Origin of the sequence: Dietzia cercidiphylli, assembly GCF_039531545.1 — a bacterium.
GTDB classification, from domain to species: Bacteria; Actinomycetota; Actinomycetes; order Mycobacteriales; family Mycobacteriaceae; genus Dietzia; species Dietzia natronolimnaea.
The window spans coordinates 138,959-179,818 of record NZ_BAAAQG010000012.1 but is presented as its reverse complement, the minus strand read 5'-3'; the positions used below and the strand labels follow the sequence as shown (position 1 = coordinate 179,818).

Sequence of the window (40,860 nt, the reverse complement as noted above, 5' to 3'; positions counted from 1 at the left end):
CTATCCGATGCTCATACTCGCGCTACCCGATCATCAGAACTCTGCTTTCCGAAGCACGTCCCTAACACCGACGCCGTCGAGCTCCACCGCAGGCTCGCGTACGTGCCCGGGGACGTGGAACTGTGGCCCACCCTCACCGGCGGCGAGGCGATCGACCTGCTCGCCCGGCTGCGCGGTCCGCTCGACAGGCGCCGTCGCGACGCGCTGTGTGAGCGTTTCGACCTGGACCCCACCAAGAAGGCCCGCACCTACTCCAAGGGCAACCGGCAGAAGGTGGCGCTGATCTCCGCGCTGATCTCCGAGGTGGACCTGCTCCTGCTCGACGAACCCACCGCGGGCCTGGACCCCCTCATGGAGGTCGTGTTCCAGGAGGCGATCAGTGAGGTCAAGGCCGCCGGCCGCACGGTCCTGCTCTCCAGTCACATCCTCGCGCAGGTCGAGGCGCTGGCGGACCGCATCTCCATCGTGCGCCAGGGGCGCACCGTCGAGACCGGGAGCCTCGAGGAGCTGCGCCACATGACCCGCACGACGATGGTCGCCCGGACGGACCGACCAGCGGACGAGCTGCGGCGGGTCGAGGGTGTCCACGATGTGGAGATCGACGACGACGAGGTCCGCTTCCAGGTCGACGGGGACAGTGTCGACGAAGCCGTCCGTGCACTCGCTCCACTGGGCGTCCGCTCGCTGGTCGCCCATCCGCCGACCCTCGAGCAGCTGCTCATGCGCCACTACGGCGACGCCGCTGAGAGCGAGCCCGGATCCGAAGCGCGGGGGACAGTGCGATGACCGGCAGCGCCACGACCGGCAGTGCGATGACCGCCACACCCCCCGCCACCCGCGAGCGCGCGCGCACCGCGGGGTCCGGTTCCCCGCTGGCCGGCACCGGCACCCTCGTCCGGTTCTCCCTGCGCCGGGACCGGCTCAAGCTCCCGGCGTGGGTCGGCGGCCTGGGGCTGTTCGTGGTCTACATCGGCGCGGCCCTCCCGCAGCTGGCGCCGACGGAGGACGACCTGGCCGCGGTGGTGCCCCTGTTCACCCAGCCGGTGGGCCGGATGTTCACCGGCCCGGCCTACGGCATGGACGCCCCCACCTTCGAGCGGTTCTTCGCCGCCGGCTACGCCCCGTACCTGTTCCTGCTCGCCGCGCTCATGAACATCATGCTGGTCACCCGGCACACCCGCGTCGAGGAGCAGACCGGCCGCGCCGAGCTGATCCGCGCCAACGTCACCGGCCGACACTCGGCCCTCACCGCGACCCTGATCGTCGCCGCGATCACCAACGCCCTCGCGTGCGTGGTGGTCGCCGGATTGGCGATCGCAGGCGGGTTCGCCCCCCTCGGCTCCCTGCTCATCGGGCTGGGCACCGCGCTCGCGGGGATGGCGTTCGCCGGGATCGCCGCGGTGACCGCGCAGCTCAGCGCCTACTCGCGGGCGGCGGCGGGGATGGCCGGGCTGGTACTCGGGGTCGCCTTCATCCTCCGTGCCCTCGGCGACATGGCGGCCGTCGGGGGAACCGCCCTGTCCTGGGCCTCGCCCCTCGGGTGGGCGGCCCAGACGGCCCCCTACGTGTACGACCGCTGGTGGCCGCTGCTCCCCCTCGTCGTCGTCGCCGTGGTCGGTTCCGCCGCCGCCTACGTCCTCCAGTCACGCCGCGACTTCGGGGCGAGCCTCCTCGCCCCGCGCCCCGGCCCCGCCCACGCCGGCCGGTTCCTCGGACGGCCGGTGGGCCTGGCCGCCCGGCTCCAGCGCGGTTCCCTGCTGGGGTGGGGCGCGGCCGTCGTCGTCCTGGGAACGGTCAACGGCGCGTTCACCGACGCCATGCTCAGCGCGAGCGGGGACATGCCGCAGGCGATGCAGGACATGTTCGGTGCCCAGGGTCTGGTCAACGGCTACGTGGCCTTCCTCGGGTCGTTCGTCGCCGTGCTCGCCGCCGCGTACGTGGTCTACGCGACGCAGTCCCTCCGCGACGAGGAGGGCAGGGGCCGCGCCGACCTGATCCTGGCCACGCCCGTCAGCCGGATCTCGTGGGTGGGCGCCCACCTCGCCGTGGTGGCCTGTGGCGCGGTGCTCATCCTGGCGGTCACCGGGATCTGCACGGCGCTCGCCGCCGCCGTGGTCACCGGAGACACCTCGCTCGTCGGTGGGGTGATCGGCTCGCACCTCGGCGCTACCCCGGCGGTCCTGTTGGTACTGGGGGTCTGCGCGGTGCTCTACGGGTGGGCGCCCCGGTTGACGGCGCCCGTCGGCTGGGCGCTGGTCGCGCTGATGTTCCTGGTGGCCAACTTCGCCGACCTGCTGGACTTCCCCGGGTGGCTGCGGTCGCTCTCGCCACTGCACCATCTCGCCGCCGTCCCGGTGGAGGAGTTCGCTCCGTCGCCGTTCCTGCTGGTCGCCGTGATGGCCGGCGCGCTCGTGGCCGCGGGTCTGGCGGGGTTCAGGCGTCGGCAGGTGGTCTCGGGCTGACGGCACGGCACAGGTCGGTAGGGGTGTCTGTGACGAACACTGAGTTCCCCGATCGGGTTCGACGACACCAACCACCACGACCCTATCCGGGTCCTCCAACTATAGTTGTGATACTCTAACTTTAGTTGGAGAAAGGGTGCGGACTATGCAGCTGAACAAGCCGTTCGCCACGGTGACGCCGACCCTGGACGGCGACGTGCTGGCGGTCTTGGCGAGCGCGGACGTCACGTTCACGGTCAGCCAGGTCCAGCGAATCCTCTCCACCGCGTCAGGGGAGGGCATCCGCAAGGTCCTCAACCGTCTCACTGCCCAGGGCGTGGTGCTGCACGACGAAGTAGGCCGGACCCACACCTACCGCCTCAACGCCGAGCACCTCGCGACCGGGCCGATCATGGAGCTGTCACGGCTGAACGCCACTTTCCTGAGCCGACTCGAACAGCACCTGGGCGAGTGGGGGACGGCACTGCGGTACGGCGCGGTGTTCGGGTCGGCGGCGACGGGGCACATGACGCTGGGGAGCGACATCGACTTGTTCCTGGTGCGCGCGATCGACAACGAGAACGGCGTCTGGGAGCAGCGGGTGACTGAACTCGCCCGGCTAGTTACCGCGTGGACCGGCAATGACGGCCGGATCGTCGAGTTCGCCGAAGACGAGTTCCGCGCTGCGGCCGACGCAAGTGAGCCCCTCCTCGATGACGTGTCGAAGCAGGGCCTGACCGTCGCGGGGAAACGGGCCTGGTTCGTCTCGCAGCTGCGCTCGGCAAGGAGGTCGTGATGGCGGGGCAGCGGAACTGCGATGCGGTAGTCGCCGCGGGGCGCATGTCCAAGGCATCCGAGTTTCTCGACGCCGCGGTTCATCTCGGGGAAGAGATGCCCAACGCCGCCGGGGACCTGTACGTCAACGCGGGCATTGCCGCCTCGGATGTCATCTGCTGCGTGCGCCTCGGCGTGCATTCCAACACCGGCAACCACAGCGAGGCGGTCGCCCTGCTGAAGAAGGCCGACAGCGGATCTGAACGGCACTTGAACACCCTGCTCAACCTGAAGAACAAGGCTGCCTACACGCATCAGGACCTGACCGATGGGGAGTTGAAGAAGATGAGCCGCGCGGCGGATCATTTGGTCGAGGCCGCCAAGCAAGCAGTGGCCGCCCGCGGGTAGTTCCCAGTTCGCTGATTGCGAACGGCGTCGTCGCCAGTCCGGGGTGCGGAACCTGCGCCCGAGCGACCTCTGTGGGGTATCGGACATATCTTCCGCTGCACGGTGGATCCCGCGGTCACCCCCGTCAGCCGAGATTCGTGGGCCACCGCGCGCGCTCTGTCGTCGACGACCAGAGGAGTGTGCCCCGGCCGGGCGTTGATAGCCTCTGCGAGGTGACCAAGACTCGTGGCCGGCCGCGCCGCAACCCCGGGTCGCCGACCGGACTCGGCAGCGAGCAGGACATCCTGCACGCCGCGGGCGAGCTGTTCGTCACCAGAGGCTTCGGCCGGACCAGCACCCGGGCCATCGCGGAGGGTGCGGGGTTGCAGCAGGCCAGCGTCTATCACTGGTTCGGGTCGAAGGACGAGATTCTGCTCCGGCTGGTGCTCGGCACAGTGCTCCCGTCCCATCGGATCGCCGACTGGCTGTTGACCACAGACGCCCCGGGGCACGTCCTGTTGTGGGCGCTGGCGTACGCGGATGCGGGGTTGCTGCACGAGGACCCGCAGAACCTGGGGGTTCTGTACTTCGATCCGGAGCTCGACGGCGACCAGTTCAGCGAGTTCCACGAGGTCCGGGATTCACTGCACGAGGCCTACCGGGTCCTGCTCGAACGCACCACGGGCGAAGCCGCCACTGACGTCGACGTGGCGATGCTCGTCGGCCTGGTGGAGAACGTCATCACCTACCGGCGCCGGACACGGTCGCCGATCCCGGACGACACCCCGGCCCGGGTCGCCGATGCGACGCTGACGCTGGCACGGGTCCCCGAGCTCCTTACCGACGAGACGCGGGCCCGGGGACTCGAGATTCTCGGAGATCCCGACTCCCCGGGCCCGGGGTCTGTCGGGTGACGCCGCTCGCGACGGACGCCCTCGGGCGAGGCTAGGCCCTCGCGGGGACCTCGACTCCCCGGTCCGGTACCGACTCGTCGACCGCGGGTGCCGGCGTGGCCTTCCGCGTGTCGGCCCGGGTGTCGGCGGCGGCCACCGCCACGTAGACCACGAGTGACACGGCCGCGGCGAGGAACGTGGTCCAGCCGTCGACGCTCGTGGTGACCACCTCGTTCGGGATGTACAGCAGGGTGTTCTCCACGCCGTAGATCGTCGGTGTGAGGACGAAGAACCCGAGCCGGACCCCCAGTCCCAGCGCGGCGGAGATCACCAGTGCCCTCGTGCTGACTAACCGTGTCCACAGCGACAGGACGAACGGCGCCACGATACTGGCGCACAGCAGGTCGAAGGTCAGGGTCAGGAGGATCCCGGTGTGGTTCACCCGGAGTGCCACGATCACGCCGATGACGGCGACGGGGACCATCGACCAACGAGAAGCCTGGAGCACGTTCAGGCGCAGCTTCCGCGTGTCGATGACGGTTCCGACCACGATGGACGATGTCGCGAGGAGGATTCCGCTGACCGTGGTGAGCGAGGCGGCCAGCAGGGCAGCGATGACCAGCATCGCGATCGGAACGGGCACCTGATCGGTGAGGAGCTGGAAGAGGATCGGCGACTCGGAGTCGCTGTCCCCGAGCAACCCCGCCCCGGCCACGGCGACCGCGGCCAGCGGGACGCACAGGACCACGGTTCCGGCGGCGGCGATCAGGCTCGCCGACCTGGCCCCCCGGGCCGTCTTCGCGGAGGACACGCGCTGGATGAGGTCGATGGCCACCAGGTTGCCGAAGCCCAGGGCGAAGAACGTCGCCCAGTTGATGGCCGCACCCGCGGCGGGTGCCGTCAACTGCTCGAGATCCGAGATGCCGAGCCCCTCCGGCGCCGCGTATCCGGGGCCCATGAACATCCAGGCTGTCAGCCCGACGAACCCGACCGCCATGACACCCATGAGGAACAGGCCCGTATACACCGACGCGAACATCCCGCCGACCATCGTGTAGGCGAGTATCGCCAGGGTGACGAACACGATCGCCGCCCAGTAGGGCACTCCGATGAAGTGGTCCATCATGTGACCCAGCGCGACGAGGTTGCCCGCCATGAGGATTCCGAAGCTGGTCACCGTCAGGACGGCCGTCAGGATCTCCCCGGTCCGTCCGAACGTCTGCCGGAAGTATTCGGGCAGCGAGTACAGCTCCCGCTCCCGCACCTTCTCGGCAACGAAAAGCCCCATCAGCAGGAAGGATGCGGCAAGACCCAGCGGCAGTGCGGCACCCGCCCAGAATCCGAATCCGCCCGCGAGGTCCGCCGCGCCGACGGTTGCATTGGAGTCGACGACCTGGGACATCAGGAGGACGGCGACGAGGGGCACGGTCAGCGTCCGCCCCGCGACCGCGAAGTTGCGGTTCTGTCCTCTCACCCTGGTGGAGGACATCAGACCCAGGATGACGAGTAGAACGACAGTTGCTCCGATAGCGACACTGATCATCGCGACTCACCCACCAGGGAGGTCTCGCGACCCAGCGAGTACAGGGGACGCGCGCCCTCCGGGAGTGCGAGATCACCGTCCGCGATCCGTCGCCTCAGGTAGGCGAAACTCTGCGCGGTCTGGGCGAACAGGTGCTCGCCGGCGTGCAGCGGCTCGTAGGTGGAGTCGTTCGAACCGGGGAACGTCAGGGGAGCGACCATCGTGTCGTAGTCGACGGTGAAGAACAGCGGGTACGAATACCGTTCCCTCGAGATCTTCCTGACCCGGTGGGACGTGGCGACGAACGCGCCGTTGGTCCACACCTCCAGCAGGTCCCCGATGTTCACGACGATCGCGTCCTCGCGGTACGGGACCTCGATCCACTCTCCCCGGCCGTTCATCACCTCCAGCCCGGGAGCGGTGGGCTTGAGCAGTGTCAACGCCTCGTAGTCGGTGTGCGCTCCGATCCCGGGGCGGTCCTCGGCGTCGGGGTTGTACGGGTAATGGATCAGCCGCAGCTGCGAGGGCGGCTGGGTCACCGATCCGAGGAACGTGGCGGGGTCGAGGTCGAGGTACCGGGCGAACGCCGCGAGGAGCCGCGACCCGAGTGCGAACACCTCGTCGTAATAGGTCGTCACCGCCTCCCGGAACCCCGGCAGGTCGGGCCACTGGTTCGGCCCGAGCAGGGGGTTGCCGGCCAGATACTCCGGGTGGTCGGCCGGCAGGTCGATGGACAGGTCGTAGGCCTCCTTGAGGTCCGGGGTGGCGCCGGCGAACACCTCCTCCCCGATGGGGACGTATCCGCGGTGGTTGGTGGAGTTGCCGATGTACACCTCCCGCTTGACGGAGTCGGGCTGGGCGAAGAAGCGCTGTGCGGCCTCGTGCATCGCGCGGAACGTCTCATCGGCCACGCCGTGGTTGACGATGAGGAGGAAGCCGACGCCTCGGGCGGCCTCGCCGAGTCGGTCGACGCACTCCGCTGAGGGCCCGCGGGGATCGGCGAGCGTGGACACATCGATGACCGGGATCGACTCGAAGTCGACGCTGGGTCGGTGGGGGTCAGTCATTCTCGGCTCCTGAGTGGGTCGGGCGGGTCGCGCGGGTCGGGTGGATCGGGTCGAAGGACACGGGTGGACCGGAGTGCTCGCCGGCCCGCCAGGAGATGACGAAGCGGCCGTCGGAGTGAGGGGACAGGGAGAAGAGGGGAGGCTCGGGCCCCGACCACGACGAGTACCGCGCGAGCCAGCCCTGAGCGGTCCGTGAACCGATGTGCACCGACGACGGCCGGCCCCCCGCGGGATCAGCGCCCAGCGCGAGACCGAAGCTGTCGCCGACGCAGACGACCAGCGCCTCGGTGCCGTGGTCATCGACCCCCCTGGCCTCCCACACCGGTCCGGGCTCGTCGGGGCGCTGCTCCCACAGCTCGACGTAGTCGAGCTGTCGGCCCACCTCCAGCAGTCCCCACCCCGGCACGTCGAAGAGTTGCCCGATATCGGCGGACCCGAAGGCCTCTCCGGCGGCGATGGCATGGACCCACTCGAATTCGCCGATGGCGGCGTCCGTGCACTGGAGTCGGCCAGCGAAACCCATGTGGAAGTCCCTCGCGCCCGAGTCGTCGGTGGAGAACCTCGCGTCGCAGAACAGTCGGTTCCCCTGGATCCAGACGACGTCGGAGCACTGGTCGGGGGTGGCGTCGCGGGAGTGGAACAGGCGACGCCGGTAGACCGCGGGAGCGGGGCGCAGGGCGGGTTCCATGGAACTCCTCTAAATCGATCACTCGAACGGAATTAGTCAAACGGCGCTGCGTTGCGCCGCTGTTACGTGGGCGTCAAGGGATGAGAAATTGGGCGACCGTCGGAGTCCGGGGGCTGGCCGGGCCGATGTGGGCTGCGCACCTCGTGGCGCGCGCCTTCCCTCGTAGAGTGGCGTCATGAACCTGCTCCTGCAGTCCCTCGGCGTGGGCGCCGTCCCCGACTTCCTCGCCGAGCACGTCAACCGGCCCGCACCCGCTGTGCGCATCGGGTACCTGAACGACGCCGCGAGCCCCTACGCGGGAGCCGGGTTCGTCGCCGCGGAGCGTGCGCAGCTCTCGGACCTGGGGTACGTGCTGACCGACATCACCGTTGCCGGCATCGACGACGCGGGCGAGTTCGCCGGCCTCCTCGACGGGGTCGACGCCCTGTACGCCGCCGGCGGCAACACCTTCGTGCTCATGGCGGCACTGCGCCGACGGGGTGCGGATGCGGTCCTCGTCGAGCGGGTACGGGCGGGGCTGCCCTACATCGGGTCGAGTGCGGGGTCGGTCATCACCGGACCCAGCATCGAACCGGTCAGCCTGATGGACGACCCCTCCGCCGCCCCCGAACTCACCGACCACGCCGGACTCGGTCTGGTCGACACCGTGGTGATCCCCCACGCGGACGGCGCGCTCCCGCCCTACCCGCCCGAACTCGTCGCACGGCTCGTGGAGACCTACGGGAGCACCTACCCGCTGACACTGGTGAACGATGATCAGGCGTTGCTCGTCCAGAACGAGACGGCACGGCTGATCAGTTCGCACTGACCTGAGGCCGGAAGTGACACGTTCTCGACACCGGTAGTGGCTACGATCGCTCATGGCTCGTTGGGCACTGCGCCCGACCGCCGATCCGACTTCCACGACCCCACGGGGATCTCTCCCCACAGAGGACGACCATGCGCATCCCGTTTCTCGATCGCATCCGCGATCGCCGCCGGTATCACCCCGATCTCCGCCTCGCGTCAGTGGTGCTGCCCCCGCGCCTCGTGGGACCGCGGACCCTGCCGGCGGTGCAGAAGATCGGGACACTGCTGCCAGGACTACGGGGAACGGAGACCCACGAACTCGACTCGGGCGCGACGGTGCGGGTCTTCCGTGCCCCAGGTGATCAGTCGTCATCCTCGGCAGGCCTTGTATGGATCCACGGCGGTGGATACGTCGTCGGTTCTGCGGCGCAGGATGACGTGCTCTGCCGGGCTCTGGCGCGGAGCACCGGTGCGACCGTCGTGTCGGTCGACTATCGACTGGCGCCGCGACACCCATTCCCGGCGGCGCTCGACGACTGTCACGCGGCACTCGGATGGCTGGCCGCTCAACCCGGTATCGACACCCGCCGGATCGCCGTCGGCGGCGCGAGCGCCGGCGGTGGGCTCGCAGCCGCGCTCGCGATCCGGGCCCGGGATGAGGGCCCCGTCGCCCCGGTGCTGCAACTGCTCGCGTACCCGATGGTGGACGACCGGACCGACACCCGCGACCGGCGACACCGACTGTGGGACGCACGATCGAATCGGTTCGGCTGGACGAGCTACCTGGGCGGGGCCGACCCGTCCACGGCCTCTCCGGCCCGCCACCCTGATCTGGCCGGGGTCGCTCCGGCGTGGATCGGCGTCGGCACGGTGGATCTGTTCTTCGAGGAGGACAAGGCGTACGCGGATCGTCTGGAGCGAGCCGGAGTGCCCTGCGAGTTCCTCCCGGTTCCGGGCGCGTTCCACGGTTTCGACCTGGTCGTCACCCGCGCCGGGGTCAGTAAGGACTTCTTCCGGGCGCAGTGCGATGCACTACGGCAGGCCTTCGGCGAGTGACGGGGTCGTGACTCAGTCCGACAATCCGGCCACGCTGTACCCCGGATGTGACGCCGCCGGCGACCCGGCCCACTGATCACCACATGACTGGAACGGGCAGCTGGGAGACGGATCGACCACCACCAGGACGACACCGGTCGAGGTTCAGGGGTTCACCTCCTCGCAGTGAGGACCCGGAGTGACTGGTCGAGGGCGTCCGCGGCCCACGGGATGTCCGAGCGGGTGAAGGGCAACGGTGGTCGCAGCTTGAGTACGTTGCCGAACGGGCCCGCGACCGAGGTCGCACACTGCCGCGCGGGCGGTCAGGTACGGATTCTGAGCGACTCGGTCCGCAACCGCGTTCTCACGCGGCCCCGGATCTACACCCAGTCGACCGACAGCGGCGACCTGCGTCCCCACCCGACGGTCTGCAACAACGGCTCGTCCAGCTCGAGGGCGGGGTGTCCCAGACACAGGTACGCCAGGGGCCGGGCCCCGTCGGGCACGGGCACGCTGTCGGAGAGGTGGTCGGGGTCGACGAGGCTCACCCAGCCCATGCCCAGGCCCTCGGCCGTCACGGCCAGCCACAGCAGGGTGATGGCGGCGACCACGCTGTACTCGGTGGCCGCCGGGACGCTCGTGGTCCCCAGGACCGGCCCGGCGGGCGGCCTGTGGCTGACGACCAGCCCGACCGGTGCCTGGAGGATGCCCTCGAGGCGCAGGGAGTCGTAGAGCGCGCGTCGCCGGCCGTCGAATCGCTCGGATTCCGCGCGGCGCACGGTGCGGAATCCCTCGTGGACGGCCTCGCGCACGCCGCGGTCCTCGATCACGGTGACGTGCCAGGGCTGGCTCAGCCCGACACTCGGGGCCACCGCGAAGACCTCGAGGAGTCGATCGATGGTCTCGCGCGGCACCGGGGTGGGGTGGAAGTGCCGGTGGTCGCGGCGGGTGGCGAGGATCCGCCACAGCGCGTCGCGGTCGGGAGCTCCGATTCCGCCTCCGCCTTCGTCGCCGTCGTCGTCGTCGTTTCTCTCACCCCGTGGAGCGGCGGTCATGACCGCACGAACCGCGGACTCCACACCCGCCCCGACTCGGTGACGCGGGTCCCGGACGCGCCCACGATGAGCAGGCACTTCATGTCCACCGAGTCGCAGTCGAGCTCGGCGAGAGTGGTGATGGTCAGGGACTCCTCGGCCCGGCCCACGTCGCGGCCCACCACCACCGGGGTGGCCGGGTCGCGATGCCGGAGGAGGACGTCGCGGGCGGCGGCGACCTGGCGGGTGCGCGAGCGCGAGGCGGGGTTGTAGACCGCCAGGACCAGGTCCGCGGCGGCTATCGCGTCGAGACGACGGGAGATGACCTCCCAGGGCTTGAGCCGGTCGGACAGGCTCATCACGGCGAAGTCCGCGCCGATCGGGGCCCCGGCCCGGGCGGCGACCGCCTGGACGGCGGACACCCCGGGCGCGACCCGCACGTCGATGCGGGAGTACAGCGGGTCCTCGGCGGCCTCGAAGACCGCTGCGGCCATGCCGAACACGCCCGCGTCGCCCCCGGAGACCACCGCCACGCGTTCGCCGGAGCGCGCGAGGTCCAGGGCGAGCCTGGCCCGGTCTACCTCGACGGTGTTGCCCGAGCAGTGCCGGGTGAGCCCGGCGCGCTGGGGGACGCGGTCGACGTAGGGCGCGTACCCGACCACGTGGTCGACGTCGGCGAGCACGCGCTGGGCCTCGGCGGTGAGCCAGTGGTCCGGGCCCGGTCCCAGTCCGACCACGTGCAGCTCCCCGTCCGGGGCGACGTCGCGCACGGTCCCCTCACCCAGTGGCGAGGGGCGCCGCCCGAACGGGTCGACCTGCTGGGAGTCACCCGGGACCACGATGAGCGAGAAGTACGGCACGGTCGCCGGATCGACGTCCCGCACCGGGTGGTGCACCTCGGCGTCGGTCGAGGCGCGTTCGACGTAGACCGCTCCCTCGAGTCGTCCGGCGGCCTCCAATGCGCGGCGCACCGCCGGGAAGTTGCGTCCGAGCTTCATGATGATCGCCCCGTCGGTGTCCGCGAGGCGGCGGGCCAGCTCGGGCTCGGGCAGGGTCCCGGGCAGCACGGTGAGCACGTCCGTCTGGCGGACCAGGGGGGTGGCCGCGGCGGCGGTCGCGGCGGCGAACGCCGGGATGCCGGGCACGATCTCGGTGACGAACCGATCGGCGAGCTTGTCGTGCATGTACATGAAGGAGCCGTAGAACAGCGGGTCCCCCTCGGCCAGCAGGACCACGTCCCGCCCGGCCGCGAGATGGTCGGCCAGGCGTTGCGCGCTGCGATCGTAGAAGTCCGCGATCGCCCCCGCATACCCGCCGGGGTGATCGGTGACGCCCGTGGTCACGGGGTATTCCAGCACCTCCTCGATCGCACCGGCAGGGATCAGACCTGCGGCGATCCGCCTGGCATTGGACTCCTTGCCCCGCCCGGCGTGATAGGCCACCACGTCGGCGTCGCCGATCAGTCGGGCGGCCTTGAGGGTGATCAGCTCGGGGTCCCCGGGACCCACGCCGATCCCGGACAGTCGCCCCGCCTCGCCGGTCGTGCCCGCCGGACCGGCGCTCACTCGGCCACCTGCGCGAGGGCGTTGACGGCGGAGACCGTCATCGCGGACCCGCCGCGTCGCCCGTGGACGGTGACGAAGGGGACGTCGATCCCGTGGTCGTCCGCCAGGCAGGCCAGCGCGGCCTTGGACTCGGCGGCACCGATGAAGCCCACCGGGCACCCGACGATCGCCGCCGGGTGGGGGGCGCCGTCCAGCAGCATTTCGAGCAGGTGGAACAGCGCGGTGGGGGCGTTGCCGATCGCCACCACGGCGCCGTCGAGACGCTCACCCCACAGGGAGAGGGCGGCGGCGGAGCGGGTGGTGCCCATCTGCCGGGCCAGCTCGGGCACGCGGGGATCGGACAGCAGGCACACCACGTCGTTGTTCCGGGGGAGCCGGGACCTGGTGATGCCGGAGGCCACCATGTGGGCGTCGCAGAGGATCGGCGCCCCGGCCTCGAGCGCGGAGCGCGCGGCCCCCACCAGTCCCGGATGCACCTGCAGGTCGTCCACGAGGTCGGTCTGCCCGGTGCCGTGCACCATCCGGACGGCGAGCCGCTCGGCGTCCCGCGGGACGCCCGACAGGTCGGTCTCGCGCCGGATGGTCGCGAACGAGTCGACGTAGATCGCGGGCCCGTCGTCGACGTAGTCGTAGCGGCGTGGCGGCCTGGGGACAGCAGGCATGGGTCCTCCTCGGGGTTCTCGCCCCGGTCAGAAGTCTCAGGCGACGCGTCAGGGAGCGCGTCGATCCCTCGGCCAGTATCTGGCTTGGCGGCCCGTCGAGCGGGCCTCACAGTGGCGGAACCGCCCCGGACTCGCACCGGGTTCCTCGCCGTGGGACAGCGGCGAGTCTACGTGCGCACGGTGAGCACGCCGCGCCACGGGGTGACGATGAGCTCGGTGACGTCGTCGCCGGTGAGGCGATCGATCACGGCGCGGGTGAGGACACCGTCCCCGGCCCCGACATGCTCGATCCTTCCCGAGGAGCCGGGGACCGGTCCGTACGGCAGCGCGGGGATCGGGGTGGGGAGACGCTCATCGCCCGGGCGGGCGGCGGCGAGCGGCACCGGGAGTTCGCGCACGTGCCAGGGCGCGTCGGGGCCGGTACCCCGGGCGGCGGCGAAGTCGCGCGCCAGGTCGAGCAGGCGATCGGCCGCCTCCTCGAGGGGCACCACCGCCGACCAGTCCGCGCCCACCCGGAGTTGCACGGTGTCGGCGTCGAGGGTCGCCAGCCCCAGGTCGCCGGGGCGGTCCACGAGATCGCCGCGGCCGTCGTCGAGGACGAAGAGGAATCGGCCGGACAACCCGGCCAGTCCGGGATCCGCCCGGAGGCCGGCGTCGAGCCGGTCGGTCACGGGCCGGAGGTCGGCCCTCCCGCCGACCAGGCCGGTGAGCGGGGAGACGAGCACGTTGCGGACGAGCTCGTGCGACGGGGCGGGCAGCAGCCCGGTCGCGGCGAGGGCCGTCACGACGTCGTCCGCGAGCCGCCCGTCCCGGCTCATCGGCAGGGCCCGCAGCTGCAGGTTCGCGCGGGTCGTCACGTGCACGTCGTCGTCGCCGTATCTCGCTGCGACCCTGTGCAGCGCGGCGAGGGACTCCGGCGACACGCGCCCTCCGGGTACTCGTAGCCGGACCAGGGCGCCGTCCTCGGCGGGCCACGGGCGCAGCACACCGGGGCACAGGTCGGTGCGGGTGCGGCGGGTCGGTCCGGAAGCTCTCACGGGGCACAGTGTGGCAGCCAGAGGTGGCTCGCGGGGAGCGGGGAGCCGACGGCCGGACATCCGCGGGGGACCGGCGCCGGATAGGCTCGCCGGTGCCGTGGTGCTCGGGAAGCCGGAGGAAAAGCCGGCGCGGCCCTCGCCACTGTAGTCGCGTAAGTCGCGCACCCTCGTCCGTCCCAGAGCGGGGCGGAGACCACTGGGCCCAGGCCCGGGAAGGTCGGTCGCGCGGCGTCGATGCGAAAGCCAGGAGACCGGCCACGGCGTCATGTTCCACGAGGGTTTGGAGAAGAACATGCGCCATGACCGGCGTTCGGCGTCCCCTGAGGACGCCTCGGCACCATCAGATGACGCGGCATCGCCGGAGAACACGGCATCACCGGAGGACACGGCACCGCCTCGGCACTCGAGCCAGCCACCGCGCATCACCCTGCTGTCCACCTCCGACACGGACCTGCTCTCCGCGCGGGCCTCCGGGGCGGACTGGACGCTCGGCAACCCGTCCCGCCTGGACGTCGAGGCGGATCTGCCCGGTCTGCTCGACGGCGCCGACCTGGTGGTGGTCCGGATCCTCGGGTCGCGGCGGTCGTGGGAGCCCGGGTTCGCCGCGGTCATGGCCTCGGGGCGGCCGGTGGTCGTCCTGGGAGGCGAGCAGGCCCCGGACGCCGACCTGATGGAGCTCTCCACCGTCCCGATCGGCATCGCGGCCGAGGCCCACCGCTACCTGGCCGAGGGCGGCGAGCGGAACCTCGCCCAGCTCCACGCCTTCCTGTCGGACACCGTGCTGCTCACCGGGACCGGGTTCGCGCCCCCGGAGAGCGTCCCGGTGTGGGGGATGCCGCCGCGGCCGGGTGCCGCCGATTCCCCCGACTCCCCGGCGAGTGGTCACATACGACGCGATTCCCGGAACGGGACCTGGGAGAACGTGAGCGGAACTGACCAGTCGCCGGGCGTTCCCCGCGTGGACCAGTCGCGGCGCGTTCCCCGCGTGGGAGTGCTCTACTACCGGGCGCACGAGGTGAGCGGGAACTCCGGGTTCGCCCATTCGCTCGCCGACGCGATCGACGCCACCGGGCAGGCCGTCGGCGTGCCCGTGTTCGCCGGGTCCCTGCGATCGGCGCCCGACGAGCTGTTCGACGCACTCGGGACGCTCGACGCGCTGATCGTCACGGTCCTGGCCGCCGGCGGGACCACGCCGGGCGCGGTGAGCGCGGGCGGCGAGGACGAGACGTGGGACGTCGAACGGATCGCCACGCTCGACATCCCGGTCCTGCAGGGACTGTGCCTGACGTGGAGTCGGGAGGACTGGGAGGCCTCCGACGACGGCGTCAACCCGTTGGACTCGGCCAACCAGATCGCGATCCCCGAGTTCGATGGCCGGATCATCACCGCGCCGTTCTCCTTCAAGGAGATCGACGCCGACGGGCTGCCTCGCTACGTCGCCGACCCCGAACGCTGCGCCCGCGTCGCGGGGATCGCGGTCTCGCACGCCCGGCTGCGTCATGTGCCCGCGGCGGACCGCCGGATCGCCCTGGTGCTCTCGGCCTACCCGACCAAGCACTCCCGGATCGGCAACGCGGTCGGCCTGGACACCCCCGTCTCGACCATCCGACTGCTGCGCCGGATGCGCGACGAGGGTTACGACCTGGGCCCCGACGACAGCCCGATCGCCCGGTTCCTCGACGTCGCCGACAGTGGCACCGACAGCACCTACGCCGACGACACCGCCGCCGGCGACGCCCTGATCCACGCCCTGATCGCCGCGGGCGGACAGGACGAGGAGTGGCTGACGAACGCCCAGCTCACCGACAGTCACGTACGGATCTCCACGGACGACTACCTCCGGTGGGCGGCGGACCTGCCCGAGTCGCTGCGCTCGGAGATGGTCGAGGCCTGGGGGCAGGCGCCCGGTCAGCTGTTCGTCAACGACGCCGGCGAGATCGTCCTGGCCACCATCCAGGCCGGCAATGTCGTCCTGCTGATCCAGCCGCCCCGCGGGTTCGGTGAGAACCCGGTGGCGATCTATCACGATCCCGAGCTGGCGCCCTCGCACCACTATCTGGCCGCCTATCGGTGGCTCGCGCGGGGTTTCGGCGCCCACGCGCTGGTCCACATCGGCAAGCACGGTTCGCTGGAGTGGCTGCCGGGCAAGAACGCCGCGCTGTCGGCCGCGTGTGCGACCGACGCGGCGATCGCCGACATGCCGTTGATCTACCCGTTCCTGGTCAACGACCCCGGGGAGGGCGCCCAGGCCAAGCGCCGCGCCCACGCCACGATCGTCGACCACCTGGTGCCGCCGATGGCCCGCGCCGAGTCCTACGGCGACATCGCCCGCCTCGAGCAGCTGCTGGACGAGTACGGCAACATCGCGTCCATGGACCCGGCCAAGCTGCCGGCCATCCGCGCGCAGATCTGGACCCTCATGCGGTCGGCGCACATGCACGAGGACCTGGGCCTGGAGCAGCAGCCCGGGGACGAGGAGTTCGACGACTTCCTGCTCCACGTCGACGGGTGGCTCTGCGAGATCAAGGACGTCCAGATCCGCGACGGACTCCACGTGCTGGGTCAGGCGCCGGACGGCGAGGCCCGGGTAAACCTGGTGCTCGCCATCCTGCGCGCCTCGCAGGTGTGGGGCGGCGAGTTCGGCGCAGTTCCCGGTTTGCGCCGCGCCCTCGGGCTGGGGGAGGACGCCCCGACCCAGGAGGTCGACCGCGTGGAGGCCCGGGCCCGGGCGCTGGTCGAGGACATGGACGCCCGCGGGTGGGACCTCACGGCGGTGCCGCAGGTCCTGACCGCCGCGGGTCTGGATGACGACGACGAGGTCGGCCGCGTCCTGGAGTTCGCCGCCCGCGAGGTGGTGCCGCGTCTGGCCGCCACCGTCGACGAGCTGGATGCGGTGATGCACGCCCTGGACGGCGGGTTCGTGCCCGCCGGACCGTCCGGTTCGCCCCTGCGCGGCCTGGTCAACGTGCTGCCGACCGGCCGCAACTTCTACACCGTGGACCCTCGGGCGATCCCGTCCCGGCTGGCCTGGGAGACCGGCCAGGCGATGGCCGACTCCCTGCTGGACCGCCACGTGGCGGAGACCGGTGAGTACCCGAGCTCGGTGGGACTGTCGATCTGGGGCACCTCGGCCATGCGGACCTCGGGCGACGACGTGGCCGAGGTCCTGGCCCTGCTCGGCGTCCGCCCGGAGTGGGACGAGGCCTCCCGCCGGGTCAACGGTCTCGAGGTGGTCCCGGCCGCCGAGCTCGGTCGCCCGCGCGTGGACGTGACGGTCCGCATCTCGGGCTTCTTCCGGGACGCCTTCCCGCACGTCATCACCATGCTCGACGACGCCGTCCGGATGGTGGCGGACCTCGACGAACCCGCCGAGCAGAACTATGTCGCCGCCCACACTCGCGCGGACCTGGCCGAGCACTCGGACCACCGTCGTGCGACCACCCGCATCTTCGGCTCCGCGCCGGGGTCGTACGGCGCCGGGATCCTGCAGACCATCGAGGCCGGCAACTGGCGGGACGACCGGGACCTGGCCGAGGTCTACACCCGGTGGGGCGGCTTCGCCTACGGCCGCGACCTGGACGGCGTCCCGGCCGCGGACGACATGCGCACCAACTACCGGCGCATCGCGGTGGCCGCCAAGAACATCGACACCCGCGAGCACGACATCGCCGACTCGGACGACTACTTCCAGTACCACGGCGGGATGATCGCGACCGTGCGAGCGCTCACCGGCGCCGAACCCCGCGCCTACGTGGGGGACTCCACCACGCCGGACGCCATCCGCACCCGGTCGCTCGCGGAGGAGACGGTCCGGGTGTTCCGGGCTCGCGTGGTCAACCCCCGGTGGATCGCGGCCATGCAGCGGCACGGCTACAAGGGGGCCTTCGAGCTGGCCGCGACGGTGGACTACCTCTTCGGGTTCGACGCCACCGCAGGGGTCGTGCACGACTGGATGTACGACACGCTGGCCAGGGAGTACGTGCTGGACCAGACCAACCAGGAGTTCCTGCGGCGGTCCAACCCGTGGGCGTTGCGCGGGATGATCGAGCGGCTCTCCGAGGCCGCCGACCGCGGGTTGTGGGCCGAGCCGGACGCCGAGATCATGGACCGGATGCGGCAGGTCTACCTGGACGTCGAGGGCGACCTCGAGGACACCCACGGTGACTGACCGGGTGTCCCGCCTCCCGGCCGGGGAGGCCGGCGGCACCCCGCGCCGCCGGGTGCGGGTGGTGGGGATCGGCTCCGGGGGGCCGGACCAGATCACGGTGGAGGCGATCACGGCCCTGCGGGAGTCCGCCTACGCCGTGGCCGCGGTGAAGGGGGCCTCAGACCCCTTGGTCGATCTCCGTCGGCAGCTACTCGCCCGCCACGCGCCGGGCGTCGAGCTGGTGGGGGTCGCCGATCCGGAGCGGGACCGCTCGTCGCGGTCGACCTCCTCCCACGTCGGGTACCGCGGCGTGGTCCTGGACTGGCACGAGGCCCGGTCCCTGGCGTGGGAGCGGGTGCTGGCGGACCGGCCCGGCGACGTGGCGGTGCCCGTGTGGGGCGACCCCGCCTTCTACGACTCCACGCTGCGGATCGTCGACCGGATCCTCGCCCGTGGCCGGCTCGACTTCGCCGTCGAGGTGATCCCCGGCATCTCCGCTCTACAGGTGTTGGCGGCGCGTCACCGGCTGGTCCTGCACGAGATCGGCGGGACGGTCACCGTGACCACCGGCCGGCGTCTGGCGGAGGTCGTCGCCGGCGGAGCGGACAACGTGGTGGTGATGCTCAACGCGGACCTGCCGCTGGAGGACCTGGCCGACTGGCACATCTGGTGGGGCGGCAACCTCGGCGATGCGGGAGAGTGCCTGCTCGCGGGCAGGGTCGGCGACGTCCTCGGCGAGCTGCGGGGCAATCGTGAGCGGCTCCGCGCGGAGCACGGCTGGGTGATGGACGTGTACCTCCTGCGCCGCCCGGTCGCGGCGGGCTGATACTGTGCCTACACTGGCGCTCCCCCGAGAACAGAGGTGCACTATGGCTTTCCTGAGAAATGCCCTGCGGACCGGCGTCGCGCTCAAGGCCGCCGAGGTGGTCAAGCGTGAGGCGTCCAAGCCGGAGAACCAGCGCAAGGCCCGCGAGTTCGCGGAGAAGATCCGCAACCGCAAGCGCTGACCGCCGCCCGGTCAGATCCAGTCGACGATCTCCACGGGGTCGTCGGCCCCGGCTCCCTCCGGGACCACGGCGAGCGCGGGAGCGCCTGCGAGGTCGGCCAGGTGGGCGGTGCGGACCCGGCCGGAGAGCGCCCATCCGCCGGCCCCGTCGGGGCGGGCCGGCAGGATCCGCGCACGGCCCGGGGCGGAGAGCCGGTCGAGAGCGGTCACCCGGGCCAGGACCGCGGCTCGCTCGCGGCCGGTGAGTGAGTCGACCACCGCGCGGCCAGTGGTGGCGGCCGCGCTCACCGCCGCCAGGGGATTGCCCGGAAGTCCCAGCAGCACGCGGCCGTCGGGCAGCGCCGCCACGATCTGCGAGCCCCCGGGACGGACCCGGACCCCGTCCAGCACGATCGTCGCGCCTGCTCGCTCGAGGGCGGGACGGAGGTGGTCGGCCACCCCGCGGCCGGTCGCGCCGACCAGGACGATGACGTCCACGGTGGGCTGCCCGGGCCCGACCTCGTGTGCGGAACCGGCACCGGTACCAGCCGCGCCGGAGATCAACCGGTCCATGGCATCAATGGTGTCCGGGCAGTGTCCGGGCGGCCCGGCGCAGTCGAACCCCGCCCGCGCGAGGACCCCGCCGAGCAGCGGGCCGACCGTGTCGCGGATCCGGCCCGGCGGCAACGGCGACGGGGTGTCGGCGGGCAGGACTTCGTCGCCCGTCGTCACCACGATCGCGCGCACCGGTCCGCGGACCATGACCGAGGTCAGGCCCGCCGAGAGGGCCGCTGAGGAGAGCGCCGGGTCCAGCGTGACCCCGGCCTCCGCGAGCTCGCGGCCGGCGGCCCAGTCCTCGCCCGCCGGCCGCAGGTCGTCCTGGCCGGCGGCCCCGGGCAAGGCGGTCACGACCGCCGGCCCGGAGCCGTCCCGCGTCACCTCCACGAGCTCGTGGCGGAGCACCCTGTCGCTGCCGACCGGGACGAGTGCGCCGGTCGCGATGGGCGCGGCGGTGCCGGCGACCAGCCCACCGGGCGCACTCGTCCCCGCCCGGAGCGCGGGTCCCGTCAGCCGCCACGGGCCGGGACCGGCCAAGGCGTAGCCGTCCATCGCCGACACCGGTTCGCGCGGCATCGGGTCGGCCGCGACCAGCGGAGCGGCGAGGACGCCCCCGATCGCGGCGAGCGGAGGGCGCGCTGTCGCGGGCAGCGGCACGAGCCCCACGCGCAGGGCGGCTCTCACGTCGGCCAGTGCGATCGGCCCGGAGGCGACCACCTCGGCCCAGGTGTCGACGTCCCGCGCGGGCGCGCCCACTGACACGCGGGTGAGCACCTCGTCGTCGTACAGGGCCCGGACCGGTCGCCCGCCCAGGCCGCCGAACCGCCGCAGGGCGTCCAGTCGCGCGGCGAGGGCGGGGCGGTGCCACACGGCGAGCAGGTACTGGTCACGGCCCCCTGCGTCGACGGCGAGGGCGGCGGCGGGCCGCCCGGTCGATTCGGCGGTGGGCCGCCCGGTGGACTCGGCGGTGGGCCGCCCCAGCGCGGCGACGAGGGCGTGGAGGGTGTCGTCGTCGAGGTCCGGGAGGTCGCAGGCGACGACGACGACGAGGTCCACCCGCTCCGGGAGCGCCGCCAGCCCCGCCGCGATCCCGGCGACGGGACCGGAGTAGGGCGGTTCCTCGCAGGTGTCACCCCCGGGGCCGACCGTGACGACCGCGTCCGACACCGCTGCGGCGGCCCTGACCACGGTCTCGAGCATCGGCCGGCCCGCCACCGCGATCCCCGCCTTGTCGGCGCCGCCGAGTCGGCTCGCGCGGCCCCCGGTCAGGACGATCGCGCCGGCGGCGCCGGTCACGAGTCGGCCACCGCGCGGTGCCGGGCAGCCTCCCCCGCGAGGCGGCTGCGCAGGAAGTCGTCGACGAGCATCTCGATGTCCGCGGCGGTGAACGGTCGCAGTCCGATCATGCGCGCGAGGACCACCGGCCCGGCGAGCTGGGCCACCGCCAGGTCGCGGTCCCCGGGGATCAGGGTTCCGGCGGACTCGGCGGTGGACAGGACGGCGTGCAGGGGGGCGGCGTAGGAGTCCACGACGCCGCGGCGCAGCTCGCCCACCTCGTCGTCGTCCCCGGCACCCCGGCCCATCGCCAGCCATCCCCACATCGACTGCTGGAGCGGGGCGTCCTGGATCAGGCGCGTCATGGACGTGCACAACTGGACGAGTTGATCGCGCACCGGGGCGTCACTCGGAGGCGGCTCCGGCGCCGGCAGCAGGCGCCGGAACGCCGCCGCGATCAGTGAGTCGGTGGAGGGGAAGTTGCGGTACAGCGTGGTCCGGGCGACGCCGGACACGCGGGTGACCGCGTCCACCGTCACCGCCGCGGCACCACCTGACAGGAGCAGGTCCACCGCGGCGTCCAGGAGTTTTCCCCGCGAGCGGGCGCGGCGCGGATCGGTCGGAGACTGCATGGGTCCATTGTGACGGCCCCCGGTGGGATACGGTGTGGTGACCCGACCGATACCGGCGGTATCGTTTCTTCAGATGTCGCCACACCTCCGACCCCAGGGAGCCGAAGTGCTGGAACTGACCACCGGACGGCGCCGCTGGCTGCTGTTCGTCAACATCGTGGCGGTGTCGCTGGTCGTCGCCACGATGTCCGCGCTGTACACCTCCCTGCCGGACATCGCCGTGGCCACCGGGGCAACCCAGGCCCAGCTCACCTGGATCGTCGATTCCTACACGCTGGCGCTCGCCGCGCTCGTGCTCACCGCAGGCGCCCTGGGCGACCGCTTCGGCCGCCGGGCCACCCTCATCGTGGGGCTGGCCCTGTTCACCGTGTCCTCGGCCCTGCCCATCTGGCTGGACTCGCCGCTCTGGGTGATCGTCCTGCGTGCGGTGGCCGGAGTGGGCGCGGCGTTCGTCATGCCCTCCACGCTCTCGCTGCTCACCGCCAGTTTCCCGTCCGAGCGTCGCGGTTCCGCAGTGGGCATGTGGGCCGGGTTCGCGGGTATCGGCGGGATCGTCGGCCTGCTCAGCTCGGGGGTCATGCTGGAGGTGTGGTCGTGGAAGGCGATCTTCGTGGTCTACTCCGGCATCGGTCTGCTGGTGCTCCTGGCCGCCCTCACGATCGGTGAATCCGTGGCGTCCCGGCACGGGCGGCCGGACGTGCTGGGATCCGTGTTCTCGGCGCTGGCGGTCGGTGGCGTCGTCTTCGGCCTCATCGAGGGCGCGCACACGAGTTTCTCCGACCCCCTCGTCGTCGTCACCCTCATCGTGGCCGCGGTGAGCCTGCTGGCCTTCGTCCTGGTCGAACTCCGTGCCACCGATCCCCTTCTCGACGTGCGGTACTTCCGCCGGCGGGGCTTCGCCACGGGTTCCATCTCCGTCGGGATGCAGTTCCTGACGATCTTCGGGTTCTTCCTGCTGATCGTGCAGTACCTGCAGTTGGTCAAGGGGTACGACCCGATCGCCGCCTCCCTGGCGTTGGCTCCGATGGCGCTGCCGGTCCTGCTCTTCTCACTGGTCTCGCCCCGCATCACCGCCGTGGTCGGACTGCGGGTCGTCTCCGTGGTGGGCGTCGGCGCGATCGCGGCCGGGATGATCCTGCTCTCCCGGCTGGGTGTCGACTCCACGTACTGGGACATCATGTGGCCGATGCTCGCGGCGGGCGTGGGTCTGGGGCTCTCGACGGCGCCGGCGACCTCGGCGATCGTCTCCGACATCTCCGTCGACGAACAGGGGGTGGCCGCCGCCGTCAACGACGCGATGCGCGAGGTGGGAGCCGCGATCGGCATCGCGCTCTCGGGCAGCATCCTGGCCGGCCGCTACGCCACCGGGATCGTCGACGTCCTGCCCGGCGTGCCCGAGTCCGGGCGTCAGGCGGTGGAGAGCTCGTTCGCCGGCGCGGTGGAGTTCGTCGCCGTGGCCGGGCCGGCGCTCCAGGGGATAGTCGACGCCGCCGCCGACGTCTTCGTGACCGGGATCTCCGACGCACTGTTCGCGCTGGGGCTGGTCGCGGCGGGCGCTGCGGTGGTGCTGCTGTTCGTGGCCCCCGGGCGGGGTTACGTCCCCCACGGCGAATCGGAGACGGGGGATGCGGCTGCGGCTGCGGCTGCTGCTGCTACTACGGGGGACGCCGGGGTCGCCGGCGGTTCCGAACCCGCCTCGATGGCATCCGCTTCCGCGCCTGCCCGCAACCGGGGGACCCGCCCCCGACCATGAACACGCGCGTGCGCGGTGGTGCACGCGAGAGTGCAGCGGCTGAGGCGTACGGCGGGCGCACGAGCGGATGCACAGATGCGCGGCGTGCCGCTGCGCTCGCTAGCGCTCGCTCCGCGGCTCGAACCGGGCTCCGCCCGTGCGCCGGTTACTCGCCGCTGCGCTCGCTAGCGCTCGCTCCGCGGCTCGAACCGGACGGTCACCGCCTTGAAACCGGGCGTGTTGGACTCCCGTGCCACGTTCTGACGGTGGACCAGGTTGTTGGCCTCGGGGAAGTAGGCCGCGCAGCAGCCGCGGGCCGTCGGGTAGGACACCAGCCGGAACTCCTCCGCCCGACGCTCGCTTGTCACGCCGTCCGAGCCGGTGAACACACTCACCACGTCGACCAGCTGGCGGTCCGCGAGGCCCAGGTCGCGCAGGTCATCCGGGTTCACGAGGATCACCCGGCGCCCCTCGGAGATGCCCCGGTAGCGGTCGTCGAGACCGTAGAAGGTGGTGTTGTACTGGTCGTGGGACCGCATGGTCTGCAGGATCAGGTGCCCGGCCGGGGCCTCGAGCCACTCGAGCGGTGACACCGTGAAGTGCGCGCGCCCGGACGGGGTGGCGAAGGACCGGGTGTCGCGCGGTGGATTGGGCAGCACGAACCCGGACTTCTGCCGCACCCGCCGGTTGTAGTCGGTGAAGCCGGGGATCACCCGCGCGATGTGGTCGCGGATCACGTCGTAGTCCTCCGCCATCGCGCGCCACCCCACCGGGTGGTCGTGACCGAGGATCGCCTCCGCCATGCCCGCGACGATCTGCGGTTCGCTGAGCAACTGCTCCGACACCGGCTCCAGCCGCCCCTGGGACGAGCGGATCACCGACATCGAGTCCTCCACTGAGACGAACTGTGCCCCCCCGGGGTGGCGGTCGTCGCGGTCCGTCCGCCCGAGAGTCGGGAGGATGAGCGACGTCTGCCCGTGGACCACGTGGGAGCGGTTGGGCTTGGTCGACACGTGGACGGTCAGCCCGGTGCGTTGCATCCCCTTCTCGAGGACGTCGGTGTCCGAACAGGCCTTGGCGAAGTTGCCGCCCATGGAGACGAACACGTCCACGTCACCGCGCTCGAACGCCTCGAGCGTCTCGGTCGAGTCGTAGCCGTGCTCACGCGGCGAGGTGATGCCGAACTCGTCGTCGAGCCCGTCCAACAACCTCGCGCCCGGCTTCTCCCAGATCCCCATGGTCCGGTCGCCCTGCACGTTCGAGTGGCCGCGGACCGGGCAGGCGCCGGCGCCGGGTTTGCCGAAGTTGCCCTGCAGCAGCAGGACGTTGACGATCTCGCGCAGGGTGTCCACCGAGTGGGGCTGCTGCGTGAGTCCCAGAGCCCAGCAGATGATCGTGCCCCGCGAGTGCACGAGCAGCGTCGCCAGTCGCTCGATCTGGTCGCGGCGCAGACCCGTGGCCCGCTCGGTGGTCTCCCAGTCAAGCTCGGCACGCGCGGCGGCGTAGTCCCGGAAGCCCTCGGTGCACGTGTCCACGAAGTCGCGGTCCACGACCGTGCCGGGCGCGGCCTCCTCGGCCCGGAGCAGCAGGTGGCCCAGGGCCTGGAACAGCGCGAGGTCGCCACCCACCTTGATCTGCAGGAAGTCATCCGAGACGGTCTCGCCCCCGCCCTCGACCAGGCTCTTGGCGATCCCGGTGGGGGACTGCGGATCGGCGAACCCCAGCAGTCCGGCCTCGGGCAACGGGTTGACCGCCACCACGTGGGCCCCGCGCCGCCGGGCGTCGGTGAGGGTGGAGAGCATCCGTGGGTGGTTGGTGCCGGGATTCTGTCCGACGACGAGGATGACGTCCGCGTGATCGAAGTCCTCGAGCGAGACAGTCCCCTTGCCGATGCCGATCGTGGGCGTCATGGCCGACCCGGAGGACTCGTGGCACATGTTGGAGCAGTCGGGCAGGTTGTTGGTGCCGATGGACCGCGCGAGAAGTTGGTACATGAACGCGGTCTCGTTGGCCGTCCGACCGGAGGTGTAGAACACGCAGCGGTCGGGCGAGGTGGCGGTGACGTGCTCGGCCATGAGCGCGAACGCCTCCCGCCAGCCGATCGGAGAGTAGTGCTCGTCGCCGGGCCTGAGCACCACCGGCTCGGTGATCCGGCCCTGGTTGCCCAGCCAGTACTCGGTCTTGTCCCGCAGCTCGCGGATCGGGTGGGCGGCCCACCACTCGGGGGTCACCGTCCGGGTCGTGGACTCCTCGGCCACCGCCTTGGCGCCGTTCTCGCAGAACTCCGCCGGCTTGCGCGGACCGGTGATGGACTCGGGCCAGGCGCACCCGGGGCAGTCCGTGCCGCCGCGGTGGTTGAGGCGTGCCAACGCCCGAGCCGTCCGGGTCGCCCCGGCCTGCGAGATCCCCCGCTCGAGCGCCACCGAGACGGCCTTGAGCCCCGCCGCGCTGGTCTCGGGTTCGCCGACCCGCAGGTCGGCCTCGTCGATGTCGGCGACGGGCGCGGACCGACGGATGCGGGGGACGAGGCTCATGGACCCATTGTGCGCCGGAACACACCGCGCCGCAGCCGCGGCCCGGGAGTGCGCGCGGTGCCGGATCAGTCGGCGACGCGCTCCGGATGGGTGTAGACGGTCGCGCGGTCGCCCCTGCTGAACCCGACCAGCGTCACCCCGGTCTCGGCGGCCAGGTCCACGGCCAACGACGAGGGGGCGCTGACCGCGGAGATCACCGGGATCCCCGCCATGGACGTCTTCTGCACGAGTTCGAACGAGGCACGCCCGGAGACCTGCAGGATCGTCTCCCGCAGCGGGAGCCGGCCCTCGCGCAGGGCCCAACCCACCACCTTGTCCACCGCGTTGTGCCGACCGACGTCCTCGCGCAGACAGAGCAGGTCGCCGTCGGGGGAGAACAGGGCCGCCGCGTGGACCCCGCCGGTGCGGCCGAAGACGATCTGGCCCTCGCGGAGCCGGTCGGGAAGGGAGAGCAGGACCGCAGCCCCGACCAGGGGGGTGGCCGGCTCGGCGGGGAAGTGGGTCGCCTTGCGCACCTCCGCGACCGAGTCGACGCCGCACACCCCGCAGGAGCTGGTCATGGCGGTCGCGCGGACGGACCGGGGCTCCGGGACATCCGGGGACAGGGTCACGGTGAGGGTGTTGTAGTCCTGCTCGGTGCGGCCGCTCACGGTGGTGCAGTAGCAGATCTCGGGGAGGTGGTCGCGGTGCCAGATCGCCCCCTCCGACACCAGGTAACCGGCGGCCAGGTCCATGTCGTCGCCCGGGGTGCGCATCGTGACGAGGTAGGGGCGTCCCCCGAGACGGACCTCCAGCGGCTCCTCCACCGCGAGGGTCGCCACCTCACGTCTGGCGTCACTGCCGGCGATGATCCTCCGCGCGGGGTGACGACTCGTCCGTCGTCCCATGGTGCAGAGGCTAGCCGGTGGACTGGTCAGCTGGCGGACCGGTGGGCGACGCGCAGGACGCCTGCGCCGCGGACGTCCCCCGCGTCCAGGTAGGCGAGGGCGTCGGTGGCCTCGTCGAGCCGGTACTCGTGGGTGGTGGGACGGAGGCCGAGGCGCTCGGCCAGGGCGAGGAACTCCTCGCCGTCGGCCCGGGTGTTGCTCACCACGCTGGTCACGGTCTTCTCGTGGAACAGGTGCCGCTGGTAGTCGAGCCGGGGGATGTCGGAGAGGTGGATCCCGGCGACGGCCAGGGTCGCACCGGGGGCGAGTGCCGCCAGGGCAGCCGGCACGATCTCCCCCGCCGGTGCGAAGAGGATGGCGGCGTCGAGTGGGACCGGGGGTTGTTCGTCGGCGCCCCCGGCCGAGGTCGCCCCGAGGTCGAGTGCCAACCGGCGCGCGCCCTCACCCCGGGTGAGCACGTGGACCTCTGCCCCCTGGGCCAGGGCGAGTTGCGCGGTGAGATGGGCCGAGCCGCCGAAGCCGTAGATACCCAACCTCCCACCCGGCGGGAGCGCCGCGCGCTTCAGTGCGCGGTAGCCGATGATGCCCGCGCACAGGAGCGGCGCGGCCGAGAGGTCGTCCAGCGCGTCGGGCAGGGCGTAGGCGAAGGCCTCGGGAACCGTCGTGAACTCCGCGTAGCCCCCGTCGGCGTCCCATCCGGTGTAGCGGGACCGGGCGCACAGGTTCTCCCGCCCGGTCCGGCAGGACGCGCAGCTCCCGCAGGTGCCGCGCAGCCACGGGACACCCACCCGGTCACCGGTGAGGAACCGGACGCACCCGGGTCCCGATCCGACGACCTCGCCGACGATCTCGTGTCCCGGGACCACCCGCGGTCGGCGGACGGGCAGGTCACCGGTGGCGACGTGGAGATCGGTCCGGCAGACCCCGCACGTCAGGACGCGGAGGAGGACCTCTCCCGGCCCGGGCTCGGGCACGGGGAGCTCGACGAGGTCCAGGGGCGACTCCGCCAGCGGGCCCGGCTCGCGGACCACCCAGGCACGCATCGGCGTCATGGTTCCGGTCACCTCGATCCTGCGGTGCGGTGACGGCGATCCTATCCCCGACGGCCGGCTCGAACCACCCCTGGACAGTGAGCTGGACCGGCGTCGGGACGGCCGGAACCGCGACGAGGTTCGGGACCCGCCCCCCGGGGATTCGTGGGGTGGGTCCCGGACCTCGAGGGGTCAGATGTAGATGGCGGGGTCGATGTAGAACTGCGCGTCGCGCAGCTCCTCCTTCGACTCCGTGGCGGGCTTGGCGACGCCCGGGATGCCCACGACGATCGAGTTGGCCGGGGCGTCCTTGACCACCACGGCGTTGGCGCCGACCGACGAGTCCGAACCGATCTCGACGGGGCCCAGGATCTTGGCCCCGGCGCCGACGGTCACGCGGTCGCCCAGGGTGGGGTGGCGTTTGACCTGTTTGAGCGAGACGCCGCCCAGGGTGACCCCGTGGTACAGCATGCAATCGTCGCCGATCTCGGCGGTCTCCCCGATGACCACGCCCATGCCGTGGTCGATGAAGAACCGTCGACCGATGGTGGCACCGGGGTGGATCTCGATCCCCGTGAGGAACCGGGTGAACTGGCTCAGGACGCGGGCCGCGAACCGGCCGGTCCCGCCGGCCACCCACAGTCGGTGGGAGAGCCGGTGGGACCAGATCGCGTGCAGGCCGGAGTAGACGATCGCGTTCTCGACATCTCCCCGGGCCGCCGGGTCGTGGGCACGCGCCGCGGCGAGATCCTCGCGCAGGGTGCGCAGGATCCCCGCCGCGGGCGCGTCCGCGTTCGACGGAGTCGGGTCGGTCATCAGTCGCGGTAGTCCTCGAACAGCATGGTGGACACGTAGCGCTCGCCGTAGTCGCACACGATCACCACGATGGTCTTGCCGGCGTTCTCGGGACGCTTGGCCACCTCGAGCGCGGCCCACACGTTGGCACCGGACGAGATGCCGGCGAGGATGCCCTCCTCGGTGCCGAGGCGCTTGGCGATCCGCAGCGAATCGTCGAGGGTGACGTCGATGACCTCGTCGTAGATGTCCCGGTTGAGGATCTCGGGGACGAAGTTGGCGCCCAGACCCTGGATCTTGTGCGGTCCGGCCTTGCCCTCGGTGAGCAGCGGCGAGTCCTTGGGCTCGACGGCCACGATCTGGATGTCCGACTTCTGCTCGCGCAGGTACCCGCCGGCGCCGGTGATGGTGCCGCCGGTGCCGATGCCGGCGATGAAGATGTCGACCTCGCCGTCGGTGTCCTCCCAGACCTCGGGGCCACTGGTCCGGCGGTGGACGTCCGGGTTGGCCGGGTTGGCGAACTGCCGGGCCAGGACCGCGTTCTCGCGGGTGGAGGCGACCTCCTCGGCCTTGGCCACTGCGCCCTTCATGCCCTCGGAGCCCGGGGTGAGGATGAGCTCGGCACCGTAGGCACGCATGACCGCACGGCGCTCGACCGACATGGTGTCGGGCATGACCAGGACGGACTTGAAACCGCGCGCGGACGCGACCATGGCCAGCGCGATGCCGGTGTTGCCGGACGTGCCCTCGACGATCGTGCCACCGGGCTTGAGGGCGCCGGAGGCGACCGCGTCGTCGATGATCGCGGCGCCGATGCGGTCCTTGACGCTGGCGGCCGGGTTGGCGGACTCCAGCTTGGCGAGCACGGTGGCCTGGAGGCCGTCGGTGAGGGAGTTGAGGCGGACCAGGGGCGTGTGGCCGATGGTCTCGGTGATGTCGGAATAGATCTTCGCCATTGGTGAGTTCCGTTCTTCAGAATGAACCGATCTGTCTATCGGCAAGTGTACGTGATCCCGCACCCGTCCGGACCACGCCCGCGTGAAATGACGGGGCCGGCGAAATGCCGCAGCGCCCGGACCCCGTGGGGCCCGGGCGCTACCGGTCGAGGACTCAGTTGTCGGAGTAGAGCGCCTCGATCTCGCTGCCGAAGCGGTCGTGCACGACGTTGCGCTTGAGCTTGAGCGTCGGGGTGAGCTCACCGCTCTCCACCGAGAACTCCGCCGCGAGGATCTTGAACTTGCGGATGGACTCGGCGCGGGAGACGGACTTGTTGGCCTGGTCCACCGCGTCCTGGATGGCGCCGACCAGTTCGCCGTCCTGGAGCAGGTCCGCCACCTCGCCGGTCTTGCCGTGCTTGTCCCGCCACGCCGGGAAGGTCTCCTGGTCGATGGTGATCAGCGCTGCGATGTAGTTGCGGTTGTCGCCCACCACGACGGCCTGGCTGATCAGCGGATCGGCCGAGAGGAGGTCCTCCATCTGGGACGGCGACACGTTCTTGCCGCCGGCGGTGACGATGAGGTCCTTCTTGCGGCCGGTGATGGACAGGTAACCGTCCGAGTCGAGCTCGCCGATGTCACCGGTGTGGTACCACTCGCCGGTCCACGAGTCCTCGTTGGCCTGCGGGTTCTGCCAGTAGCCCTTGAACAGGGTCTTGGCCTTGGCCAGGATCTCGCCGTCGTCGGCGATCTGGATGGTCACGCCCGGGATCGGGCGACCGACGGAACCGATCTTCGCCTGGCCGATCGGGTTGACGGTGAGCACGCCCGAGGACTCGGTCAGGCCATAGCCCTCGAGGAGGTCGAAGCCGGCGCCCCGGTAGAAGTGACCCAGGCGGGCGCCCAGGGGGCCGCCGCCGGAGATGATGCGGTTGCACTCGCCGCCCAGGGCGTCGTGGAGCTTCGAGTAGACCAGCTTGGAGAACAGCTTCTGCTTGAGCGCCAGGCCCGCGGACGGCTTCCCGCCACCCTCCATGGCCATGGAGTAGTCGATCGCGGTCTGCACCGCGGCCTTGAAGATCTTGGCCTTGGCGCCGCCGGCGGCCTCGGCCTTGCCCGCGGCGGAGTTGTAGACCTTCTCGAGCACGCGCGGGACCGACACGAGGAAGGTCGGGTGGATCTCCGCCAGGCGCTCGACGACCTTGGTCGTGTCGGGCTCGTGGGCCACGGCGACGCGCTTGTAGAAGCATGCCACCTCGAGGATGCGGGCCAGCACGTGTGCCAGCGGCAGGAAGATCAGGGTGCGGCTGTTGGGGACGAACGCGTCCTTGAGCTGCTCCTCGACCGACATCACGACGCCGGCGAACCCGCCGTGCAGGATCTCGCAGCCCTTGGGGTTGCCCGTCGTGCCGGAGGTGTAGATGATGGCGCACCGGTCCTCGTGGCCCGTCGCCAGCGAGGCCTGCTCGAGCTGCTCGTCGGTGACATCCGCTCCCGCGGCGGTGAGCTGGGCGACCAGGTCGTTCTCGATGACCATGATGTCGCCGTTCCACTCGGTGCCGGACGTCAGCACCTCGCGGAGTTCGAGGTTCTCGACCACGGCGAAGGTCGCGCCGGAGTCGGTGAGGATCCAGTCGCACTGGCCCGACGAGGAGGTCTCGTAGATCGGTACGGTGACGGCGCCGACCGCCCAGGAGGCCCACGCGATGAGCGACCACTCGTAGCGGGTGTGGCTCATGATGGCCAGGCGGTCACCGGGCTTGACGCCCCGGGCGATGAGTCCCTTGGCGACGCCCTTGACCTCTTCCAGGTACTGGGCGCAGGTGACCTCCTTCCAGTCGGTCCCGACGAGCCGCAGTACCGCGACGTCGTTCGGGGCCTCCTCCGCGTTCTTGAACAGGAGTCGGCCGAGGTTCTCGACAGGGAAGGGCTTGGTTACTGGAGGGGTGGCGAACTCGGTCGTCATTGCGATCCTTAGGTCATGTGTGGCCTGTATCACTGGCAAGTGTAGAGGGTTGGACGCTGTCCGTGTTCAGCACGGTCTATTTAGATCCGTTTATGAGGGGCGCGTCAGGTTCGTGATCCCGGTTCCTGTGATACGGGTTACACTGACGACATGTTCGGGGGCACGGGACCCGCGGCGAGCCTGCTGGTGGCCGAGTCGTGGGAGCGCAGCAGGCATCGGGGTATCGACCCCACCGTGGTCGCGCCGTCGGTCGAGTTGGAGGGCCCGGACCTCTCCCGCCACGTGGCGGAGCACCGGATGGCGTCGGTCCTCCCGGTGGTCGAGTCGGTCCTCGTGCCTGGCGTGGTCTCCAGCGGGCACATCGTCGCCGTCGCGGACGAGCGGGGACGGTTGCTCCGCGTGATCGGCGACCGGGGCGTCCGGTCCCGCGCGGAGTCGATGGCGTTCATCCCCGGCGCGGTCTGGACGGACGAGGCGGTCGGGGCCAACGCGCCGGGGCTCGCGCTCCGGCACGACACGGAGGTGCGGGTCCGCGGGTCGGAGCACTATCTCGAGATGGCCCACGAGTGGAGTTGCGCGGCGGCGCCGGTCCACGACCCCGGGACGGGTGAGCTGATCGGGCTCATCGACGTCACCGGCCCGAGCAGTGCCGCCTCGGACCAGATGCTCGCCCTGATCCGGGCGACGGTGATGCTCGCCGAGGGGGAGCTGCGCACCGCCGCCGGCCTGGTCGTACCCCGTCGCGGCGGGGTCGACCGAGCCGACGGTGGGCGGTTCAGGCTGCGTGTTCTCGGTGCGGGGGCCGGCGTGCTCGACGGGGACGGCCCCGGGGTCGGCGGGCGCGCCCTGACCGGCAGGCACGCGGAGATCTGCGTGCTGCTCGACGCGCATCCGGAGGGGTTGACGGGCGGTGCGCTCGCGGAGCTGCTCGCCGACGACCGCCTGGACGAGGTCAGCGTGCGCGCCGAGGTCTCCCGCCTCCGGCGGGTGTTCGGGCCGGACGTGGTGGCGTCGAGGCCCTACCGTCTGGCCCCGGGTGCACTGGTCACCGACCTCCGCGAGGTCACGGACGCGCTCGACTCCGGCGACGTCATGAGGGCGGTCGCCTCCTACCCGGGACCACTCCTGCCGGCGTCGGACGCGCCCGGGGTGGCCGACCTGCGGCTCGAGGTCCATTCGATGGTGCGGGCCGCGGTGCTGTCCGCCGACCGTCTCCCCGTGCTCAGGGCCTGGGTCGGCGGCGCCGGGTGTGAGGATCTCGCCGCATGGCGGAGCCTGGCCCGGTCGCGGTACGCGGACGCCTCGACGATCGCGGCGGCCGAGGCGCGGTGTCGTGTCCTCGATCAGCGCTTCGGGGCGTGAGGGGCGCGGAGGTCGGCGGCCGTGACGAACCGGGCTCGACCCGTCCACTCGGGTAGGTGCATCGGTGCCATCCGGACCGTCCCCGGTGCGCCGGGTGGGCAGAACCCCGCGGTAGCTGTTCCGGACGGCGCGCCCGCCGGACAAGAGTGATCGGTGTCACAATCACCGCCCCGCCGATGGTGGGGGTCGCTCGAGCAGGAGGCGCACGATGGCGATCGAACTGAATCAGATCTGGGACATGCCGATCAAGGAGTTCCACCCTCTCCCCAAGGCGCTGTTGGGGGTGGGTGCACACGACATCCTCGGCGTGGAGGCCAAGAAGCTGGGGATGACCCGGGTCCTCATCATGACCACCGGACTGCGCGGCTCGGGCATCATCGAGGAGCTCAAGGGCAAGATCGAGTACCAGGGCCTCGACGTCGTCGTCTTCGACAAGGTCGAGTCCAACCCCAAGGACTACAACGTCATGGACGCCGCCGCGCTCTACAACTCGGAGAAGTGCGACGGCATCATCTCGGTGGGCGGCGGCTCCAGTCATGACGCCGCCAAGGGCGCCCGCGTGGTGATCGCCCACGACGGCCGCGACATCAACGAGTTCCAGGGCTTCTCCAAGTCCACCAACTTCGAGAACCCGCCGCACATCGCGGTGTCCACCACGGCGGGCACCGGCGCGGAGACCTCGTGGGCGTACGTGATCACGGACACCTCGGACATGGACCACCCGCACAAGTGGGTCGCGTTCGACGACGCCAGCCTGGTCTCGCTGGCGATGGACGACCCGCTCCTCTACTACTCCTGCCCGCAGCACTTCACCGCGTACTGCGGTTTCGACGTCCTCGCGCACTGCTCGGAGCCGTACGTGTCCCGGCTCGACTTCGCCCCGTCGCTGGGCAACGCGTTGTACGCGACCAAGCTCGTGGCGGACAACCTCACGACGGCCGTGTACGACCCCCGCAACCTCGAGGCCCGGACCGGCATGATGAACGCGCAGTACATCGCGACGCAGGCGTTCAACTCGGGCGGCCTGGGCATGATCCACTCGATGTCCCACGCGATCAGCGCGTACTACGACACGCACCACGGTCTGAACAACGCCATCGCGCTGCCCCGGGTGTGGGAGTACAACCTGCCGTCGCGCTACCAGCGCTACGCCGAACTCGCGCCGCAGATGGGCGTGGACACCCGCAACATGACGACCGTCCAGGCCGCCGACGCGGCGGTGGAGGCCGCCATCCGGTTGTCGAAGGACGTCGGCATCCCGGACAACTTCAGCCAGATCACGCCCGGGCTGTACGAGAAGAACCAGATGGACACGGGCAAGTACAAGGGCAAGGGCGACAGGATCGACACCTCGGCGGAGAACATCCGCCGAATCGCCGAGCACATGATGGGGGACGCGTGCACCCCGGGCAACCCGCGTGAGTCCACGGTCGAGTCGCTGATCCCGATGGTCGAGCACGCCATGACCGGGTCGTACTGACCGGTCGGCGCGGCACCCCACCAGGACGTCCCCGGGGGCGGGCGAGCGGATCCGTCCCGCCCGTCCCCGGGGGACACCACCATCTCCCGAGAACGGAAAGGGCCCGACCATGGATGTCATCGAGGATCACCCCGACGACCTGAGTTCCGACGAGGTGGGTCCCGCGGACGCGGTGATCGACGTCGACGTCCTGGCGGAGGCCCTCCGCGGGACGGGGTACATCGTCGACCGTGAGCTGGCGACGGTCGTGCACCTGGCGACGGTCCTCGACAGGCCGCTGCTGCTGGAGGGGCCGGCCGGTGTGGGCAAGACCGAGCTGGCCAAGTCGCTGGCCTCCGCGTTCGGCCGTCGGTTGGTCCGGCTGCAGTGCTACGAGGGGCTCGACGACGCCCGGGCGCTGTACGAGTGGGACTACGCCAAGCAGCTGCTCCACGTCCAGATGCTCCGGGACCGGATCACGGCGGAACTGGCGGTGCACGAGGATCTCGCCGCGGCCTCGGCCGCGCTGGCGGAGATGGAGGTGGGGATCCACGTCGAGGACTTCCTGGTGACCAGGCCGTTGCTCGAGGCGATCACGTCCGAGGACCCGGTGGTCCTGCTCATCGACGAGATCGACCGCACGGAGGAGTCGCTCGAGGCGATGCTGCTCGAGGTGCTCGCGGAGAAGCAGGTGACGATCCCGGAGCTCGGCACCTACCGCGCACGCACGACGCCCTGGGTGGTGCTCACCTCGAACGACACCCGGGAGCTGTCCAGTGCCCTCAAGCGCCGGTGCCTGCACTTCCACGTGGACTTCCCGGACGCCGCGCGGGAGACGGAGATCGTCCGGTCCCGCGCTCCGGAGGTGCCGGAGTCGGTGGCGGCCGACGTGGTGGACAAGGCACGCCGCCTGCGCGAGCTGCCCCTGCGCAAGGCCCCGTCGATCTCCGAGGTGGTGGACGCGGCGCGCGCCGCGTCGGTGTGGGGTGGAGACGGCCCGGAGCTCGGCTGGGTCCTGTCCGCCGCTCTCCTGAAGTACCGGTCCGACGACGATGTCGCCCGTGGCGTTCTCGGCGCTGGGGCGGCCCCGGGCGAGGAGCCGGCGGGTGGCGGTCGGGACATGCGGGCGGCCGCCGACGTGACCGGGGCGTCGACCTCCGCCGCGTTCGGGGCCGGCCGGGCCCGCAGCGTGGCCGGGCGCGGGACCGGACGACGATGACGGCCGGGGACAGGTCCCACGTCTCGCCCCCGCAGGTGCTCGACATCGTCTCCGTGGCGTTCGGGCGGCTGCTCAGGGAACGCGGGGTGGCGGTCTCCCCGGCCGAGGTGGTGGAACTGCGGACGGTCCTCGCGCTGGTGGGGACCTCCCGGCCCGAGGTCCTTCGGCCGGCGCTCCGTGCGGTGACCGTCAAGTACCAGCGGGAAAATCGGGGCTTCGACGCCGTCTTCGACAGCTTCTTCCTCGGTGTGCGGGCGGCCCGGGTCGAGGACTCCGGAGGGGCCCGGGGCGACGCCCCGCAGGTGGGGGCGCTGCCCGACGAACTGGGACTGGACTCGGACGGGTCCTCGCCGTTCACCCCGTCGGACCTGGACCCGGCCGAGATCGGTGACCTGGTCGAGGGCGACGAGACGGCCCGCCGTGACGAGGACATCCACTACGACGACTCCGACTTCTCGACCGCGACGGGCGAGGAGGAGTTCGCGGTCGAGGCGGGCGCGGAGCGGTGGCAGTCCTCGGTCACCTACGAGATCGAGGTGGATCGCGCGTCGTCGGACCGGGTGGGGGAGATGGGGTCCTCCGCCATCTCGGTCTCCAGTGGCGAGTCGTTGGACTGGGCGGACGCGCTCGACGTCCTGCGGACCCTCGACGGGTACGACGCCCGACAGGTGTACGCGGTGCACGCCGACGAGGGCGGGCCCCCGGCGGGCGAGCAGGTGGGGATGTTCGTCGACGCGGTCGTGGAATTCCTGAGGAACCTCGCGGAGGACGTCACCGACGGTCGTGTCGACGACGACGAGGTCAACGGGGGCCCGGAGGCGCCCGACAGCGGGGACCTCGAGCGCGCGTCTCACGAGGTGATGCGCCGGATCCGGGGCGCCCCCCGGCGGCGCTCCCGGCCGTTCGCCCGCGGGCTGCTCGATTCGCGCTCCACCCTGCGACGGGCCTGGGCGACGGACGGCGAGGCGTTCACCATCATGAACCGGACCCGTGTCCCCGGGCCGCTCAAGCTCCTGATCCTCGTCGACGTGTCGCTCTCGGTCCGTCCCGTCACCGGATTCGTGCTGCGGCTGGCCCAGAGCCTGCACCGGAAGGTCAACAGGTGCTCCGTGGTCGCCTTCGTCGACCGACCCGTCGACGTGACCGACCACCTCCTGTCGTCGTCGGGTCCGGACGCGTTGGCGACCGTGCTGGCCGCACCCGGTCTGGACCTCGAGGCCAGCAGTGACTACGGGCGGATGTTCGCCGAGCTGCTCGACCGCCACGGCGACCTGATCGACGCCCGGACCTCGGTCCTCGTCGTGGGTGACGGGCGGAGCAACGGCCTGGATCCGCGGGAGGACCTGGTCGGACGGATCAGCAGGCGGGCCCACCGGATGGCGTGGATCACCCCGGAGGCCCGGAGGTACTGGAACCGGCCCACGTGTGGGCTGAGCGTGTACGCCCGGTACCTGGACGGGGTGGTGACCGCGCGCGACCCCGCGGAACTGTCCGAACGGGCAGGTCTGCTGGGAAGCTCGCTCGCCTGACATGACCCGGGCCTATCGTGTGGGCATGTCGTCGGAAGGCCGGGTGGCCAAGTTCCACGCGCCGGAGATCCTCTTCGGCTTCGGTGCCCTGCCCGAGGCCGCGACCGCCGCCATGGGACTGGGCGCACGGCGTCCCCTCGTCGTCACCGATCCGTGGCTCGAACTCACCCCGTGGCCGGGCACGGTCGTCGACGGGCTGAGGGCGCGGGGTGCGGAGCCGGTCGTGTGGTCCGATGTCCGGCCGAACCCGCGGGCGTCCCAGATCCTCTCCGGCGCGAGGACCTACCACTCCTCGGGGTGCGACGTCATCGTGGCGGTGGGCGGCGGCTCGGTGATCGACGCCGCCAAGGGGGTGGCGCTCGTCGTCTCCAACGGAGGGCACGTCCTCGAGTACGAGGGGGTCGACCGGATCCGGTTGCCGCTGCCCCCGGTGGTGGCCGTGCCGACGACGGCCGGCAGTGGTGCCGACGTCTCCCAGTTCTGCGTGGTCAACGACTCGGACCGGCGGACCAAGGTGACCATCGTCAGCCGCTCTCTGGTGCCGGACGTGACGGTCATCGACCCGGCCACCCACGCCACCGTCCCCGAGGACGTGCGGGCGGCCACGGCGATCGACGTGCTCTCCCACGGGGTGGAGGCGTACTTCTCGCGCGCGGCGGGTCCGTTGACGGACTCCCACGCCCTGCGGTCCGTCGAGCTGTGCACGCGGTCGCTCGACAGGCTCGGGGGCGGCGAGAGGCACGGCGACGGGCAACTGGAGGACATGGCGCTCGCGTCGCTCGAGGCGGGGATGGCGTTCAGCAACGCCGTCCTGGGGGCGGTCCACGCGATGAGCCACCCGGTGGGCGGTCGGTACGACTCCTCGCACGGCCAGATCAACGGGGTCCTGCTGTCCCATGTCGTCCGGCACAACGGGATGGTCATGCGCGCGGACCGCATGGCGGACCTGGCGCGCGCCGCCGGGGTGGCCGTCGGCTCCCGGGGCGGCCAGGTGACGGACCGGGTCGCGGACCGCTTCCGGGACCTCGCGGAGGCCGTCGGGATCCCGGCGGGGCTCGCTCAGCTGGGGGTCCGTGCCGAGGACATCCCCACGTTGGCCGCGCACGCGCTCGACGATCTGTGCATGGCCACGAACCCGCGTCCCGTCACCCTCGAGGACGTCGAACGACTGTACCGGGAGGCGTCATGACCGAGGGGCCCACGGATCTGGACTCCCTCCTGGGCCTGCGGTCGGTCAAGAGGAGCTTCTTCGATCAGTACCGGGCGGCGGAGTCGAGGCTGCGCCGCTCCATGCACGCGCTCGATCGGGTCTCCGGTGCGCTGGTGCGGACCGCCGAGGGGCCCGAGGAGCTGATGCTGTCGGTCCTCCGGGTCGCCTACGACCAGCTCGACGCCGAGTGGGCGCTGGTCGCCCTCCGGGACGGTCAGCTCCCGTCCGTCGAGCCACGGCACGTCATCGTGGACCCCGAGGGGCGGTTCGTCGCGTTCGAGGGCCGGGATCTGGCGCCGGTCCCGGAGGGGCTGCCCACTGATGTGGTCAATGTCCTCCTCGCGGTCCTTCGCGGCGGCAGGTCCTCCGAGGTCGCGGACGCCGGAGGCCCCGACGCGGTGACCGTGCCGCTGATACTGCACGGCGGGGTGATCGGGGGACTGGCGTCCTGGCGCCACCCCGGGCGGCCGGCCGAGGACATCGACACGGTGGTCCTGCGGATTCTCGCCGCGCAGGCGGCCGTGGCACTGCACAACTCCGTCCTTTTCCGGGACCAGGAGACGTTGCTCGCGCGGGCGGAGGAGGCGTACGAGGAGGCCCGGGGGCACGTGGTGGAGCTGTCCCGGCGGAACTCCGAACTGGAATTGGCCCATCGGGAACTCGACGCCGCACACCGCCAGCGGATCCTCGACGTGGAACGGTCGCGGATGGCCCGGGAACTCCACGACAGCGTCTCCCAGCTGGTCCTCGGCGCGGGGATGCACCTGCAACTCGGACTCGACGCGGTGGGGCGGGTCGACCGGCAGCGGCCGCTGCTGGAGAAGGCGGTGCACCTGACCGACCAGGCCGTCGACCAGCTCCGGTCCGTGATCTACGCCCTGCGCACGATCGACGACGGGGACGGGCGGTTGAGCCGCCTGATCGAGGACCTGTGCCGCCTCCACGTCCCGTCGAGCATGACCACCGAGGTCCGGGTGCTCGGCGACGAGGTCCCGACGACCCCCGGGATCGAGCACGAGCTGCTCCGGATCGCCGGTGAGGCGCTCGCGAACTCCGCGCGGCATTCGCGGGGGCACGGCGTGGTGGTGACCCTGGACTTCGGTGACGAGGCCGTGGTGCTGACCGTGGAGGACGACGGCGTGGGACGGCCGGAGGACCTGCGGGCCATGCTCGAGGGCGAGCGGACCGGTTCCCCCGCGGAGCGCCAGGGCCTGGTCAACATGAGGGAGAGGGCCGAGCTGGTGGGGGGAGAACTGGGCATCGTGCAGTCCGACCTGGGTGGGGTGGCGATCACTGTGGTGGCGCCCCGCGTCGACGGACTCGACCGGCGGCCGGCCCGATGACCCCGGGTCCGACGACCCCCGGGCCGAGGACCCCGCCTGGGACCGGCCCCACGACCCCACCGTCGACGATCCGCACCGTCCTGGTGGACGACCACGCCGTCCTGCGAGAGGGATTGCGACTGATGCTGGAGCGGGAGCCCGACCTCGAGGTGGTCGGTGAGGCGTCGACCGCGGACGCTGCGCTTGAGGTCATCCGCTCGACCCGCCCGGACGTCGCGGTGATCGACCTCAAACTCGGGAGCGGCTCCGAGCTCGACGGGTTGCGGGTCTGTGCGGCGGTCCGCGACCTGTTCCCCGACGTGGCCCCCCTGGTGCTCACGACCTTCCTCGACAAGGCGATCGTCGTGCGGGCGGTCCGGGCGGGGGCCCGGGGATACGTGGTCAAGAACGTGGACGTGACCGAGCTGGTGACCGCCGTCCGGTCGGTCTCGGCGGGGCAGAGCGCCTTCGACGCCCGCACCGCGTCCATGGTGCTCGACGCGCTCAAGGGCGTGGGCTCGGCGTCCGAGGCCCTGTCGGCCCGGGAGATCGAGGTCCTGAAATTGCTGGCGGAGGGGATGTCCAACAAGGAGATCGGTCAGGCGCTGTTCATCTCGGCCACGACCGCCAAGTTCCACATCAGCAACATCCTGCGCAAGCTCAAGGTCTCACGGCGGGCCGAGGCGGTGTACGTGGCCAGTCAGCAGGGCCTGCTCTGACCGCCCCCGCCCCGCCCGTCGCCGCCGCCCCGCCCCGCCACCGACCGGGCAGCCCAACGAGAAGAGCGTTCCGCGCACCCTCTTCTCGGCAAACGTGTGCGGAACGCTCTTGGCGACGGGGCGACGGGGCGACGGGGCGACGGGGCGACGGGGCGACGGGGCGACGGGGCGACGGGGCGACGGGGCGACGGGGCGACGGGGCGCGTCACTTGTCGACCACGAGCCACCCGCCGTGGTGCTGGTCGACCCGGGTCCGCACACCGGAGGCCCGGCCGTCACCGACAGCCGCGATCCGGGCGGCGAGTGCCGTCAGCGTGGGGACGTCGAAGGTCCGGACATGGCCGTACTGCGCCACGGCGACGGCCTCGAAGGGCACGGCGATCACCAGGCGTCTCCGCGCCAGACGGAGTGCGTCGCGGACCATGTCCCAGCCGGCGTCCTCGTCCAGATGCTCGAGGACGTGGACGAGGTAGACGGTGTCCGCGGCGGCCGGGGCCAGTGGGGTCGTCCGGGCGTCGAGGCAGACGGGCGTGGGCCGGGCGGCGCCGACGGGTGCGCAGGTCCGGAGCAACCCGAGGACGGAGGGGTCGAGGTCCACGGCGATGGTCCTGACACCCTCGCGGGCGAGCCGCAGGGACAGGAACCCGAAGCAACACCCGATCTCCACCG

Annotated in this window: 34 protein-coding genes and 2 riboswitches (1 of these 36 running past the window's edge); of the genes, 18 read left to right on the top strand and 16 right to left on the bottom strand. The window is 71.5% G+C overall.

From position 1 onward, the window contains the following. The 5 genes from ABD250_RS13100 to ABD250_RS13080 form a co-directional block, all read left to right on the top strand. Positions 1-786 (top strand): ABC transporter ATP-binding protein (locus ABD250_RS13100; RefSeq protein ID WP_344392702.1); only part of this gene is annotated, 786 nt, incomplete at its 5' end. Then, entirely contained in the window at positions 783-2,462 is a 1,680-nt protein-coding gene (locus tag ABD250_RS13095; RefSeq protein WP_344392700.1) for an ABC transporter permease, read from the top strand. The genes ABD250_RS13100 and ABD250_RS13095, both read left to right, overlap by 4 nt. Positions 2,463-2,607: 145 nt before the next feature. Next, positions 2,608-3,237: a nucleotidyltransferase family protein gene (locus ABD250_RS13090; protein ID WP_182638399.1), complete on the top strand. Its 630-nt coding sequence runs from the start codon at positions 2,608-2,610 to the stop codon at positions 3,235-3,237. Beyond that, on the top strand, positions 3,237-3,623 hold the full coding sequence (locus ABD250_RS13085) for a hypothetical protein (RefSeq protein WP_182616522.1): 387 nt from the start codon (positions 3,237-3,239) through the stop codon (positions 3,621-3,623). The genes ABD250_RS13090 and ABD250_RS13085 overlap by 1 nt, the downstream gene beginning before the upstream one ends. Positions 3,624-3,835: 212 nt before the next feature. After that, complete coding sequence (locus tag ABD250_RS13080) at positions 3,836-4,516, top strand: TetR family transcriptional regulator (protein WP_182616524.1); 681 nt, start codon at positions 3,836-3,838, stop codon at positions 4,514-4,516. A 31-nt stretch (positions 4,517-4,547) separates the two neighbouring features. Here ABD250_RS13080 and ABD250_RS13075 read toward each other — a convergent pair whose 3' ends face one another. Genes ABD250_RS13075 through ABD250_RS13065 form a run of 3 tightly spaced genes read right to left on the bottom strand, consistent with a single transcriptional unit; the run spans position 4,548 to position 7,772 of the window. Further along, the gene (locus ABD250_RS13075) at positions 4,548-5,984 is read right to left on the bottom strand and encodes a sodium:solute symporter family transporter (RefSeq protein WP_241730573.1); all 1,437 of its coding nucleotides are present in this window, start codon (positions 5,982-5,984) and stop codon (positions 4,548-4,550) included. 50 nt (positions 5,985-6,034) lie between these two features. Beyond that, complete coding sequence (locus ABD250_RS13070) at positions 6,035-7,084, bottom strand: isopenicillin N synthase family dioxygenase (protein WP_182638400.1); 1,050 nt, start codon at positions 7,082-7,084, stop codon at positions 6,035-6,037. Continuing rightward, positions 7,077-7,772 carry a hypothetical protein gene (locus ABD250_RS13065; protein ID WP_182638401.1) on the bottom strand — a complete coding sequence of 232 codons (696 nt, stop codon included), beginning with the start codon at positions 7,770-7,772 and terminating at the stop codon, positions 7,077-7,079. The genes ABD250_RS13070 and ABD250_RS13065 overlap by 8 nt, the downstream gene beginning before the upstream one ends. Positions 7,773-7,947: 175 nt before the next feature. Between ABD250_RS13065 and ABD250_RS13060 the strand changes: the two genes are divergently transcribed. Beyond that, complete coding sequence (locus ABD250_RS13060; protein WP_182658299.1) at positions 7,948-8,580, top strand: Type 1 glutamine amidotransferase-like domain-containing protein; 633 nt, start codon at positions 7,948-7,950, stop codon at positions 8,578-8,580. Positions 8,581-8,711: 131 nt separating this feature from the next. Beyond that, complete coding sequence (locus tag ABD250_RS13055; protein ID WP_182638403.1) at positions 8,712-9,617, top strand: alpha/beta hydrolase; 906 nt, start codon at positions 8,712-8,714, stop codon at positions 9,615-9,617. 359 nt (positions 9,618-9,976) lie between these two features. Here ABD250_RS13055 and bluB read toward each other — a convergent pair whose 3' ends face one another. The 4 genes from bluB to ABD250_RS13035 all read right to left on the bottom strand — a co-directional run bounded on the left by bluB (position 9,977) and on the right by ABD250_RS13035 (position 13,894). After that, positions 9,977-10,651, bottom strand: coding sequence for a 5,6-dimethylbenzimidazole synthase (bluB, locus tag ABD250_RS13050; protein WP_241730574.1), 675 nt, complete (start codon positions 10,649-10,651; stop codon positions 9,977-9,979). Further along, positions 10,648-12,195 (bottom strand): precorrin-2 C(20)-methyltransferase, encoded by a 1,548-nt coding sequence (locus ABD250_RS13045; protein ID WP_182658300.1) that lies wholly within the window; start codon positions 12,193-12,195, stop codon positions 10,648-10,650. The genes bluB and ABD250_RS13045 overlap by 4 nt, the downstream gene beginning before the upstream one ends. Then, complete coding sequence (locus ABD250_RS13040; protein WP_182658301.1) at positions 12,192-12,857, bottom strand: precorrin-8X methylmutase; 666 nt, start codon at positions 12,855-12,857, stop codon at positions 12,192-12,194. Before ABD250_RS13040 ends, ABD250_RS13045 begins: the two co-directional genes overlap by 4 nt. Positions 12,858-12,910: 53 nt before the next feature. Further along, positions 12,911-13,025: riboswitch (cobalamin riboswitch) on the bottom strand. Continuing rightward, a complete protein-coding gene (locus ABD250_RS13035) occupies positions 13,025-13,894 on the bottom strand; it encodes a nitrite reductase (protein WP_344392689.1) in 870 nt (289 codons plus the stop codon). Its footprint overlaps the riboswitch before it by 1 nt. Positions 13,895-13,975: 81 nt before the next feature. After that, positions 13,976-14,168: riboswitch (cobalamin riboswitch) on the top strand. Between ABD250_RS13035 and cobN the strand changes: the two genes are divergently transcribed. From cobN to ABD250_RS13020, 3 genes are all read left to right on the top strand, one after another. Next, entirely contained in the window at positions 14,160-18,062 is a 3,903-nt protein-coding gene (gene cobN, locus ABD250_RS13030) for a cobaltochelatase subunit CobN (protein WP_344392686.1), read from the top strand. Its footprint overlaps the riboswitch before it by 9 nt. Continuing rightward, positions 18,055-18,867: a precorrin-6A synthase (deacetylating) gene (gene cobF, locus ABD250_RS13025; protein WP_344392684.1), complete on the top strand. Its 813-nt coding sequence runs from the start codon at positions 18,055-18,057 to the stop codon at positions 18,865-18,867. Before cobN ends, cobF begins: the two co-directional genes overlap by 8 nt. 43 nt (positions 18,868-18,910) lie before the next feature. Beyond that, positions 18,911-19,048: a hypothetical protein gene (locus ABD250_RS13020; protein WP_179524167.1), complete on the top strand. Its 138-nt coding sequence runs from the start codon at positions 18,911-18,913 to the stop codon at positions 19,046-19,048. An 11-nt stretch (positions 19,049-19,059) separates the two neighbouring features. Here ABD250_RS13020 and ABD250_RS13015 read toward each other — a convergent pair whose 3' ends face one another. Both ABD250_RS13015 and ABD250_RS13010 read right to left on the bottom strand, forming a co-directional pair. Continuing rightward, positions 19,060-20,880: an NTP transferase domain-containing protein gene (locus ABD250_RS13015; RefSeq protein WP_344392680.1), complete on the bottom strand. Its 1,821-nt coding sequence runs from the start codon at positions 20,878-20,880 to the stop codon at positions 19,060-19,062. Further along, entirely contained in the window at positions 20,877-21,491 is a 615-nt protein-coding gene (locus ABD250_RS13010; RefSeq protein ID WP_179524169.1) for a TetR/AcrR family transcriptional regulator, read from the bottom strand. The genes ABD250_RS13015 and ABD250_RS13010 overlap by 4 nt, the downstream gene beginning before the upstream one ends. Positions 21,492-21,564: 73 nt before the next feature. Here ABD250_RS13010 and ABD250_RS13005 point away from each other — a divergent pair, with 73 nt between their 5' ends. Beyond that, the gene (locus tag ABD250_RS13005) at positions 21,565-23,244 is read left to right on the top strand and encodes an MFS transporter (protein WP_344392677.1); all 1,680 of its coding nucleotides are present in this window, start codon (positions 21,565-21,567) and stop codon (positions 23,242-23,244) included. 164 nt (positions 23,245-23,408) lie between these two features. Here ABD250_RS13005 and ABD250_RS13000 read toward each other — a convergent pair whose 3' ends face one another. From ABD250_RS13000 to ABD250_RS12975, 6 genes are all read right to left on the bottom strand, one after another. Beyond that, complete coding sequence (locus ABD250_RS13000) at positions 23,409-25,757, bottom strand: FdhF/YdeP family oxidoreductase (RefSeq protein WP_182658346.1); 2,349 nt, start codon at positions 25,755-25,757, stop codon at positions 23,409-23,411. Positions 25,758-25,822: 65 nt separating this feature from the next. Then, positions 25,823-26,644 (bottom strand): formate dehydrogenase accessory sulfurtransferase FdhD, encoded by an 822-nt coding sequence (fdhD, locus tag ABD250_RS12995; RefSeq protein ID WP_179524171.1) that lies wholly within the window; start codon positions 26,642-26,644, stop codon positions 25,823-25,825. 26 nt (positions 26,645-26,670) lie between these two features. Then, complete coding sequence (locus ABD250_RS12990; RefSeq protein ID WP_182658348.1) at positions 26,671-27,687, bottom strand: zinc-dependent alcohol dehydrogenase family protein; 1,017 nt, start codon at positions 27,685-27,687, stop codon at positions 26,671-26,673. Positions 27,688-27,867: 180 nt separating this feature from the next. After that, the gene (gene epsC / locus ABD250_RS12985) at positions 27,868-28,491 is read right to left on the bottom strand and encodes a serine O-acetyltransferase EpsC (RefSeq protein ID WP_182609696.1); all 624 of its coding nucleotides are present in this window, start codon (positions 28,489-28,491) and stop codon (positions 27,868-27,870) included. Next, a complete protein-coding gene (gene cysK, locus ABD250_RS12980; protein WP_179524173.1) occupies positions 28,491-29,426 on the bottom strand; it encodes a cysteine synthase A in 936 nt (311 codons plus the stop codon). Before cysK ends, epsC begins: the two co-directional genes overlap by 1 nt. Positions 29,427-29,580: 154 nt before the next feature. Then, on the bottom strand, positions 29,581-31,371 hold the full coding sequence (locus ABD250_RS12975) for an AMP-dependent synthetase/ligase (protein ID WP_182658347.1): 1,791 nt from the start codon (positions 31,369-31,371) through the stop codon (positions 29,581-29,583). A gap of 150 nt (positions 31,372-31,521) precedes the next feature. On the opposite strand from ABD250_RS12975, the gene ABD250_RS12970 reads away from it, so the two are divergent. The 7 genes from ABD250_RS12970 to ABD250_RS12940 all read left to right on the top strand — a co-directional run bounded on the left by ABD250_RS12970 (position 31,522) and on the right by ABD250_RS12940 (position 40,191). After that, positions 31,522-32,733, top strand: coding sequence for a GAF domain-containing protein (locus tag ABD250_RS12970; protein WP_344392672.1), 1,212 nt, complete (start codon positions 31,522-31,524; stop codon positions 32,731-32,733). Between the two features lie 208 nt (positions 32,734-32,941). Beyond that, entirely contained in the window at positions 32,942-34,213 is a 1,272-nt protein-coding gene (gene mdo, locus ABD250_RS12965; RefSeq protein ID WP_067714967.1) for an NDMA-dependent methanol dehydrogenase, read from the top strand. Between the two features lie 109 nt (positions 34,214-34,322). Continuing rightward, positions 34,323-35,411 (top strand): MadB family AAA-type ATPase, encoded by a 1,089-nt coding sequence (locus tag ABD250_RS12960; protein WP_344392665.1) that lies wholly within the window; start codon positions 34,323-34,325, stop codon positions 35,409-35,411. Further along, positions 35,408-36,940, top strand: coding sequence for a VWA domain-containing protein (locus tag ABD250_RS12955; RefSeq protein WP_179524178.1), 1,533 nt, complete (start codon positions 35,408-35,410; stop codon positions 36,938-36,940). Before ABD250_RS12960 ends, ABD250_RS12955 begins: the two co-directional genes overlap by 4 nt. Positions 36,941-36,965: 25 nt before the next feature. Continuing rightward, entirely contained in the window at positions 36,966-38,129 is a 1,164-nt protein-coding gene (locus ABD250_RS12950; RefSeq protein WP_241730857.1) for an iron-containing alcohol dehydrogenase, read from the top strand. Beyond that, a complete protein-coding gene (locus tag ABD250_RS12945; protein ID WP_179524180.1) occupies positions 38,126-39,493 on the top strand; it encodes a GAF domain-containing sensor histidine kinase in 1,368 nt (455 codons plus the stop codon). Before ABD250_RS12950 ends, ABD250_RS12945 begins: the two co-directional genes overlap by 4 nt. Next, on the top strand, positions 39,490-40,191 hold the full coding sequence (locus tag ABD250_RS12940) for a MadR family response regulator transcription factor (RefSeq protein WP_259848063.1): 702 nt from the start codon (positions 39,490-39,492) through the stop codon (positions 40,189-40,191). The genes ABD250_RS12945 and ABD250_RS12940 overlap by 4 nt, the downstream gene beginning before the upstream one ends. A 205-nt stretch (positions 40,192-40,396) precedes the next feature. On the opposite strand, the gene mftM is transcribed toward ABD250_RS12940, so the two are convergent. Then, positions 40,397-40,860, bottom strand: partial view of a mycofactocin oligosaccharide methyltransferase MftM gene (mftM, locus tag ABD250_RS12935; protein WP_344392658.1) — the 3' portion only. The gene runs 370 nt beyond the window's last position; 464 of the gene's 834 nt are visible here — the last part of the coding sequence; its start codon lies beyond the right edge, outside the window; it ends in the stop codon at positions 40,397-40,399.

What these genes read in the sequence shown, in the direction of transcription:
- cobN (WP_344392686.1), top strand. Translation starts at nt 14,160, where the DNA reads ATGTTCCACGAGGGTTTGGAGAAGAACATGCGCCATGACCGGCGTTCG.
- ABD250_RS12945 (WP_179524180.1), top strand. Translation starts at nt 38,126, where the DNA reads ATGACCGAGGGGCCCACGGATCTGGACTCCCTCCTGGGCCTGCGGTCG.
- ABD250_RS12940 (WP_259848063.1), top strand. Translation starts at nt 39,490, where the DNA reads ATGACCCCGGGTCCGACGACCCCCGGGCCGAGGACCCCGCCTGGGACC.
- ABD250_RS13055 (WP_182638403.1), top strand. Translation starts at nt 8,712, where the DNA reads ATGCGCATCCCGTTTCTCGATCGCATCCGCGATCGCCGCCGGTATCAC.
- ABD250_RS12970 (WP_344392672.1), top strand. Translation starts at nt 31,522, where the DNA reads ATGTTCGGGGGCACGGGACCCGCGGCGAGCCTGCTGGTGGCCGAGTCG.
- ABD250_RS13010 (WP_179524169.1), bottom strand. Translation starts at nt 21,491, where the DNA reads ATGCAGTCTCCGACCGATCCGCGCCGCGCCCGCTCGCGGGGAAAACTC.
- ABD250_RS12950 (WP_241730857.1), top strand. Translation starts at nt 36,966, where the DNA reads ATGTCGTCGGAAGGCCGGGTGGCCAAGTTCCACGCGCCGGAGATCCTC.
- ABD250_RS13000 (WP_182658346.1), bottom strand. Translation starts at nt 25,757, where the DNA reads ATGAGCCTCGTCCCCCGCATCCGTCGGTCCGCGCCCGTCGCCGACATC.
- ABD250_RS13095 (WP_344392700.1), top strand. Translation starts at nt 783, where the DNA reads ATGACCGGCAGCGCCACGACCGGCAGTGCGATGACCGCCACACCCCCC.
- ABD250_RS12990 (WP_182658348.1), bottom strand. Translation starts at nt 27,687, where the DNA reads ATGCGTGCCTGGGTGGTCCGCGAGCCGGGCCCGCTGGCGGAGTCGCCC.
- mdo (WP_067714967.1), top strand. Translation starts at nt 32,942, where the DNA reads ATGGCGATCGAACTGAATCAGATCTGGGACATGCCGATCAAGGAGTTC.
- ABD250_RS12975 (WP_182658347.1), bottom strand. Translation starts at nt 31,371, where the DNA reads ATGACGACCGAGTTCGCCACCCCTCCAGTAACCAAGCCCTTCCCTGTC.
- ABD250_RS13020 (WP_179524167.1), top strand. Translation starts at nt 18,911, where the DNA reads ATGGCTTTCCTGAGAAATGCCCTGCGGACCGGCGTCGCGCTCAAGGCC.
- cysK (WP_179524173.1), bottom strand. Translation starts at nt 29,426, where the DNA reads ATGGCGAAGATCTATTCCGACATCACCGAGACCATCGGCCACACGCCC.
- ABD250_RS13065 (WP_182638401.1), bottom strand. Translation starts at nt 7,772, where the DNA reads ATGGAACCCGCCCTGCGCCCCGCTCCCGCGGTCTACCGGCGTCGCCTG.
- ABD250_RS13060 (WP_182658299.1), top strand. Translation starts at nt 7,948, where the DNA reads ATGAACCTGCTCCTGCAGTCCCTCGGCGTGGGCGCCGTCCCCGACTTC.
- ABD250_RS13075 (WP_241730573.1), bottom strand. Translation starts at nt 5,984, where the DNA reads ATGTCCTCCACCAGGGTGAGAGGACAGAACCGCAACTTCGCGGTCGCG.
- ABD250_RS13040 (WP_182658301.1), bottom strand. Translation starts at nt 12,857, where the DNA reads ATGCCTGCTGTCCCCAGGCCGCCACGCCGCTACGACTACGTCGACGAC.
- ABD250_RS12955 (WP_179524178.1), top strand. Translation starts at nt 35,408, where the DNA reads ATGACGGCCGGGGACAGGTCCCACGTCTCGCCCCCGCAGGTGCTCGAC.
- bluB (WP_241730574.1), bottom strand. Translation starts at nt 10,651, where the DNA reads ATGACCGCCGCTCCACGGGGTGAGAGAAACGACGACGACGACGGCGAC.
- fdhD (WP_179524171.1), bottom strand. Translation starts at nt 26,644, where the DNA reads ATGGGACGACGGACGAGTCGTCACCCCGCGCGGAGGATCATCGCCGGC.
- ABD250_RS12960 (WP_344392665.1), top strand. Translation starts at nt 34,323, where the DNA reads ATGGATGTCATCGAGGATCACCCCGACGACCTGAGTTCCGACGAGGTG.
- ABD250_RS13085 (WP_182616522.1), top strand. Translation starts at nt 3,237, where the DNA reads ATGGCGGGGCAGCGGAACTGCGATGCGGTAGTCGCCGCGGGGCGCATG.
- ABD250_RS13090 (WP_182638399.1), top strand. Translation starts at nt 2,608, where the DNA reads ATGCAGCTGAACAAGCCGTTCGCCACGGTGACGCCGACCCTGGACGGC.
- ABD250_RS13005 (WP_344392677.1), top strand. Translation starts at nt 21,565, where the DNA reads ATGTCGCCACACCTCCGACCCCAGGGAGCCGAAGTGCTGGAACTGACC.
- ABD250_RS13070 (WP_182638400.1), bottom strand. Translation starts at nt 7,084, where the DNA reads ATGACTGACCCCCACCGACCCAGCGTCGACTTCGAGTCGATCCCGGTC.
- epsC (WP_182609696.1), bottom strand. Translation starts at nt 28,491, where the DNA reads ATGACCGACCCGACTCCGTCGAACGCGGACGCGCCCGCGGCGGGGATC.